General features: G+C 53.0%; 46 protein-coding genes, 10 tRNA genes, 1 riboswitch and 1 other annotated feature (1 of these 58 only partly in view). Of the genes, 43 read left to right on the top strand and 13 right to left on the bottom strand.

Annotation, left to right across the window (positions count from 1 at the left end):
- Positions 1 to 18, bottom strand: partial view of a Na+/H+ antiporter NhaC family protein gene (locus KNP78_RS06760; protein ID WP_214823486.1) — the beginning only. Its footprint begins 1,284 nt before the window's first position; 18 of the gene's 1,302 nt are visible here — the first part of the coding sequence; the start codon lies at positions 16 to 18; its stop codon lies beyond the left edge, outside the window.
- Positions 19 to 70: 52 nt separating this feature from the next.
- Positions 71 to 166, bottom strand: a riboswitch (SAM riboswitch).
- A gap of 96 nt (positions 167 to 262) precedes the next feature.
- The gene (locus tag KNP78_RS06765) at positions 263 to 1,942 is read right to left on the bottom strand and encodes a GGDEF domain-containing protein (RefSeq protein ID WP_251128475.1); all 1,680 of its coding nucleotides are present in this window, start codon (positions 1,940 to 1,942) and stop codon (positions 263 to 265) included.
- A gap of 152 nt (positions 1,943 to 2,094) precedes the next feature.
- Positions 2,095 to 2,307 (top strand) — a binding site (T-box leader).
- A 52-nt stretch (positions 2,308 to 2,359) separates the two neighbouring features.
- Between KNP78_RS06765 and argS the strand changes: the two genes are divergently transcribed.
- Positions 2,360 to 4,042, top strand: coding sequence for an arginine--tRNA ligase (argS, locus tag KNP78_RS06770; RefSeq protein ID WP_034780833.1), 1,683 nt, complete (start codon positions 2,360 to 2,362; stop codon positions 4,040 to 4,042).
- A 37-nt stretch (positions 4,043 to 4,079) separates the two neighbouring features.
- Here the strand turns inward: argS and KNP78_RS06775 are convergent, their stop codons facing one another.
- Together KNP78_RS06775 and KNP78_RS06780 are read right to left on the bottom strand one after the other, a co-directional pair.
- Entirely contained in the window at positions 4,080 to 4,658 is a 579-nt protein-coding gene (locus KNP78_RS06775) for a metallophosphoesterase family protein (protein WP_034780835.1), read from the bottom strand.
- Positions 4,655 to 5,146 (bottom strand): YajQ family cyclic di-GMP-binding protein, encoded by a 492-nt coding sequence (locus KNP78_RS06780; protein ID WP_214823487.1) that lies wholly within the window; start codon positions 5,144 to 5,146, stop codon positions 4,655 to 4,657. The genes KNP78_RS06775 and KNP78_RS06780 overlap by 4 nt, the downstream gene beginning before the upstream one ends.
- A gap of 70 nt (positions 5,147 to 5,216) precedes the next feature.
- Between KNP78_RS06780 and pulA the strand changes: the two genes are divergently transcribed.
- Positions 5,217 to 7,211, top strand: a complete 1,995-nt coding sequence (gene pulA, locus KNP78_RS06785) for a type I pullulanase (protein ID WP_214788359.1) — start codon at positions 5,217 to 5,219, stop codon at positions 7,209 to 7,211.
- A gap of 15 nt (positions 7,212 to 7,226) precedes the next feature.
- Here the strand turns inward: pulA and KNP78_RS06790 are convergent, their stop codons facing one another.
- Entirely contained in the window at positions 7,227 to 7,391 is a 165-nt protein-coding gene (locus tag KNP78_RS06790) for a YycC family protein (protein ID WP_021068148.1), read from the bottom strand.
- Between the two features lie 140 nt (positions 7,392 to 7,531).
- On the opposite strand from KNP78_RS06790, the gene KNP78_RS06795 reads away from it, so the two are divergent.
- The 4 genes from KNP78_RS06795 (at position 7,532) to KNP78_RS06810 (ending at position 12,240) form a co-directional block, all read left to right on the top strand.
- Positions 7,532 to 8,323: a hypothetical protein gene (locus KNP78_RS06795; RefSeq protein ID WP_034780841.1), complete on the top strand. Its 792-nt coding sequence runs from the start codon at positions 7,532 to 7,534 to the stop codon at positions 8,321 to 8,323.
- Positions 8,324 to 8,424: 101 nt separating this feature from the next.
- Entirely contained in the window at positions 8,425 to 10,548 is a 2,124-nt protein-coding gene (locus KNP78_RS06800) for an MMPL family transporter (protein WP_214823488.1), read from the top strand.
- A gap of 253 nt (positions 10,549 to 10,801) precedes the next feature.
- A complete protein-coding gene (locus KNP78_RS06805; protein WP_128123164.1) occupies positions 10,802 to 11,437 on the top strand; it encodes a YitT family protein in 636 nt (211 codons plus the stop codon).
- A gap of 80 nt (positions 11,438 to 11,517) precedes the next feature.
- The gene (locus KNP78_RS06810) at positions 11,518 to 12,240 is read left to right on the top strand and encodes a YwiC-like family protein (protein ID WP_214823489.1); all 723 of its coding nucleotides are present in this window, start codon (positions 11,518 to 11,520) and stop codon (positions 12,238 to 12,240) included.
- A gap of 21 nt (positions 12,241 to 12,261) precedes the next feature.
- Here KNP78_RS06810 and KNP78_RS06815 read toward each other — a convergent pair whose 3' ends face one another.
- From KNP78_RS06815 to KNP78_RS06825, 3 genes are all read right to left on the bottom strand, one after another.
- Positions 12,262 to 13,206 carry a DUF4003 family protein gene (locus tag KNP78_RS06815; RefSeq protein WP_251128476.1) on the bottom strand — a complete coding sequence of 315 codons (945 nt, stop codon included), beginning with the start codon at positions 13,204 to 13,206 and terminating at the stop codon, positions 12,262 to 12,264.
- Positions 13,207 to 13,296: 90 nt separating this feature from the next.
- Positions 13,297 to 13,728, bottom strand: coding sequence for a type III secretion system chaperone family protein (locus tag KNP78_RS06820; protein WP_016509669.1), 432 nt, complete (start codon positions 13,726 to 13,728; stop codon positions 13,297 to 13,299).
- 66 nt (positions 13,729 to 13,794) lie between these two features.
- Positions 13,795 to 14,061, bottom strand: a complete 267-nt coding sequence (locus KNP78_RS06825; RefSeq protein ID WP_138860044.1) for a metal-sensitive transcriptional regulator — start codon at positions 14,059 to 14,061, stop codon at positions 13,795 to 13,797.
- Positions 14,062 to 14,341: 280 nt separating this feature from the next.
- Here KNP78_RS06825 and KNP78_RS06830 point away from each other — a divergent pair, with 280 nt between their 5' ends.
- From KNP78_RS06830 to KNP78_RS06850, 5 genes are all read left to right on the top strand, one after another.
- Entirely contained in the window at positions 14,342 to 14,653 is a 312-nt protein-coding gene (locus KNP78_RS06830) for a rhodanese-like domain-containing protein (protein WP_251128478.1), read from the top strand.
- Positions 14,650 to 17,118: a CoA-disulfide reductase gene (locus tag KNP78_RS06835; protein ID WP_214823490.1), complete on the top strand. Its 2,469-nt coding sequence runs from the start codon at positions 14,650 to 14,652 to the stop codon at positions 17,116 to 17,118. The genes KNP78_RS06830 and KNP78_RS06835 overlap by 4 nt, the downstream gene beginning before the upstream one ends.
- Before the next feature lie 182 nt (positions 17,119 to 17,300).
- On the top strand, positions 17,301 to 18,743 hold the full coding sequence (locus tag KNP78_RS06840) for an alanine/glycine:cation symporter family protein (RefSeq protein WP_214823491.1): 1,443 nt from the start codon (positions 17,301 to 17,303) through the stop codon (positions 18,741 to 18,743).
- Between the two features lie 81 nt (positions 18,744 to 18,824).
- Entirely contained in the window at positions 18,825 to 19,283 is a 459-nt protein-coding gene (locus KNP78_RS06845) for a DUF1877 family protein (RefSeq protein ID WP_021068158.1), read from the top strand.
- 65 nt (positions 19,284 to 19,348) lie between these two features.
- Complete coding sequence (locus tag KNP78_RS06850) at positions 19,349 to 19,801, top strand: hypothetical protein (protein WP_214823492.1); 453 nt, start codon at positions 19,349 to 19,351, stop codon at positions 19,799 to 19,801.
- Between the two features lie 42 nt (positions 19,802 to 19,843).
- Here the strand turns inward: KNP78_RS06850 and KNP78_RS06855 are convergent, their stop codons facing one another.
- On the bottom strand, positions 19,844 to 20,851 hold the full coding sequence (locus KNP78_RS06855) for a metal ABC transporter solute-binding protein, Zn/Mn family (protein ID WP_214823493.1): 1,008 nt from the start codon (positions 20,849 to 20,851) through the stop codon (positions 19,844 to 19,846).
- A gap of 172 nt (positions 20,852 to 21,023) precedes the next feature.
- On the opposite strand from KNP78_RS06855, the gene KNP78_RS06860 reads away from it, so the two are divergent.
- The 3 genes from KNP78_RS06860 to KNP78_RS06870 all read left to right on the top strand — a co-directional run bounded on the left by KNP78_RS06860 (position 21,024) and on the right by KNP78_RS06870 (position 23,112).
- Positions 21,024 to 21,959 (top strand): alpha/beta hydrolase, encoded by a 936-nt coding sequence (locus tag KNP78_RS06860; RefSeq protein WP_214823494.1) that lies wholly within the window; start codon positions 21,024 to 21,026, stop codon positions 21,957 to 21,959.
- 66 nt (positions 21,960 to 22,025) lie between these two features.
- Positions 22,026 to 22,625 carry a histidine phosphatase family protein gene (locus KNP78_RS06865; protein ID WP_214762437.1) on the top strand — a complete coding sequence of 200 codons (600 nt, stop codon included), beginning with the start codon at positions 22,026 to 22,028 and terminating at the stop codon, positions 22,623 to 22,625.
- A gap of 10 nt (positions 22,626 to 22,635) precedes the next feature.
- Positions 22,636 to 23,112, top strand: a complete 477-nt coding sequence (locus KNP78_RS06870; RefSeq protein WP_021068163.1) for a DUF456 domain-containing protein — start codon at positions 22,636 to 22,638, stop codon at positions 23,110 to 23,112.
- A gap of 74 nt (positions 23,113 to 23,186) precedes the next feature.
- Here KNP78_RS06870 and KNP78_RS06875 read toward each other — a convergent pair whose 3' ends face one another.
- Positions 23,187 to 23,660: a YwpF family protein gene (locus KNP78_RS06875; RefSeq protein ID WP_021068164.1), complete on the bottom strand. Its 474-nt coding sequence runs from the start codon at positions 23,658 to 23,660 to the stop codon at positions 23,187 to 23,189.
- Between the two features lie 113 nt (positions 23,661 to 23,773).
- On the opposite strand from KNP78_RS06875, the gene KNP78_RS06880 reads away from it, so the two are divergent.
- On the top strand, positions 23,774 to 24,076 hold the full coding sequence (locus KNP78_RS06880) for a hypothetical protein (protein ID WP_021068165.1): 303 nt from the start codon (positions 23,774 to 23,776) through the stop codon (positions 24,074 to 24,076).
- Between the two features lie 39 nt (positions 24,077 to 24,115).
- Here KNP78_RS06880 and KNP78_RS06885 read toward each other — a convergent pair whose 3' ends face one another.
- Both KNP78_RS06885 and KNP78_RS06890 read right to left on the bottom strand, forming a co-directional pair.
- On the bottom strand, positions 24,116 to 25,561 hold the full coding sequence (locus KNP78_RS06885) for a nicotinate phosphoribosyltransferase (RefSeq protein WP_214823495.1): 1,446 nt from the start codon (positions 25,559 to 25,561) through the stop codon (positions 24,116 to 24,118).
- Positions 25,562 to 25,583: 22 nt separating this feature from the next.
- A complete protein-coding gene (locus KNP78_RS06890) occupies positions 25,584 to 26,117 on the bottom strand; it encodes a cysteine hydrolase family protein (protein ID WP_214823496.1) in 534 nt (177 codons plus the stop codon).
- Between the two features lie 142 nt (positions 26,118 to 26,259).
- Between KNP78_RS06890 and KNP78_RS06895 the strand changes: the two genes are divergently transcribed.
- The 10 genes from KNP78_RS06895 (at position 26,260) to argF (ending at position 36,630) form a co-directional block, all read left to right on the top strand.
- Positions 26,260 to 26,535, top strand: a complete 276-nt coding sequence (locus tag KNP78_RS06895; RefSeq protein WP_034780860.1) for a 4a-hydroxytetrahydrobiopterin dehydratase — start codon at positions 26,260 to 26,262, stop codon at positions 26,533 to 26,535.
- Complete coding sequence (locus tag KNP78_RS06900; RefSeq protein WP_251128479.1) at positions 26,528 to 27,010, top strand: hypothetical protein; 483 nt, start codon at positions 26,528 to 26,530, stop codon at positions 27,008 to 27,010. The genes KNP78_RS06895 and KNP78_RS06900 overlap by 8 nt, the downstream gene beginning before the upstream one ends.
- Positions 27,011 to 27,043: 33 nt before the next feature.
- Positions 27,044 to 27,361: a hypothetical protein gene (locus KNP78_RS06905; RefSeq protein WP_214709349.1), complete on the top strand. Its 318-nt coding sequence runs from the start codon at positions 27,044 to 27,046 to the stop codon at positions 27,359 to 27,361.
- A gap of 148 nt (positions 27,362 to 27,509) precedes the next feature.
- Positions 27,510 to 28,535: an N-acetyl-gamma-glutamyl-phosphate reductase gene (gene argC / locus KNP78_RS06910; protein WP_214823497.1), complete on the top strand. Its 1,026-nt coding sequence runs from the start codon at positions 27,510 to 27,512 to the stop codon at positions 28,533 to 28,535.
- Positions 28,536 to 28,549: 14 nt separating this feature from the next.
- Positions 28,550 to 29,767 carry a bifunctional glutamate N-acetyltransferase/amino-acid acetyltransferase ArgJ gene (gene argJ / locus KNP78_RS06915; protein WP_214823498.1) on the top strand — a complete coding sequence of 406 codons (1,218 nt, stop codon included), beginning with the start codon at positions 28,550 to 28,552 and terminating at the stop codon, positions 29,765 to 29,767.
- The gene (argB, locus tag KNP78_RS06920; protein WP_214823499.1) at positions 29,764 to 30,543 is read left to right on the top strand and encodes an acetylglutamate kinase; all 780 of its coding nucleotides are present in this window, start codon (positions 29,764 to 29,766) and stop codon (positions 30,541 to 30,543) included. The genes argJ and argB overlap by 4 nt, the downstream gene beginning before the upstream one ends.
- Positions 30,503 to 31,648, top strand: a complete 1,146-nt coding sequence (locus KNP78_RS06925; RefSeq protein WP_214823500.1) for an aspartate aminotransferase family protein — start codon at positions 30,503 to 30,505, stop codon at positions 31,646 to 31,648. Before argB ends, KNP78_RS06925 begins: the two co-directional genes overlap by 41 nt.
- The gene (locus KNP78_RS06930) at positions 31,645 to 32,694 is read left to right on the top strand and encodes a carbamoyl phosphate synthase small subunit (protein WP_214823501.1); all 1,050 of its coding nucleotides are present in this window, start codon (positions 31,645 to 31,647) and stop codon (positions 32,692 to 32,694) included. The genes KNP78_RS06925 and KNP78_RS06930 overlap by 4 nt, the downstream gene beginning before the upstream one ends.
- The gene (carB, locus tag KNP78_RS06935; RefSeq protein WP_214823502.1) at positions 32,687 to 35,707 is read left to right on the top strand and encodes a carbamoyl-phosphate synthase (glutamine-hydrolyzing) large subunit; all 3,021 of its coding nucleotides are present in this window, start codon (positions 32,687 to 32,689) and stop codon (positions 35,705 to 35,707) included. Before KNP78_RS06930 ends, carB begins: the two co-directional genes overlap by 8 nt.
- A complete protein-coding gene (argF, locus tag KNP78_RS06940; protein ID WP_214823503.1) occupies positions 35,704 to 36,630 on the top strand; it encodes an ornithine carbamoyltransferase in 927 nt (308 codons plus the stop codon). The genes carB and argF overlap by 4 nt, the downstream gene beginning before the upstream one ends.
- 47 nt (positions 36,631 to 36,677) lie before the next feature.
- On the opposite strand, the gene KNP78_RS06945 is transcribed toward argF, so the two are convergent.
- Positions 36,678 to 37,403 carry a rhomboid family intramembrane serine protease gene (locus KNP78_RS06945; protein ID WP_214823504.1) on the bottom strand — a complete coding sequence of 242 codons (726 nt, stop codon included), beginning with the start codon at positions 37,401 to 37,403 and terminating at the stop codon, positions 36,678 to 36,680.
- Between the two features lie 63 nt (positions 37,404 to 37,466).
- Between KNP78_RS06945 and acpS the strand changes: the two genes are divergently transcribed.
- The 18 genes from acpS to KNP78_RS07035 all read left to right on the top strand — a co-directional run bounded on the left by acpS (position 37,467) and on the right by KNP78_RS07035 (position 44,687).
- Positions 37,467 to 37,844 (top strand): holo-ACP synthase, encoded by a 378-nt coding sequence (gene acpS / locus KNP78_RS06950; RefSeq protein WP_034780870.1) that lies wholly within the window; start codon positions 37,467 to 37,469, stop codon positions 37,842 to 37,844.
- A complete protein-coding gene (gene alr / locus KNP78_RS06955; protein WP_214756369.1) occupies positions 37,822 to 38,898 on the top strand; it encodes an alanine racemase in 1,077 nt (358 codons plus the stop codon). Before acpS ends, alr begins: the two co-directional genes overlap by 23 nt.
- A gap of 129 nt (positions 38,899 to 39,027) precedes the next feature.
- Positions 39,028 to 39,306 carry a hypothetical protein gene (locus tag KNP78_RS06960; RefSeq protein ID WP_034780874.1) on the top strand — a complete coding sequence of 93 codons (279 nt, stop codon included), beginning with the start codon at positions 39,028 to 39,030 and terminating at the stop codon, positions 39,304 to 39,306.
- Positions 39,307 to 39,311: 5 nt separating this feature from the next.
- Positions 39,312 to 39,662: a type II toxin-antitoxin system PemK/MazF family toxin gene (locus KNP78_RS06965; protein WP_029596222.1), complete on the top strand. Its 351-nt coding sequence runs from the start codon at positions 39,312 to 39,314 to the stop codon at positions 39,660 to 39,662.
- 140 nt (positions 39,663 to 39,802) lie between these two features.
- A complete protein-coding gene (locus KNP78_RS06970) occupies positions 39,803 to 40,129 on the top strand; it encodes an STAS domain-containing protein (protein ID WP_128123185.1) in 327 nt (108 codons plus the stop codon).
- Complete coding sequence (gene rsbW, locus KNP78_RS06975) at positions 40,126 to 40,602, top strand: anti-sigma B factor RsbW (RefSeq protein WP_021068184.1); 477 nt, start codon at positions 40,126 to 40,128, stop codon at positions 40,600 to 40,602. Before KNP78_RS06970 ends, rsbW begins: the two co-directional genes overlap by 4 nt.
- Positions 40,568 to 41,368, top strand: coding sequence for an RNA polymerase sigma factor SigB (gene sigB, locus KNP78_RS06980; protein WP_021068185.1), 801 nt, complete (start codon positions 40,568 to 40,570; stop codon positions 41,366 to 41,368). The genes rsbW and sigB overlap by 35 nt, the downstream gene beginning before the upstream one ends.
- Before the next feature lie 66 nt (positions 41,369 to 41,434).
- Entirely contained in the window at positions 41,435 to 43,570 is a 2,136-nt protein-coding gene (locus KNP78_RS06985) for a Tex family protein (RefSeq protein ID WP_084592966.1), read from the top strand.
- A gap of 208 nt (positions 43,571 to 43,778) precedes the next feature.
- Positions 43,779 to 43,853, top strand: a tRNA-Asn gene (locus tag KNP78_RS06990).
- A gap of 9 nt (positions 43,854 to 43,862) precedes the next feature.
- Positions 43,863 to 43,954 (top strand) — tRNA-Ser (locus KNP78_RS06995).
- Between the two features lie 26 nt (positions 43,955 to 43,980).
- A tRNA-Glu gene (locus tag KNP78_RS07000) sits at positions 43,981 to 44,055 on the top strand.
- 6 nt (positions 44,056 to 44,061) lie between these two features.
- Positions 44,062 to 44,137 (top strand) — tRNA-Val (locus KNP78_RS07005).
- 23 nt (positions 44,138 to 44,160) lie between these two features.
- Positions 44,161 to 44,236 (top strand) — tRNA-Asp (locus tag KNP78_RS07010).
- Between the two features lie 7 nt (positions 44,237 to 44,243).
- Positions 44,244 to 44,315, top strand: a tRNA-Gln gene (locus KNP78_RS07015).
- Positions 44,316 to 44,324: 9 nt separating this feature from the next.
- Positions 44,325 to 44,400: transfer RNA gene (locus tag KNP78_RS07020), tRNA-Lys, on the top strand.
- A 31-nt stretch (positions 44,401 to 44,431) separates the two neighbouring features.
- Positions 44,432 to 44,519, top strand: a tRNA-Leu gene (locus tag KNP78_RS07025).
- A 4-nt stretch (positions 44,520 to 44,523) separates the two neighbouring features.
- Positions 44,524 to 44,600, top strand: a tRNA-Arg gene (locus KNP78_RS07030).
- A 10-nt stretch (positions 44,601 to 44,610) separates the two neighbouring features.
- A tRNA-Ile gene (locus tag KNP78_RS07035) sits at positions 44,611 to 44,687 on the top strand.
- The last annotated feature ends 134 nt before the right edge of the window (positions 44,688 to 44,821 follow it).

The raw sequence follows: 44,821 nt of genomic DNA on the forward strand, positions 1-44,821 counted from the left end.
TCGATTCACCTCATTCATAAAATAAAAAGAGAGCCTTCTGAAAAAAGGCTCTCTCTACAAGAAAACACTTTTTTCATCTTTCGAGCAGACTGCTCGCTGGATTTGGCACAGGTTACCCGCTGCCGAGACGTCACTGGGCCAGTCCCTCAGTCTCTCTTGATAAAAAAGTTGTGATATTTAATTATAAGACACGTTCCCTAACGTACTTGTTTCAAATCCGCTTGTCAATAGCAAACCCCCACGCGGTGAACGTGGGGGTGAGTCAGGTCGTTAAGAAATTGTAATGGGCGACGCGGTTGCGTCCGGCGTACTTCCCGCCGACGTAGAGGGCCCGGTCAGCGTTACGAATCGTATTGTCGAGGCGTTTGTCACCGAACGCCTGAATCGTGTCGACACCGATCGAAGCGGTGACGGGGATATCGATCCCGTCGACGTGGAACGGTTTGTTCTCGATTTGTTGCCGGATTCGTTCGGCGATTTCGATTGCCTGTTCGACATCGCAACGGTTCAATAGCAAGATGAACTCTTCACCGCCGTAACGGGCGGCAAAATCTTCGGTGCGGAGTGCCTGGCGAATCCGCCGTCCAAACTCTTGGAGCACACTGTCCCCGACTTGATGTCCGTGCACATCGTTGATTTTTTTGAAAAAGTCGATGTCGAGCATCGCGACCGAAATCGGATACATCGAACCGTCCGAGATTTGTTGAATCCCGTATTCGTAAAACGCGCGTGCATTGGCGAGGAGCGTCAAGCTGTCGGTCCGACTTTCCGTGTAAAGACGGTCGCGCTCATGGCAACGGCTGATCGTCCGGTTGAACGACTTGAGAAGTTTGACGATTTCACGTTGGATGGTCGGGGGATACCCATAGACGTGTTCACCCGTCATGACGAGCCACGTGCGAATCCCTTCGATCTCCTCGGACCGAACCGAGATGAAACTATGATAGTCGTCGTCAAATTCGTTCGACAGTGGTGCGTCCCATTCGAAGCGCATCTCATATTCGACCGAGGCTTCGTTCGGATAAGCGTGATCGAGCAAATCGAACACGATGTGACGGTCAATCGGCTGACGCGTCTTCAAATCAAAGTAAAGCGTACGGTCGAACAGTTTGAACTCGACGAACCCTTCGTCGTACTCGTTGAGTCGTTCACATTGACTGAGGAAGACCTCAATCGCTTGCGCCTCGCTTTGTGACAACGACACGGCTTCTTTTGCCTCATCATATTGTTCAATCAACGACTTGAAGGCGTCTTGCCGACCTTTCTGGATGATGAGCCGCTTAATAAAAAAGGTGAGTGCGGCGGCGATACTGCTGACGACGAGTAAATTCGTCTCCCGGAACAACGAGGCCGCCAAAATGAAGACGAGACTGACGATATACGTGTAAAACGCGATGCTTAGAAAGTCGCGGACCGGGATATCGACACGGAACCACCAACCGACTTGATACTTTTGCACGACAGTGTTCAAGATGATGGCCACAATCAAGCCGGCAAGCGGCAGAAACGAATCTTGGGAATAAAAACCGAGACCGGTCACACCGCCGAGGGCCAAGTACACACTGGCTGGGATGGCAATCTCTAAAAATGACGTGATGGCGTTCCACGGATACGTGAAGCGGAAGCGTCGAAGCGCGATGCGCGGTTTCAAGTTGACGAACTGGAAGACGAGGAGACCAATCTGATTGACGAAAAGCGCCGTCTCGAAATCAAAAAACAAGAAAATGATGAGGACGATACTTTCCGAAAACGTGAAGTAGACGCCTTTCCGTTCGATGGAGTCCATTTGAAAAATGATGACAAGGAGCGCGATCAAGATGAACGGCAACGGCTCGATGGCGGGTATGTTCAATACGTCTGTGGCGAACAAGGTGATCGTCGATATGAGTAAAACACTCCATATGCTCCAACCAAGGACGGACATCTTGCGAAAATGGTTCATGGTTCCCTCCTATGTGGGAAAATTCGATATGTATGGTAGGAGATTCGGCACAATCATGCCCGAGTCCTGCCTATTCATCATAATGGCGGAATTCTAGCATTGAGTCTATATGAAATATCCTCTATAATGAAATTGCTTTTCAACCACATAGACGAAAGTCGATGAAAAAGAGAGTAACGATCGTTCCGTCAACAAAGCGACCTAGGGATTGGTGAGAGCCTAGGCTGACAAACATCGCGAAACGCACTTTTGAGATGCTGCCCGAAACTTAGTAGGCGTAGCCGGGGGACCCCCGTTATCACCGATAAAGCGGTCTGCGTCAAGCAGGCAAGAAGAGTGGTACCGCGGGCCATCCCGTCTCTTTGCATCTGTGCAAAGGGCGTTTTTTTTATGAAAATTTTATAAGGAGGAATTGTAATGAGTTATGAACGCAAATATGCGGAAGCCTTGTCCCGTGTCATCGGGGACGAGTTGACGCTTGACCAAATTGAAGCTCTAATTGAAAAACCAAAACATGAGGCACACGGGGACCTTGCTTTCCCTTGCTTCCAACTCGCGAAAGCCTACCGGAAAGCGCCGGTCATGATCGCGACTGATATCGCGAACGATTTGAACGATGAATTGTTCACAAAAGTCGAGGCGGCTGGACCATACGTGAACGTCTTCTTGAGCCGTGACGTCGTGTCACAAGAAATCATCAACATGGTGCTCGACGAAAAAGCGGACTATGCGACGCATGCGACACGCAACGAGACAATCGTGACCGACTTCTCGTCACCGAACATCGCCAAACCGTTCTCGATGGGACACCTCCGTTCAACGGTAATCGGGAACGCCATTAACCAGATCGCCCGTAAAAACGGCTACGACGTCGTTGGGGTCAACCACCTTGGGGACTGGGGGACACAGTTTGGAAAACTGATGGTCGCCTATAAAAAATGGGGCAACGAGGAAGCGGTACGTGAGCATCCGATTGCCGAATTGTTGAAGCTTTACGTTCACTTCCATGAAGAGGCGAAGACGCAACCGGAACTTGAGGACGAAGGCCGTGCTTGGTTCAAGAAACTTGAAGACGGCAACGAAGAAGCGACTGAGCTATGGACATGGTTCCGTGACGAGTCGCTCAAAGAGTTCCAAAAAGTATACGACTTGCTCGGCGTCGAGTTTGACAGCTTCCACGGGGAGGCGTTCTACAACGACAAGATGGACCGCATCGTCGCCATGCTCGAAGAGAAGAACCTTCTCGTCGAAAGTGAAGGGGCGATGGTCGTCTCACTCGAAGACGAGAACTTGCCGCCATGCTTGATTAAAAAGAAAGATGGCGCGACGCTTTACGCGACACGTGACTTGGCAGCGGCCGTTTATCGTCATGAGACGTATAACTTCGTCCAAGCGAACTACGTCGTCGGCGGCGAACAGGCGCTTCACTTCAAGCAGTTGTTCTCGGTCCTCCGTAAACTCGGCTACGACTTCGTCGATGGCATGCACCACGTGCCGTTCGGTTTGATTTTGCAAGAAGGGAAAAAGATGTCGACACGAAAAGGTCGCATCGTCTTGCTCGAGGAAGTGCTGAAAGAAGCCATCGAGAAAGCTCAAGGCAACATCGCCCAGAAGAACCCAGAACTTGCGAACGCGGACGACGTGGCACGGATGGTCGGTGTCGGCGCGGTCATCTTCCACGACTTGAAGAACGAGCGCATCAACAACATCGAGTTCGACCTCGACAGCATGCTCAAGTTTGAAGGCGAGACAGGCCCGTACGTGCAGTACACGAACGCGCGTGCGAACTCGCTCCTCCGTAAAGGCAACTACGACGGCTCGACATTCACGGGTGCGGATGACGACCACACGTGGGGCGTCGTGACGATGCTCAACGCGTTCCCACACGTGATCACACGTGCCCATGAGCGCCGTGAACCGTCGATCATCAGCCGTTACGTCCTCGACTTGGCGCAATCGTTCAACAAGTATTACGGCCATGTCCGTGTACTCGAAGAAGATGCTGGTAAACAGTCGCGTCTCGCCCTCGTCAAAGCGGTGACGATCGTATTGACAGAAGGACTCCGTCTGATCGGTGTTCAAGCTCCAGAAGAAATGTAAGCACAAATAAGGGACCCTTTTGAGGGGGTCCCTTTTCCTATGCCTTCATTCGTGTGACTGTCCGGGTTTTTGTATCGTACAAACACCATTCCCGGTCGAAGATGACAGCGCCGACGTTGATGACGTACCGTTTTTTCTTCAATGTGAACGGTTTCCCGATTTCCCAGGGAATCGAACGGCCTTTCCGGTAAATCCCCGGGATATGGCTGTGGCCGATAAAGACGAGCGGATACTTGCCTTTCTCGACAATCGGTTCCCAGTCCGGACTCCAGTTCACTTGATGGCCATGCAAGAACAACGCCTCATCGAGCGTCGTCTGTTCCGGTAATAATGAAATCCGCGTCTTAACTGGATGCGACACGACGAGCACCTCGTCAATCCGTTCTTCTTGATTGCCACGCAGGCTCGGGAACGTGAGCAGCGCCTCGTAATCCGGATCGTACGTCACGACGTCGGACACTTCGTGGAACCGTTCGTTCCGTCGCTTTTTACCAATGTGGCATTCATATAAATCGCCGAGGCAGAGGATATGCTCCGTCTCACGCCGGACCGACTCGAGGACGGCCTTCAAATCATCAAACGAACCGTGCGGGTCACTGATGATGGCGAGCTTCATCGGTAGTTCGTAAATTGGGCATCGACAGACAATTCGAGCTCACGGACGAGCTGCATGACGGCTTGGAGGTCATCGCGTGACTTGGCCGTCACACGGATTTGATCGTCTTGGATTTGCGACTTCACTTTCAATTTTGATTCTTTAATGGCGTTGTTGATTTTTTTCGCATCGTCTTTATCGATGCCGCTCTTCAACTTGACGCGCTGACGGACGGTGCCACCGAGGGCGCTCTCGATTTTTTGGTAGTCGAGGTTTTTCGTCGGCACGCCGCGCTTGATCAATTTCGAGATCATGACGTCCTTCAATTGCTCGAGCTTGTAGTCGTCATCCGATACGAGGACGAGGTCGCCGTTGTCGAGTGACATCTCACTCTTCGATCCTTTAAAGTCGTAACGGTTTAAAATTTCTTTCTCGGCGATTTGGATCGCGTTCTTCACTTCTTCCAGGTTCATTTCTGACACAATATCAAAAGAATTGTCTTTTGCCATGTTTCATCCATCCTTTACAAGGGTTTTGTTATAATGATAGCAGATTTGAAGTAGTGAAGGAGTGAAAGAGATGGAACATACTATCGATCAACAGACAAATGTAGATTTAGACCATATGGCGTATCACGGCAAAGACCTCGGGGTGACGTTTAAAGGTGATATCATCCGGTTGCGGGTCTGGTCGCCAGTCGCCGAAGAGATGACCGTAAAACTATACCGGACGCCGCGGGCACGAAAGTTCGAACGGATTGAGCTCGAACGGGCCGAGAAAGGGACGTGGGTCCTTGAACTCGACCGCGCTTCATTCGAAGGATATTTTTACGTGTTTGAAGCTACCGTCGAAGGCAAACGTGTCGAGTCGCTCGATCCGTATGCGAAAGTCGTCGGTGTCAATGGGAAGCGCGGGTGTCTGCTCGACCCGTCAGCGCTCAACCCGGACCATTGGGTCAAAGAACGTCCGCTCTTCCACTCTTCACAAGAGGCGGTCATTTATGAAGCGCACGTCCGTGATTTGACGAGCCATCCCGACAGCGGTGTCATGCATCGTGGCAAATTCCTTGGGATGACCGAGGTCGGCACGAAAACGCCGAACGGCTATCCGACCGCGCTCGACTATATCACCGCGCTCGGCGTCACGCACCTCCAACTCATGCCGTTCTTCGATTACGGTTCGGTGAACGAGTCGCGTGAGAGCGAGGCGAATTATAACTGGGGCTATGACCCGGTCCATTATTTCGCCGTCGAAGGTTCGTACGCCTCGTCTGCCGATGATCCGGCTGCTCGCATCATCGAGTTGAAGGCGATGATCCAGGCACTGCACGACCGTGGGATTCGTGTCATCATGGACGTCGTGTTCAACCATACGTATGATGCGTTGACGACACCGCTCGGTCAGTTTGTGCCCGATTACTATTACCGCTTGAACGAGGATGGAACGCTCGCCGATGGTTCGGCGTGTGGGAACGATACGGCTTCAGAGCGCGCGATGATGCGGAAGTTGATCGTCGAATGTGTCTCATACTGGGCGAAAGAGTTCATGATCGATGGCTTCCGCTTCGATTTGATGGGGCTCCATGACGTCAAGACGATGAACCAAGTCCGGAAAGCACTCGATCGCATCGACCCATCGATTCTCGTCACCGGAGAAGGTTGGGATCTCGACACGCCGCTCTCGGTCCGCAAGAAAGCGAACCAGCATAACGCCCATAAGATGCCACGTATCGCCCAGTTCAACGACGCGATTCGCGACGGCGTCCGTGGGGACGTGTTCATCGAGGACTTGCCAGGCTGGATCAGCGGCAACGCGGATATGACGGCGGACGTCAAGCGCGGCATTGCCGGCGCGGTGACAAGTCAGAGTTTTGCCGATGAACCGAACCAAGTCGTGAACTACGTTGAGTGTCATGACAACTTGACGCTTTGGGACAAGCTCGCCGTCACGAACCCGGACGATGACGAGACGACACGTCGTCGCCGGCATCGCCTCGCGACAACGATCGTCATGCTCGGTCAAGGCATCCCATTCTTGCATAGCGGTCAAGAGTTCTTCCGAACAAAAGATGGGGACGAGAACAGCTTCAACTCAGGTGAGGTCGTCAACCGTTTGGACTGGACACGGGCCGAGCAGGAGACGCCGAGCGTCGAATACGTGAAGGGATTGATCAGTCTGCGGAAACAATATCCGTTGTTCCGTCTCGAGAACACGGAGCAGATTCGCAAACATTTGCGCTTCTTCGATGAAGAAGAAGGGGTGATCGCCTTTGAACTGAGTCGCCACGTCGAAGGGTATGTCGAACGTCACCTCGTCTACCATAACGGGCTCGAGGAAGCGGTCGAGGTGAAGCTGCCGGCCGGTAAGTTCGAGGTCCACGTTGAAGACCATACCGTCAATTTGACAGCGCCGCGCCTCCTTGAAGAACGACACGTCACTGTGGCACCGCTCTCGACGCTCGTCGTGACGGAACGCCGCCCGGATTACAGCAAATATGCGGTCGCCGGCGGCGCTGCCCTTGCGATCCTTGGTCTCTGGTACGTCGCGAAAAAACGCAAGAACAAACAGCAGTAACCAAAAAAGGAGACGTCATTCCGTCTCCTTTTCCTCGTTCGTTTCAGTTTTGGCTGCCTCCAGTTCCATCATCTTCTTCACGATGATGTGTTTTGGCATATGCATGAGCTCCTCGAGCGGAACGTTCAGCTTTTTAGCAAGCTCGACCGCCGTCTCGGGAGAGAGTTGAAGTGGGCGCATTGAGGTTCCTCCTTTCACATTCAGGGTATGCTAATGCCAGTATACAGGAAAATCAGGTGCATGGAGAATGTGTTCTGTGAACACATTCAAAATCGAAAAATGCGTGGGGCGTTGCTAAGCTGAAACTAGGAAGTGATCAAATGTACAAACAAGTAGCTGACTATCAATTTCATCAAACGGTTGAATGGTTGGAGCGCGTTGGTGGAGGATGGATGTTGTATTTGGCGCAAACCGGTTTTCTGTTTTTTGACGAGACGTTCCAAATCCGATGGGAACTCGAGTGGAAATGGGCACCGTGCGCACTATATATTGAGCCTCATGGTAGACGAGCCGTCGCGCTGTTTCGGGATTTACAGACATACGGAGTCATGGATTTAACAAACGGGACGATGGAACGTCATCCGATCCCACGGACGTTTCATGACGATTGGTTCAGTAACCTGCACCACTGGTCAGGAGACGACCTGTTTCTTTACTCGGCCGAATCAGACATTGTCGCTTTGAACTTGAACGACCACACGTTCCGGTATAGCCGCTACGAAGAGGTCCCCGAGTTCGGGAGTATCATCGAACTTGCCTATCAGCCGACCTATGATTTCGAACGATTCACGGCACCGGGCCTCGTGACGCTGTACGACGAACCGAATCAACAGTTCGTGGTCGAGAATGTTGCGTCGAGCGCGTCTTGGATGATTCCATACGGAGGTGACCGCGATCTGGCCATCGTCGATCAAATCGGCGAGACGACCGCGATCACATCGATGACGTCGTTCCAACTGTTTGAACGCGATCGCGAAGTGTTCTCGTCTGAAGTGTGTGCTGAAACTGAATTACTGAAAGTCGTCTTATTGGACGAACCGGGCGACCGACTTGTCGTCTTGTCAACGCCACGTCGCTTTTGCCATAGTTGGCTTCAAGTGTTCGAGCGTTGACGCTCCTGGACCAGACCATGGTTCAGGATTTTTTTAAGAAGACTTGGTGAATCCCGAAAAAAACGGGAACAGTCTTCTTAGATGGAGAGGAGTGGACAGGGATGGAACGATTAGGACAAGCGTTAGTCCGATGGCGCTACGCTGTCGTGTTGATTTGGACGGTGTTGCTCGCGGTATCGGTATATTTCGGATTGCAGTTGCCAGGTGAACTGCGCGGCAACGGGTTCGCAATCCAAGACGGGCGTTTCGCCCAAGTGGAAGATACGTTGAACGACCGGTTCGACCGGGCCGGTGCCTCGATGATCGTCTTGCTTGAAGGCGGGGATTTAGAAACGGTGATTGAACAGCAACGCGATCGACTCGCTGAAGTCGATGGGGTCGATGGCGTGATCACGCCAGCCGAGAATCCGGAGGCACGCGATGGGGACGTCGCCTATTTATTGCTCGAGTTCGAGGACTACGATACGGCCGAGGCGTCGATTGAAGACGTCCGCAGCGCCTTGGTTCGCGATACGGACACAGACGTGCGATTGACCGGAGAGCCGGTGTTCGCGGATGACTTGAATGAGGCGTCAAAGAATGACTTGATTCGGGCCGAGTTGATTGGGATCCCGGTCGCGCTGCTCGTGCTCTTGCTCGTCTTCGGGACGCCGCTCGCCGCATTTATGCCATTATTCGTCGGTTTAATCACGTTCATCGTGGCAGCGGGTTCGCTATTCTTCTTTGCCCAAACGATGGAACTGTCTATTTTCGTGTTGAATGCGGTCGCGATGATTGCCATCGCGCTCGGCATTGATTTCTCCTTATTGCTCGTTAACCGGTACCGGGAAGAGCTCGCGAAAGGGAAGTCACGTGAGGCGGCCATCGTCCGAACGGTCGCGACGGCTGGACGATCGATACTATTCTCAGGACTTTGCGTCTTCGTCGGACTGGCTGGGTTGTTGTTCATCCAAGTCGATGTGTTCCAAGCGATTGCCCTCGGTGCGTTGATTGCCGTCGCCGGTGCGGTCTTGTCCGCGCTCACGTTGTTGCCGTCTGCCCTGTACATCGTCGGAGACACGATCAATAAAGGACGGCTCGTCAAGACGAATGAGACACGTTCTGAAGTGCGGTGGCAGAAGTTGGCCCGCTTCGTCATGAGACGTCCCGTCACGATGACGCTCGTCGCGCTCTTGCTGCTATTGCCAAGCCTCTGGTTCGTCCGTGACCTCGAACTGAACATCCCGGACGCCGATGCGCTCCCGACCTCGTACGAGTCACGGGCCGCCCTTGAGCGGTGGGACGACGTGTTCGGAGAGACGTCGACCGATGCGGTGCTCTTGTTTGAGACGAATGACTTGACCGATTCGATGATTCTCGATGAATTGACCGGACTCACTGATGAGCTATCCGAGGATCCGATTGTCGACAACGTCACGACGTTCTTGACGGCATCCGGTCTCGAACCAGCCGAATTCCAACAACTCGCTGAAGCGGCACCAGAGCAACTTGAGGCGTTCGAACGTCTCGTCACGCTTGAAGGAAATACAGACCTTGCCCTCGTCAACGTCAGCTTTGACGTCCCGCCAAGTGATAAAGACGCGCAGGCGTTCGTCCGAGATTGGCGCGAGAACGGTTTTGACGTCGGGGGACCAGCCGCGTTCAACGAAGAAATTTATGAAGAGATTTATGACAGCATCCCATATGCGGTCGTGACCGTGATCTTGGCGACGATGTTCATCCTCATGTGGGCGTTCCGTTCCGTCTTGATCCCAATCAAAGCGATCATCATGAACGTGCTCGGTCTCGGGGCGACGTTCGGGCTGCTCGTCATCATCTTCGAATCGGGTTACGTGTATGACGCCGAGACGATCAGTATATTGACCCCGGTGTTTATCTTCTCACTTGTGTTCGGCCTATCGATGGACTACGAGGTGTTCCTCGTCTCGCGGATTGAGGAATATTATCGGGAGACCGGGGATAACGATTACGCGACGGAGATGGGACTCGCCAAGACGAGTAAAATCATCACGTCGGCCGCGGTCATCATGATCGTCGTCACGGGGGCGTTCGCCTTCACCGGCGTCAGCCCGATCAAACAGCTCGGGGTCGGGATCGCGCTCGCCATCTTCATCGATGCGACAATCATACGCATCTTGCTCGTACCATCTTTGATGAAAATGTTCGGGGACTGGAACTGGTGGTGGTTCGGGAAGAAAGATTTACCGAAACGTAATCTACACTAAATATACATTTAATGAAATAGTCGTGAAAATGTGTTAAAATAGTTTCATGATTACGCGCAATTTGGGAAAGGAAGGTCTTTATGGATACCGAGAGGACATGGCCTCTGTTTCAATTGCCGGACTTCTAGCGTTGAGTTTTTACAAGCGACATCAATGTAAAAATCAACAAACGGAAGATCGGAGATGGAACAGATGGAACCGCGGCTACGACTGAGGATCCTCCTCTCCGTTGAAAACGGGGAGGACAATCGGAATGAAACGAGTTGCTACCATAGTGCTCGGAACGCTAATCATGGCGTTCGGTTATTATTATTTGAATGAACAGTTTGGTTTGGCAGAAGGGGGCTTCGTCGGGCTAGCATTGCTCGGCCGCTATTTATTTGATATCGATCCAGCGATCTCGATGATCTTGCTCGATATCCCCTTCTTTTTAATCGCCCTTTGGTGGAAAGGCTGGCGCTTCGTCGGACAAGCCGTGCTTGCCGCCGCGTCGTTATCGCTCAGTTATGCGATGTGGGACCGATTGGATTTACTCACATTCGACATTCAAGTCTGGCCGGCAACGTTGTTTGCCGCCATCGCGAGCGGGATTGTGACCGGTTACGGTCTCGGTCTTGTCTTGAAGTCAGGCGGGGCGACCGGAGGCGACGATTTATTCGCCCTCGGCCTATCGAAATGGACCGGCGTATCGGTCGGGACGATTCTCATCATATTTGATGTCATCGTTTTGGCGATCTCGCTCATCTATTTGCCATTGTCGAACGCGCTTTACACGCTTCTCGCGGTCTCGATCGCAGGTCGTGTCGTCACGAAAATGTTGACGGACGATGTGGTCGAAGTAGCCGTGCCAAGTGTGACCAAACTAAAAACAAAAAACGATCTCGCGTGAGATCGTTTTTTGTTTTGTAAAATTTATCACAGTTTTACAGTCATCTTTCTTCTACACTAAACATAGAAGGAGGGAGTCACATGACATGGATGATTCCAAAACAGCACGGCGCCTGGTCGATGCTGATCTTACCGTTCTTACTCGGCGGTATCGTCGGAGGGTGGACGCTCGCGCACATCCCGTTCGCGATCGCTTGGTTATTCGTTTATATGGGCACGTTTTTCTTGTTCCAATACATCAAGCAACGGAAGAAGTCTAAGGAACTGTTGCGTACGGTCGTGGCGTATTTGACGATTGCCACCGTCGCCGCCGTCCCGGTGTTTCTGTCCGAGTGGCGTCTCGTCTGGTTCGTCCTCGCCATGATCCCGTTCGGACTCGTCAACGCCTATTTCGCCAAAATCAAAGACGAGCGCAACGTCTGGAACGACGTCAGCGCCGTCACTTCATTTTGTATCGGCGGGATGGCGAGTTATTATCTCGGGGCACGGGTCTTGGACGAGACAATGATGTGGATGTTCGTCTTGCCGTACTTATATTTCCTCGGAAGTATCTTTTTCGTCAAGACGATGATTCGAGAGAAAAAAAGTCTATTCTATCGAAACGTATCATGGGGGTATCACTCCTTGCTTGTCGCCATCTTCATCGCGTTCGGCTATCCGGTTTTGGCACTCGCTTACGCGCCAAGTCTCGTCCGGGCGGTCGCGTTCTACGGCAAAAAGATCCCCATCATGAAGATCGGGATCGTCGAAATCGCCAACTCGGTGTTCGTGCTCGGTTGTCTCAGCTGGTATTTATTTTCTTAAGAAGGGGCGACCCTTCTTTTTTTAATCGCTTGAAGCGCTGCTAGAGATGATGGCGACAGTCGTCGCGGCCGTTGCTGCCTGTTGCATGGCGAGCAGGTGGGCGAACGTCCCGTGTAACAGTAAATCGCTCGCGTCTTCCTTGATGTTGTTTGCCGCGACGAGTTGCAGGGCGACCGTCAACGCGTGGGTGTGGAACCAGCGATGCTTTTCCTTCTCGGCGTTCGTGATTTCGATCAGGTCGCGCTCGTCGTTGTCGTTCGGAGCCGCGACGATGGCCAAGAGGGCGAGCGCTGGCAGATGCTCGTTTTTGACAGCGATTGTTTGTCCTTGGAGCCGCGTGCGCCACTCGAGCAGGCGGTTGATGACCTCGTCTGAAGGCAAGTCGCTAAAAGCAAGTAGATGGGAGACGAGTTGGAGCTCGTTTGAGCGGGGCAACTCGGCTTTCAACGCTTCGTAATACGTCTCGATTCGTTCATTTAGCGCAACATGGTCATCGAACGCTTGAACGAGGACGAGGGCAGACAAGAGATCTTCTTCGCTCGTCAGCCAAGGATGGTTTCGTTTGAACGTTTGATAGAGTGTGCTTGCCTCATCGAGCCGGCGCTCGGGCTCATCGACGTTGATCAGTTGGCTCGCGATAAAGGGCCGCAACATACTGAAACGGAAGTGCTTCCGGTCGAGTAACGTATCGAGCCGGAGTGCCTCGTCGATGGCCGGTTCGATGTCTTCGTACTTGGCATCGAGAAACGACAGCCAGACAAAATTATTACTGCCGCGAAATTTCGAGAACATGCCGGTCTTCTGTTTCAGAACCGCTTGAGCGTGTTCGAACCGTCCCGAATCGAACGGGGTATCGTGCATGGCATAGTTGATGGCCATCAAACGTCGGAAATCATCGGTGAACCACTTTGTCGCTCCCCTGATTCCTTCGAGTGCTTCGAGGTAACGGGTGTAACGTGTCATCATCAGCAATTCCTCCTTTTGCTCCTTATACGAGTACAATCGAAAGAATGATTCAAAAACAGCCGCCCTGGATTCGTCCGGGGCGGCTGTTTGTTATTGGACTTGCGTATACAACTTCTGCATGTACTCGTTCACTTCATCGGCCGCTTGGAACATCATGAATGAATGTTGCAAGATGATCTCTGGCGAGAAGCCGAGGTCGAGGTCGAGCGTCGAGGCGAGCGTGACATCACGGTCGCTATCGAGTACGCAACGGAAGTATTTGAACTCTTGGTTGAACTCGTTCAAGGCGTTAAGAATCGGTAGGTCTTCCACGTAGTCCGGCACGTGTGTGACTGTCGCGGCATAAAGTTCCGCATCCGTCGTCTTTTTATTGAAGGCGATAATCATAACGGGCTGAGCCCCGGATTTAGTCGTTTCACGCGTCAAGAATGTGACGTGCGTTTCAGTCTCGCTCTCTTTGAACGTCATATTGCGTTCAGCGACGAGCGCTTTAAATGATTCTACTTTTTCTTCGAAGTTCACAAACAAGTCCCCCTTAAAAGTCGTTACTCTAACTTTCTCCCATTTGCGGAGGGAAAGCAAGGGGAACTAGCGTTTCATCAACATTTTGATGGCTTCTTCGACGGTTTCTGACGTATCTTCGCCATCTTCTTGGGCGGTGATGATGCACTGCTCCAAGTTCTTCGCGACGATGATGGTCGAAGCACGGTCGAGTGCCGAACGAGCCGCGCTCAACTGCGTCACGACGTCGCGGCACTCTTTCCCTTCTTCCATCATACGGATGATGGCCCGGATTTGTCCTTCGACTCGTTTCATCCGGTTCAATACTTTCGCATCGTATTGATACTGTTCCATTAGATTCACCTCTATATTCAAATCGTTCAGTAACCCAACTATTTATTGTGTAGTCTCATCTTAATACGTGGGGGAGTATGTGTCGAGCCACAACGTTTGAGATAAAGATTTTTTGAAAGTTTACCATTTCGTCAAACAAATCCCTTGCAATCAAATACCATAGGGGGTATATTTATGACGTGGAAGCGATATGTTCAACGAATCACAAACTTTCGTCGGACGCCCGCTACCAAGATGACGAATAAATAAGTGAAACATCATAGATTAAAAGGATGGGTAAATGAACATGAAAGCATCTGCTTTAAAACGTCAAATGGATTTTGAAGTACCAGTGAACATCGTCGACGTTCGTGAACGTGACGAGTTCCAAGAAGCGCACATTGCTGGCGCGAGCAATTATCCGCTATCTGAAATTTCGGAATGGATCGAGACACTCGACCCTGAAGAAGAATACATCGTTCTCTGCCGTTCAGGTGCTCGCAGCACGCAAGCAACTTGGCAAATGGAAGCGAAAGGTTATAAAGTGATCAATATAGAAGATGGCTTGATGAGCTGGCCTGGTGAAGTCGTCAAAGGAGGAAATGAGCAATGAGTAAAAAAATCGTAATCGTCGGTGGAGTCGCCGGTGGCGCTTCAGCAGCCGCACGCCTTCGTCGCTTAAACGAAGAGAACCAAATCGTCATGTTCGACCGGGGCGAATACATTTCGTTCGCGAACTGTGGTCTTCCATATTACATTGGTGACGTGATTCAAGATCGTCAAAAATTGCTCGTCCAAACGGTCGAGGGCATGAATAAACGTTTCCAACTCGACATCCGCAACTTGACGGAAGTGACAAAAATCAACCGTGCCGAGAAGACGGTATCGGTGAAAAACGTTAAGACGGGCGAAACATACGATGAGTCGTACGATGTACTCGTCTTGTCACCAGGAGCGAAACCAATTCGTCCGAACATCCCTGGAATTGAAGAAGCAGAAGACATCTTCACGCTCCGCAACATTCCGGATACGGATAAAATCCGCAGCTACGTTGACGACAAAGCGCCGAAACACGCGACAGTCATCGGTGGCGGTTTCATCGGGATCGAAATGGCTGAAAACTTACGTGAGCGCGGCGTCGAGGTCACGCTCGTCGAGATGGCCGACCAAGTTATGACACCGCTCGATCGTGAGATGGTATCACCTGTTCACGAACACATGCGTCTCCATGGCGTCGACCTTCAGCTTTCTGACGGTGTCGATTCGTTCTCTGAGAAAGGGAAACGTGTCCACTTGAAGAGCGGTCGCGTCATCGATACCGATATGGTCGTCTTGTCAATCGGCGTCGTGCCAGAATCGTCAATCGCAACGGAAGCAGGACTTGAAACAGGCATCCGCGGCGCCATCCGCGTCAACGAGAAGATGCTCACGTCAGATCCGGACATTTACGCGATCGGAGATGCTGTTGAAGTACTCGACTATGTCTTCCAAGAGCCGACGGTCGTTCCGCTTGCATGGCCGGCCAACCGTCAAGGTCGTCTTGTCGCCGATATCATCAACGGTCGTGACGTTAAATACAACGGAACGATGGGGACTGGGATCGCCAAAGTATTCGATATGACAGTTGCTTCGACAGGTTGGAACGAGAAGCGTTTGACAGCGGCCGGTAAAGAGTTCGAAGCCGTCCACGTGCACCCGGGTTCACATGCGGGTTATTACCCAGGATCGACACCAGTATCACTCAAACTCTTGTTCCATCCGACGACAGGTGAAATCTACGGCGCGCAAGGCGTAGGGATGAACGGCGTCGATAAACGAATCGATGTGATTGCGACAGCGATGAAAGGTGGCTTGACGGTCCTTGACCTTCCAGACCTTGAACTCAGCTACGCACCACCGTTCAGCTCAGCGAAAGACCCAGTCAACATGATCGGTTACGTCGCGTCGAACGTCGTTCTCGGCGATAACGAAGTCGTGCACTGGAACGAGATTGACGAGTTGGTCCAAAACGGCGCGACATTGCTCGACGTCCGTGACGAGTCAGAACATGAACTTGGCAAAATTCCTGGTTCAATCAACGTTCCGCTCAACTCGCTACGCGATCATTTGGACAACTACAGCAAAGACGAAACGATTTATGTGACGTGCCAAGTCGGGCTTCGCGGATATCTCGCATCCCGTATCTTGCGTCAAAACGGCTTCAAGGTGAAAAACTTGAGCGGTGGCTACAAAACATGGTCACAAGTAAAACGTGATTTTGATGCCATTGAGGCAGGCACGAAGGCAGAGAGTGAGACTGCCGCAACAGTAACGGAGGAGGCACCACCAGCAATGACGAATGAACCAGTCGGGGAACCGATTTTCTTAGATACGTGCGGTCTGCAATGCCCGGGACCAATTTTAGAGGTAAATAAAAAAGTAGCCGAGCTCGGCGAAGGCGAGACGCTTCGTGTCCTCGCGAGTGACCCTGGTTTCTTTGCAGACATCGAAGCATGGGCGAAGAAAACCGGCAACAAGCTCGTCTCGAAACAGTTCGTGAACGGTCGCGTGGAAGCAATTCTTCAAAAAGGTAATGGTCCTGCGGCTGTACAAGCAGGGGCACCAGCGACAGACGGCGCATCGATGGTCGTCTTCAGCGGAGATCTCGACCGCGCGCTCGCTTCGTTCATCATCGCCCAAGGTGCGGCGGCGATGGGCAAAGACGTGACGATGTTCTTCACATTCTGGGGACTCAACGTCATCCGTAAGCCAGATGCACCGGAAGTGAAGAAACAAGGTCTCGAGAAGATGTTCGGCATGATGATGCCATCGCATGCGGGTGAACTTCCACTCTCGAACATGAACTTCGGTGGAGTTGGTCAAAAGATGATGAAAAAAGTGATGAGCGACAAAAATGTGCCATCACTTGACGAAATGATCAAATCGGCTCAAGAAGCAGGCGTCAAAATGGTCGCTTGTACGATGTCGATGGACGTCATGGGAATCAAAGAAGAAGAGTTGATCGACGGCATCGATCTCGGTGGTGTGGCAGCATACCTCGGGGCGGCTGAAGGCGGCAACTTGAACCTCTTCATCTAATCAAATGATGCAGGATGGGCGATCGGTCACTTGACCGGTCGCTTTTTCTGTCGTTCGACAGCCTATGTAAAATTTGTCGAAAAGGATTGCAATTCTTAGACGTTTTTCCTATAATTCTACTCATGTAAAGAAAGTTGACATAACTTTTTCTTATAACTCATACATACACGGAGGATTTAAAGATGGAGAAATTCGTAGAAGGTCTCGTTTCATCAGCCAACGACTTGCTTTGGTCGTCAGTGCTAATCGTTGTCCTTGTCGCCTTAGGTTTGTACTTCACCGTCCGGATGGGGTTTGTCCAGTTCCGGATGTTGCCTGAAATGTTCCGCCTCTTGTTCAAAGACGGCATGAAACGTGAAAAAGGCCAAGTCTCGTCATTCCAAGCGTTCGCGATCGGGACAGCAGCCCGCGTCGGAACGGGTAACATCGCCGGTGTCGCGACAGCAATCGCGCTCGGAGGTCCAGGAGCCGTCTTTTGGATGTGGCTCATCGCCCTCATCGGATCGGCTTCGGCGTTCGTGGAAAGTACGCTCGCACAAGTCTACAAGATTCGGGACGGACGCACATGGCGTGGAGGCCCGGCGTACTATATGGAGCGCGCCCTCGGTCAACGTTGGCTCGGGATCTTGTTCGCAATTCTCATCACGTTCTCGTTCGGATTCGCCTTCAACTCGGTGCAGTCGAACACAATCTCGCTCTCGATGAGCAATCAGTTCGGCGTGAGCACGACGACAGTCGGTCTCGTCTTGGCCGTCGTCACAGCAATCGTCATCTTCGGTGGGATTCAGTCGATCGCCGTGCTCTCGAGTATCATCGTCCCGGTCATGGCCGGTGGCTATATCTTGCTCGCAGGATGGGTCATGATTTCAAACGCATCATTGTTGCCGGAAGTGTTCGGTTTGATCTTCTCAGAAGGCGTGTTCGGTCTGCAGCAACTGTTCGGCGGTGCCATCGGAGCGATGGTGCTCCAAGGAATTCGTCGCGGTCTCTTCTCGAACGAAGCCGGAATGGGTTCTGCCCCGAACGCGGCGGCGACAGCGGAAGTATCGCACCCGGTCAAGCAAGGCTTGATTCAATCGTTCAGCGTCTTCGTTGATACGCTTCTCGTCTGTACGTCGACAGCGATGATCATCTTGTTGTCAGGTGTAGCCGGATCGGAGTCGTTCGCAGGTGTTGAATTGACACAAGCGGCGCTTACGGCTGAGATTGGTCCGATGGCGACATCGTTCCTCACGATCGCGATTTTCTTGTTCGCGTTCAGCTCGATTCTTGGAAACTACTACTACGGCGAGACGAACATCCAGTTCATCTCGGATAAAAAGATTTACGTCACACTCTACCGTATCGGTGTCGTCGGCATGGTCCTCTTCGGAGCCGTCCGTTCGGCCGGTCTCGTCTGGTCAATCGCGGACGTGTTCATGGGTCTCATGGCACTTGTCAACTTGTATGCGATTTTCCGCCTCGCAAAAGTTGCCCGTCTCGTCCTCGACGATTACTTGGAGCAACGCCGTCAAGGTGAAGATCCGGTCTTCTACGCCGATTCGATTGAAGATCTGCCAGGTCGCGAGTACATCGAAGCTTGGGAATCAGAAGAAGAAGTCAAAACAGGCACGATCCGTTCATAAACGACAAACCGTCTACGAAAGCGCGTAGACGGTTTTTTTGCGCCCGAAAGATGGGTAAACTGAAGAAAAGGGGGGCGTTCAATGATGGAGACGACACACTATATACGCATTTCCCCGGAAGTATGGGTCTCGTTCGGCCAAGACCCGGAAATGATTTTAGATTGGCTGTTGCACGTGCACAGTCAACAACGTGACACGTATGAGACGTTGACGCTCCCGAGGATCGAACGCTTCCAAAAGATTCTTGGACAAATCGAGATTTATATCGATGGGGATGACACGTATAATTTAGAGATGGCCGTCATCGGGGAAGAGTTGATTGTCAATGAGAAGCAGGCGGTCGTCGTCGGGATTTTGACGCCGCAGTTGCTCCATATCGTCAAAGATGCGATGAACGCATTTACGAAAGAAGATGTGGCCGATATGGCGTTCGTCGACCATGACGGGTTCGATGACGTTTGGCTCAAATGGACGCTGTTGAAACGATTCTGTGAAGAGGCGAGTGAGCGGGATGAGCTCGTGTTGATTTACTATGAATGAACAGGCTATGAAAACAACTTGAAAATTGGTAAACTATTACAAATGGTTTCTCAAGGAGTGGACGTATGCTTGATTTCTTTGCCCAAATGACGTTTGTCATCGGTATCTTAAGCCCAATCTTCGCGTATCGGGCAGGTCGTAAACAGTTAGGTCGAATCAATCTCGTCACCGTGTTTGCATTTTTGATTATATGGTTTTACGTCATCTCGACGGGTCCAGCTTATAATCATCCGATCTCGATAATCTTCTATGTCTTGATTGTAGTGAACTGTGGTTTCGCCATAGGGAATAGTGTGCTCTTCCTGCGCGAGCGTAATCCATTGCTGAGTTTGAAGAAGCTGCTCGCGACGCTTCTCTGTTTGACGGTGCTCTGTTTCGTGTTCATTGAACTGATGTACCCGACGAACGTGATGAGCGATACGCTTCTTCAAACAGTGATGCTGACGGTGCCGATTTTCGTATGCGGCGTCATTTGGGCGAGGCTTCGACAAATCGACCGGGAACCAGAACACACATAAACAGCTCGACGCCAACGCGCCGAGCTGTTTTTTTTGAGACTCTTATTTCAATGCCGTCTCAAGCGCTTTGACGTTCTCGCGCATGAGGTCGAAGTAAGTCTTATCCATTTGCTCTTTCGTGACCGATTCCAAGTTGTAAATCGTCACCGTCTCCGCACCGATTTCGTTTTGAACGACCTGGGCGACTTTTGGTGTCACCGTGTCTTCGAAAGCGATGTGCGTCAAGTCGTGAAGTTGTGCCTCTTCGATGACGCGCTTCAACGCTTGTTGCGACGGTTCTTCTGCAGGTGTGAGACCCGTGATTGGAAGTTGGTCAAAGCCGTACCGTTCCGCCAAGTAACCGTAGGCTGCATGCGTCACGAGGAGCTCAGACTTCGAGCCGCCGTCGACTGCTGCTTTGAGCTCGGCGTCGAGCGTGTCGGCCTCTTCTTTGAAGGTGCTCAAACGATCCGCGAACTCATCTTTATAGTCAGGGGCCTGTTCGCTGAATGCCGCTTCGACCGCTTCAGCCATCGAGACGGCATTCATTGGATCGAGCCAGACGTGTGGGTCGTACTGGCCGTGGTTATGGCCATCATCTTCGCTATGACCGGCCTCTTCCTCGGCATGGTCATCTTCCTCGTGTCCGTGCTCGTCCTCACTATGCTCGTCCTCACCATGGACGTGGACCGTGTCTTCTGCCGAGAGGAGTGTGACGTCCTCGGCCGTTTTCACGAACGTGACGTTCTCATTGGCCAAGCTCTTTTCCATCGACTCGACGTATGGTTCGAGGTCATGGCCGACCGTCAAGAACAAGTCCGCCTCGGCGATGTCGGTCATCTGCTTTGAGGTCGGCTCGTACGTATGGGGATCAGCGCCAGGCGGGATGACCATCTCGACACGGACGCGATCGCCCCCGATTTCCTCGGCGAATGATTTCAGGGCGAACGTTGACGCGTAGACGGTCAACTGGTCGCTCGTCTCCTCCGTCGTACCGCTCTCTTCATTACTTGCACATCCACCTAATAGAAGTGTGCCGGCAGCGGCGACACTTAATAACTTTTTATTCATGAACTCTTCCACCTGTCCTCTCTATGTGAACCTTTAAATCGTAACCGTTACGTTCTGTGACTGCGAGTTATATTATAGGTGGCGAATCCGTGCACGTCAAGTCCGACTTCAGATGGATGGTTTTTCGAGAAAAAGGGAATATGATTAAAAAAAGAACGAGGAGTGGATGTATATGAGAAAGGAGACCGCCTGGTTCGTTGGTGGGGCGGCACTCGCGGCCGCCACGGCAGCTGGAGCCAGCGTATGGAACCAGTATGGATCGCTCGTGCGTTGGCAAGAGCCCGAGTTACCGGTGCGTCCTTCGACCCGGAAACGCCGGACGCACACGTACAAGATTGTCGACGACCGTCCGCTCCAGTTTGACGTGTATTATCCACCAGGGGATGGACCGTTCCCGGTCGCGGTGTATGCCCATGGGGGAGCTTTCGTGCGCGGGAATCGAGGAATGGTGACGTTGTTCCATCCGTTGCTCGACCATTTTCTCGCCAAAGGATTCGCGGTCATCAGCATCGACTATCGGTTGTTCGAGGACGGGGTCTATTTCCCGGACAACATCATCGACGTCTCCGATGCGCTTTGTTATCTGAAACAGCATGACGGTCTGCTCAACTTGGACATCAACCGGTTAATCGTCTGGGGCGACTCGGCGGGTGCGGCCCTCGTTTTAGCGACGGCGCTCGATCGAAGCAAACAGTTCACCGGTGAACTTGGAGATGACGTCCCGCCAATCAAAGGAGTCATCGCGCTCTATCCGCCGACGAACTTCTTATTGTTCAAGTTCATCCAGACGTGGCTCGCGCATTTGAAATTTTATGAGGGGAGCCGCGAAGCGTGGCGTGAACTGATGGTGAAGTGCTCTCCGGTCACGCATCTCTATGACGATGCCCCGCCTATCCTCATCTTGCATGGAAAGAAAGACCCGATCGTCCCGTTCGGACAGGCGCTCCACTTCGTCGAACATGCGAGCGAGGTCGGTGCAAACGTACAATTGATTTCTTTCCCGAACGGAACGCATTCGTTAGCGAGTTTTCTCCAATCCGACAACCCGATTAAAGAGCCGCAGCTCATGGCCCGCATCGACCGTTTCATCGATGACGCGATGATGTGACGTTGCGCTTTTTCACAGAGATGGTACGATGGGGTAGGATTTAGGAATCAAAAAGGAGTGACTCGCGTGACAGAACTATGCTTGGTCCGACATGGTCAGACCGATTGGAACTTTCAAGAAATCATTCAAGGACGGGAAGATATCCCGCTCAACGCACTCGGACATCGGCAGGCCGAAGAGAGTGCGGCCTTTTTAAGTCAAGAATCGTGGGACGTCATCGTGGCGAGCCCGTTGTCACGGGCCGTCGACACGGCGCGTTACATCGCGGAGGCGTGCGGCATCGACGAAGCACACATCATTCAAGACGAACGTTTCATCGAGCGTGAATTTGGGGCCGCGTCGGGAAAACCGGTACCGGGCATCTATGAGGCTGTTCAAGCCGATGACCAAGACCGCGTACCTGGCCTCGAGTCCGAAGACGAGATGCGAGCCCGCGTCTTGAGTGGCATGCACGACATCGTCGAGACACATGCCGGAAAACGTGTCATCGTCGTCTGCCATTCGCATGCGATTAAAGCCGCGCTATCAGCGATTGACGACACGTATACGTTCCGTCATGCCATGCGTAACGCCTGCTCGAACTATATCGAACATCAAGACGGTCAGTTCGTGGTCAAGGCGGTCAATGTCGCCGACCATATTACGAATGTGATCGTCGCAAAGTGAGGAGAAGCTCATGACGACATTGCTCTGGATATTCATCATCGCATCATTTATTGTCGCGTTCGCAGGATTGATTTATCCGGTCATCCCGAGCGTCTTGTTCTTATTCATCGGTTATGTGATTTACGGCTTCGGCTTCTCGTTCGAGCCGCTCACGTGGACATTTTGGCTCTGGCAGATTTTGTTCTTGATCTTCCTGTTCGTGGTCGACTATATCGTCACCCGGGCTACGGTCGATAAACGAGGCGGTTCTGAACGGGCGAAATGGGGAGCGACGATCGGTTTGATTGCAGGACCGTTCATCTTCCCGCTCGTCGGGGTACTCATCTTCCCGTTCATCTTCGCATTTTTAGCGGAACTCACGCTCGGGAAGTCGACGCGTGAAGCGTGGAGTATCGGTGTCGGGACCGTACTCGCTTTCCTCGGCAGCACGGTGCTCAAAGTTGTCGGGATGACGATGATGGTCATCTTGTTTTTCATCTACATTTGAGGCGAAGAAATTTCTTCGCCTTTTTGGGTTGAGTTATTTATAAAAACGGGGAAAGAAAAACAAGACCGTTCGACTTATTCGAACGATCCTGTCTTGACGAGCTGTGTGAAGGCGGAGCGGCTGAACGACTGCTGCTGTTCGACTTGTTTTTCGAAGAAGGACGGTTTGAGTTCGGCGTTCGCCACGCCTTCGGAAATCAACGAATCGAGCACTTGCTTGGTCGGGTCTTGTTTCGGCATCAGCATGAGCCCTTCCGCGACGAATGTGTGGTGGTCGCTGAGCGACCGTTCGCTCGTGAACGTCAGCGCGAGTGCGGCCGGGCGGTTCGCCGGTGACGTGATGACGGCTTCGGCAAGGAGTAGGATTCGCTTATTCAAATAGTGATGAAGCGTGACGGCAAATTCGGTCGGAACGAGCATCTCGAGGAGCCATTCGTTGTCATGCTCTTTCGAGATAATCAACCCATCGAGCAGTTCGACGGGGAGGTTCAACTCGTTGCCATACTCGTCTTGGACGAGGCGAACTTGGACTAGGCGGAACGTTTTCATCGTATCGATCCCTTCCACATTTTCTTTAATCCATCTTAACATAGTCTGGTTCGAAGATTGTGTTACGATAGCGGGGAAGCGACGTAAAAAATAGAGGACAAGGAGGCATCAAGATGAGTTGGGTTGTTGGCATAATCGGGTATATCGCGATTCTAGCAATCGGTTATTATGGTGTCCTTTTCTTCAAAGTAAAGCAGGAGCGGAGTCGGGCCGGATATCGAATCTTTCTCTTGCTCGCGGGATTATTTTTCGTGAGCGGGAGTGATTATATCATCGCGTTGTTCCAAGGGGATACGGAAGCGACGTTTTGGCAACGGACCGTTTACTTCATATTGATTTTGATCTCTCTTTCAATCGCACTTTACTTTCGGAGAAAAGAAGATAAAATCCATGCGAATGAGATGACGACGGCATAAAACAAGAGGCTACGGAAAAAAATCCGCAGCCTCTTGTTTTTATTTCGGAACCCGTGTTTGACGAATCATTTCGAGTTTCAAGTCCCAGAGCGGTTTACTGAAGGTGACCGAATACACTTCCGGCAAGCGGAGGCGTTTGTACTCTTCCCACAGACCGTTCATCTGCTCGTGATGATACGTGCGGATTTCTTTCGCGTTCGGTAACTCATATACGCGTTCGCCGTCTTGGAAAATCGGGACAAGCAAACGTTTGACGCTAAAGTTACGTGTCTTGATGCGGAACGCGGGGTCGCGCACGTCAATCAAGTCGATTTCGTTATACGTCTCAACCGGCTCGTCAGCTAGGGCGATATAATCCCCTTTGAATTTCCCGGTCTCGTTATCGATGATGCGATACAATTCTTTCTTGTGCGGTGTCGTCGTCTTCACTTTCGAAGACGAGACTTTGATGACCGGCTTCAGCTGCCCGTCGGCGCCTTCTCGAGCGACGAGCTTGTACACCATGCCGAGGGCAGGTTGCTCATAGGCCGTGATGCCGCGTGTCCCGACGAGGAACGTATCGGCTTCAGCTCCTTGCATCCGCAAGTCTTGAATGACGTACTCATCGAGGTCGCCCGAGACGACGATTTTGACGTAATCGAGTCCGGCCGCGTTCAATGCTTTTCGGGCCCGTTTCGACAAGTAGGCCAAGTCACCCGAGTCGAGTCGGACCGACTTCAAGCGGTAGCCTTTCGCTTCAAGTTCTTTGGCGACCGTGATCGCGTTCGGGAGACCTGACTTGAGCGTATCGTACGTGTCGATCAACAGGCTCGTATTGTCCGGGTACATCGAGGCGAACGAGCGGAATGCCTCGAGTTCGTCATCGTGGAACTGGATATCGGCGTGCTCCATCGTTCCGCCGGTCGGGACGTCAAAATCACGTCCGGCCGAAACCAAGCTCGTGACGTCGAAACCAGCGATATAGGCGGCCCGTGTTCCGTAGTAAGCGGCATCGACGCCTTGGGCGCGACGAGCACCGCCTTCGAGTAGTGTCTCGTTCGGCGCAGCTTGGCGGATGCGCGCGTATTTCGTCGCGATGAGTGACTCGTGGTTGGCGATGTTCAAGAGCGCCGTCTGGAACAGCTTCGCCTCAAAAATTGTCGATTCGATGCGGACGACTTGTTCGTTTGGGAAGATGACTTCTCCTTCGCGGACACTATAGAGCGAGCCCGTGAACTTGAAGTTACGGAGTACGTCCGCGAACTCGTCCTCGAAGTCGAGTTGCTGTTTCAAGTAGCGGATATCTTCTTCCGTGAATGAGACGTTCTCTAAATAATGCACGATATTTTGGAGGCCGGCGAAGACGACGTACCCTCCGCTGAACGGGTTTGAGCGATAGTATAGGTCAAACACGACTCGTTCGTTGTGACGGCCTTGTTTCCAATAGATATACATCCAACGTGGGAGGTATAAGTCTGTGTGAAGTGCTAGGTTGCGATGTAACATAATCGATCCTTTCTGTTTTACGTCACTTCCCGGTCACCGTTGCTCCGAGGGTCGTGACAAAATGTTCGAGCGCCCAAGCGTGTCCGACTGGGTTGAAGCTTTGGACGGCATCGGCATGGACGACGATTGTATAGCCGAGGTTGTAAGCGTCGACAGCGGTATGAAGCACACAAATGTCTGTGCACACACCGACGAGATGAATCTCTGTGATGGCCCGTTCGCGCAAGCGCAAGTCGAGGTCTGTGCCGGCAAAGGCGCTATAGCGTGTCTTATCGATCCAATGATCGGCCCGGCTCGCCGCGGTTTTGACGGCACCGTATAATTCACGGCCCTCTGTACCGCGAATATTGTGGGGCGGGAAGAGCGTCGTCTCAGGATGATACGTATCACCGGCGTCATGCACGTCGTTCGCGACGACAACATAATCCTCGTCCGCAAACTCCTCGATCAACTGGACAATTCGTTCTTCTATGTCTTGCCCTGGTTTTCCACAAGTCAAACGACCCGCATCTGCGATAAAATCAAACGTGTAATCGATCACGATCAATGCGCGCATGGGGAGCTCTCCTCTCTCATGTAAAGAATAGTTGGCTATCCTTCTTATTCTAAATCATTTTGCGTGATGCGAAAAAGATTATTTTTGATCGGGGTCGGGTACTAGGTGTAAGAAGAACCGTTTGCGAAAGGGGAATCAGCACATGCTGCTGTCATCAACCGAACTGTCAGAGCAACTATCCCGCTTAAATGGCTGGGATGTTGTTGAAGGGGAATTACAAAAGACGTATCGGCTCGAGACGTTTCCAGAGGCGATTCAGTTCGTCCATCTCGTCGCTGATTTGGCGGAGGAGCTCAATCATCATCCGAACATCTTGATTGAGTATCGGAACGTCACATTGACCGTGTCCACGCATGACGAAGGTGGAATCACGGAGAAAGACATCATGCTCGCGAAAGGGTGTGAGGGGCTTGTCTAAACTGTTCATGACGTTTGCCTCAGGAACTGTCGCTGAACGATTGCGTCAACAACCCGGTATCCTTGTCGCCAACGGGACCGAGACGATTTTGCTCGCAGAAGGCGATAAGTCTCCCTTCCAAAGCGGGAAGACGTTTCAAATCGAAGAAGCGGAAGGACAATTCGCCTCGAGAGGGAATATTGTCTATGCGAACATTCCGGTCGATTCGAACGCCCGGTCGCTCTTGTTCCATCGCTTGTTGAAAGACAAATCACGTCTTGGGTCTGGCCATAGCGGTTTTGCCGCCTATCGGCTCGGTGTCGACCCGGACGATCACCACGGGATTATCTTCATCCAATTCACCGAGGGCGGAAATCGTTTCCGTGATTCGACCGACTATGTCTTGTTCCAAGAATGGCTGAAAGAAGCCGTCGAACAAAAAGGAGCCGGTCCAATCATAAAACACTATGTCGTCGATGAAGCGGATGACCTATAATAAACATAACGTCATGTTAGGGGAGGATTTTTTATGAACAAGAACTACTTCTGGATGGGAATGGCCGCAGGTGCCGTCATCGGAGCCGGGGCATCGCTTCTCCACAGAGAGACGCGCGAACAACAAGTCAGACAGCTCAAACATATGAAATCACGACTCAAGTCGAAGGATGCGTCAACACAAAGCCATTCGGTCGGCCTTCAAGCCTCATCGAAAGGGAGCTTGAAAGATCGCGTCATGGATTTGAAGGCGCTCTACGAAGAAAACCAAGACACGATTCAAAATCTCGTCGAAGATGTGAAAGACTTGGTCGACGCGCTCCAAGATGCTCGTCACAAAAATCAAATTTAATCAATCTATCACGGTCTGGCGCTCTTGCGCCGGGCCGTTTTTTTATGGTCTGGCAAACACTTCTCTGTTCAACTTGTATAAAAATACAATTGACAGTATAAATATACGTATGTTTTAATCGATTTATTCTTTTAAGGGGGTTCGACAGATGATCACTTGTGGAATCGTCGGCGTCACGGGGTACGCCGGGATGGAGCTGTTGAAGCTCATCGGGAAACATCCCGAGTTCACGCTCGTCCGGGCGATGAGCGATTCGAGCGCCGGATTGACGCTCGCGCAACTGTATCCGTGGTTAGAGATTGAAGATTTGACGCTCGAGCCGTTCCAGGTGGGCGCATTGAACGACATCGACGTTATCTTTTTAGCGACGCCGAGCGGGGTGTCGGCGCAATATGTGGCGCAGTTGACGGAGTATGAAGGAGTCGTCATCGATTTGAGCGGAGACTTACGTCTGCCGGAATCGAGCTACGAGACGTGGTACGGCAAACCGGCCGTGCCGGTATCACTTCAAGCGCAGGCCGTGTACGGATTGACGGAATGGAATCGAGACGCTGTAAGGTCGGCCGACTGGATTGCCAATCCCGGGTGTTACGCCACGGCGGTCGCCCTTGGTTTGCTCCCGTTCGTGAACGGAGGATGGATCGACCCGAACGAAATCATCGTCTCGGCCTGCTCTGGCATCACGGGTGCTGGGAAAGGGCTCAGTGCCAAGACGCACCATGCCCGCTCCAACGAAAACGTGCAACTTTATAAAATTCATACGCATCAACACATCCCGGAGATTGAACAGACGCTTTATGCAGTGAGTGGGAGGCAAGCGACCGTGTCGCTCTCGACTCATCTGTTGCCCATCAATCGAGGCATTATGGCGACGATGAGCGTTGTCCCGACAATCGAGCAGAGCGAAGCGGATTGGGTGAACGTATTGCGACAGGCATACGCGAACGAACCGTTCATCCGGGTGCAACAAGGCGAACCGGAGATTCGGACGGCCGTCGGGTCGAACTACTGTGACTTGTGGGTGTATCTCGACCAACGAACGAATCGATTGACCATCATCTCGGTCATCGACAATATGCAAAAAGGTGCGGCCGGACAAGCGATTCAAAACGCCAACGTCCGCTTTGGATTAAACGAGACAGCCGGGTTGAATGAACAGCCCCAATACATATGAGGAGGTAGAAACGAATGATTGAAACAGCAATCAGCCCTGTCGTCCACGTCGTCACGCCGAAAGGGTTTCAAGCGTGCGGGGTTCACGTCGGACTGAAGCGGAAGCGTAAGGATTTGGCTCTGCTCGTCTGCGAACAGTTGGCCAGTGCCGCCGCGGTCTATACGACGAACCAGTTTCAAGCGGCCCCGATTCAAGTGACAAAAGAGACGCTACAAGCGTCGAACGGAAAGATTCGTGCCGTCTTGATCAACAGCGGGAACGCCAACGCCTGCACCGGTCCGCAAGGGCTCGAGGACGCGTATACGATGCGCGATAAGGCGGCCGAACATATCGGGGTCAAGCCGGAAGAAGTAGCGATCGCCTCGACAGGTGTCATCGGTCAACTGTTGCCGATGGAGACGCTCTTGACCGGGATCGATTTGCTTGAACCGATCCATGAGGAGACGGGGGCGGAGTCGTTCGCGGAAGCGATTTTGACGACCGATACGGGAACGAAATGCACGGGCATCGAGTACACCGAAGGCGATGCCGCCGTGACGATTGCGGGCGTGGCCAAAGGCTCAGGGATGATTCATCCGAACATGGCGACGATGCTCGGCTTCATCACGACCGATGCCGTCATCGCACCCGACGTCTTGCAACGGGCGCTGAAACAGAGCGTGGACGCCTCGTTTAACAGCATCACCGTCGACGGGGATAGCTCGACGAACGATATGGTGCTCGCTTTGGCGAGCGGACTGACCGAAATGGATGAAATCATCGAAGGGACACCGGCCTATGACCGCTTCCTTCAAGCGTTGACGGACGTATGCACGAATCTCGCCAAAGCGATTGCCCGTGACGGGGAAGGGGCGACGAAATTGATTGAGGTCGAGGTTGTCGGGGCGAAAACGGACGCAGCGGCTCGGATGATTGCGAAACAAGTCGTCGGCTCGTCGCTCGTGAAGACGGCCGTCTATGGACAAGATGCGAACTGGGGACGCATCATCGCCGCCATCGGTGCCACCGAGCAACCGATTGACGTGAACCACGTCGACATCCGCATCGGGTCACAGCATGTGCTGATGGAAAGTGCGCCGGTCTGGTTCGATGAAACGCTCGCGACAGAAGAGATGGGCCAAGACATCGTGCCGATCCAAATCCGGTTGCAAGACGGCACCGGACAAGGTCAGGCGTATGGCTGCGATTTGACTTACGACTACGTCAAAATCAACGCGAGTTATCGGACATGAAACAACGGAAAATCGTCAAACTCGGCGGAAGCGTTTGGGACACGCTTCATCCGGACTATTTCAAAGAATGGCAGGCGTGGCTCGAGGCGGGGCATGAACTTGTGATCGTTCATGGGGGTGGACCTGCGTTGTCCGCTTATTGCGAGCACCAACAAATCGAACCGGTGTTTCAAGACGGACGTCGTGTCACGACAGCGGACGTGTTGACCGGTGCCGAGCGTGTGCTCGCGGGGGAGATGCAGACCGAAATCGTCGCTGCCCTCGGACGTCATCATATTCAAGCGGTCGGTCTCTCGGGTGTGGACGGACAGACGCTGACAGGAAAGCAGTTGGTGGAACTCGGGGAGGTCGGCGAAGTCGACCGGGTCGAGACAGACTTGTTCGAGCTGTTGCTCGCGGGTCGCTACGTGCCCGTCGTGACATCATTATTACACGGTACGGAAGGCACGTTGAACTGTAATGGGGACGATTGTGCGATCGCAGTCGCGGTCGCTCTGCAGGCCGACTGCTTCGAAATGATCACCGACGTACCAGGTATCCGGATTGATGGGACGTTCCGTCAAACGCTGACACGTGAGGACATCCAGACGGCCATCGCCACAGGGGATATCTATGGGGGGATGATCCCGAAAACCGAGGCGCTGTTGGCTGCTCTAACAGGAGGGATTGATATCGCCGTCATCCGTGACGGCAAGGACCCGGTTCATCCCGGGACAACACTACAGGAGGTGCACCATGCATTCACTACTACCGACCTACGGACAACGACATATTGAGATTGAGCAGGCGAATGGATCGTATGTGACCGACACCACGGGGAAACGGTACCTCGATTTCGTCATGGGCATCGCCGTCTGCGGGACGGGCCATCGTCATCCGCACGTAAGCCAAATGCTAGAGGCGCAGCTTCAAAAAGTGTGGCACACGTCGAACCTTTACAACATCAACGGACAAGCCCGCGTCGCCGAGGTGCTCGTCTCCGGGACTCATTTGACGCATGCGTTCTTCTGTAACAGCGGGACCGAGGCGAACGAAGGGGCGTTCAAATTGATTCGGAAATGGACGAACAAGACGAAAGTCGTGACGTTCACGAAATCGTTCCACGGTCGCTCGTTCGCCATGCTCGGGGCGACGGGGCAAGACAAGGTCAAAGCCGGATTCGGCCCGATGGTGGCTGATTTTGTACACGCACCGTTCAACGACATGGACGCACTCGACATGATCGATGCCGAGACGGCTGCGGTCTGGCTCGAAATCGTCCAAGGCGAGGGTGGTGTCGTCGTCGCTGACACGGCATGGCTCGAAGCGCTTCAAGCGAAAGCGACGGAGCACGGGGTCAAAATCGTCGTCGATGAGGTGCAGACCGGGATTGCCCGCACAGGTACCCGCTTCGCGTTCGAACAGACACCGCTTAAACCGGACGTCGTCACGCTCGCGAAAGGGCTCGGCAGCGGTTTCCCTGTCGGAGCGATTTTGACAGCAGCAGGTGCGGAGCACGTCTTCACGGCTGGCAGTCACGGTTCGACGTTCGGCGGCAATCCGCTCGCGATGGCAGCGGCGGAAGCGACGCTCGACATTTTGTTCGAGGCGGACGCACTCGCCCACGTCAATGCGATGGGGGCACGATTACGAGCGGGCTTGGAACAATTTGTCGACGGAGAGACGTTCATCGAGGTCCGTGGACTCGGCTTGATGCTCGGGCTCGTCGCGACGCAACCGGTCGCGCCATGGATCGAACAGTTGCGAGACGCGGGCCTCCTGGTCGTTGCGGCAGGTCCGGACGTGATTCGCATCTTACCGTCTTTGCTGCTTACGGAAGCCGAAGTGGATGAGGCGCTCGCAATCATTGGACAGGTGATTACAAAGGAGATGGTGTCATGACGGGGACAGTGACGTTACAAAGCGGTGAACAGTTCAACGGGACGTGGGAGACGAGTGCGTGCTTGGCGAAAGGAGAGGTCGTCTTCTTCACAGGGATGACCGGTTATCAAGAAGTGTTGACCGATCCGTCGTACGCCGGTCAAATCGTCGCGTTCACATATCCGCTCATCGGGCAATATGGGTTGACCGACGCAGCATCGGAAAGTGCGGACATTCAAGTGGCGGGCGTGCTCGTCCAGACGTTAGCCGGAAACGGGGCGGCGACCGACTTGAAGGATTGGCTGGAGCAGTCCGGTGTGCCGGTACTGTCTGACGTCGACACGCGCTCGCTCGTCCATGCGCTCCGTGAACACGGCGATCAGTGGGGTGTGATGACGTCTGAATCAGATGTGTCGTTCGATGGGGACCTACATCAGATTACGGAGACCGTTTCGACGCCAAGTCATGTGCGTCACGGCGACGGGGCGAACGGACACATCGTCTGTCTTGATTTCGGCGTGAAGGCGTCGATGGTTCAAGCGATGGTGGAGCGAGGGTACGCGGTAACGGTCGTTCCGTTCGATACGACGGCCGCCCAAGTCCACGCGCTCGCACCGACCGGGATTCTCGTGTCGAACGGTCCGGGAGACCCACGTGATTTGGTCGACTACCTCGACGATGTGCGTGACGTGGCACTGTCGTATCCGACACTCGGCATTTGTATGGGCCATCAACTGCTCGCGCTCGCCTTCGGGTGTGAGATTGAAAAACAGGCTTACGGACACCGCGGATCCAATCATCCGGTCCGGAACGTCCAGACGGGTGAAGTGTGGATGACGTCGCAAAATCATGGGTACGTCGTCACACGGGACAGTTTGGAAGCGACGCCGCTCGAACTGCTATTTGAGAACGTGAACGATTTGTCGGTCGAAGGGACGTTGCACCGGACGGCCCCGATTCTAACGGCTCAGTTCCATCCAGAGGCCAGTCCGGGACCGAAGGAAGCACAAGCCATCTTTGATCGCTTCGACGAAATGATTCAACAAGGGGTGAACGTCTATGCATAAAAAAGTACTCGTCATCGGCTCGGGTCCGATTATCATCGGACAGGCGGCCGAGTTTGACTATTCGGGCACACAGGCGTGCCAAGCGCTCCGGGAAGCAGGTTGTGAGGTCGTACTCTTTAACTCGAACCCGGCCACGATCATGACCGATCCCGGTTTGGCCGACCACACGTACATCGAGGCGATGACGTTAGAGAAGGCCGAATTGATTATCGAGACAGAACGTCCGACCTACTTGCTCGCCACGGTCGGCGGGCAGACCGCCCTCAACTTGGCGCTCGCCTTGGACGAGGCCGGCGTGCTCGAACGATACGGTATCGCCCTCCTTGGGACGTCACTCGAGACGATTCGCGACGGGGAGGACCGCGAACGGTTCAAACAGAAGATGAACGAGCTCGGGGAACCGCTCCCAGTCAGCACGACGATTGAATCGATCGATGGACTTGATCGCTTTATCGCCGAGACAGGCGTCCCGCTCATCGTCCGTCCGGCGTTCACGCTCGGCGGCACCGGCGGCGGGATTGCGGAGACGATTGATGCCGCCTACACGCTCGCGAAACGTGGTCTCGAGGCGAGTCCAATCTCGCAGTGTTTGATTGAGCAGAGCATTGCCGGCTATAAAGAGTTCGAATATGAGGTCATGCGTGACGCCAACGGGACGTGCATCATCGTCTGCAATATGGAAAACATCGACCCGGTCGGCGTCCATACGGGCGATTCGGTTGTGTTCGCCCCGGCCCAGACGTTATCGGATGTCATGCATCAGACGTTACGGAGCGCCGCGTTCCGAATCGTCTCGGCCCTCGGTGTCGTCGGCGGGTGTAACATCCAGTTCGCCGTCCATCCGACGGAAGACGCCTATTACGTGATTGAAGTGAACCCGCGCGTGTCGCGTAGCTCGGCGCTCGCCTCGAAAGCGACCGGGTATCCGATCGCGAAGATCGCCACCCGTCTCGCACTTGGGGAACGACTCGACGATTGCATCAATCCCGTCACGAACGGGACGATGGCGAGCTTCGAACCGGCCCTCGATTATGTGACGGCGAAAGTGCCGACGTTCCCGTTCGATTTGTTCAATGGGAGGGACCGGACGCTCGGACCGCAGATGAAAGCGACCGGGGAGAGCATGGCGATGGGCAAAACACTTGAGGAAGCGCTACAGAAAGCGTGGCGTGGTGCCGGTGTCGAGCAGAGTCTGCTCTATCCGAGTTGGATGGCGACAGCTGATCCTGACGCGCTATACGCTGAAATTTCGGCTCCGACTGATCGTCGTCTCCTGGCGTGCCTCGCACTACTCGATCGGGGAATCGCCACGGCGTCACAGCTTGAAGCGCTGACGGGTATCGCCCCGCACTTCATGATGACGTTCAATCGACTCGTGTCGACAATCCATCTGGACCTGTCCACGAAAGCGAACATGTTGCAGGCGAAACGGTTCGGTTTCACCGACGCCCAGATTGCGCAGCAGATGAACGTCACGGCCGACGCAGTCGCAGCGATGCGGCTCGAACACGACATCCATCCGGTCTATCAGATGATTGATACGTGTGCCGCCGAGTTCGAGAGCCGCACACCGTACTTTTACGGGTCGTGGCACGGGACGTCTGAAGTCGTACCGAGCGAGCGTCCGAAAGTCGCCATCATCGGGTCTGGACCGATTCGCATCGGACAAGGCATCGAGTTCGATTACAGTTCGGTGCATGCCGTCTGGGCGCTTCAAAAACTCGGGGTCGAGACGATCATGATCAACAATAACCCGGAGACGGTGTCGACCGATTTCACGGTCGCTGACAAACTGTACGTCGAACCGTTGACGATTGAAGATGTTGTGCACGTATTGGAGGCAGAAGGCTGTCAGGACGTCCTCATCCAGTTCGGCGGCCAGACCGGCATTTCACTCGCCCATGCACTAGAAGCCAAAGGCTATCACTTGCTCGGGGCGACGGCAGACGTCATCGATCAAATGGAGGACCGGGATCGGTTCTATCAATTCCTCGACGAGATCGGGGTGGCCCACATCCCTGGCGAAGAGGTCGGATCGGTTGACGACTTGACGTCCGCGATCGATCGTCTCGGCTATCCATGTGTCGTCCGTCCTTCCTACGTCATCGGTGGAAAAGGCATGTATATCATCCGGACCGCAGCGGATTTGCACCAAGTCGAATCACACTTGACCTATCCGCTCCTCGTCGATGCGTATGTCGATGGACGTGAACTCGAAGTCGACTGTGTCACTGACGGGAAAACCGTCTACATTCCGGCCTTGCTCGAACAGATTGAGGCAGCCGGTGTCCATTCGGGCGATTCGACGATGATTCTGCCGCCGGTCAAAACGTCAAGCGCGCAACAAGCCGAGATTGAAGCCATCGTTCAAACGATTGGTCAAGCGCTCGCATATAAGGGTGCGCTCAATATCCAATTCGTGTTGAAAGACGACGTCATCTACGTGCTCGAAATCAATCCGCGTGCATCTCGGACGGTCCCGATCGTCAGTAAAGTGACCGGGGAACCACTCATCGAATGGGCGACGCTCGCGGCGTTCGGCCATGAGTTGGCAACCGTCGTCCCAGAGGCACGTCCGGTATGGAGCGGCTATGCCATCAAGACACCGGTGTTCTCGAGTTTGAAATTGCCGGGCGTCGACCCGCTCACCGGACCCGTCATGCGCTCGACTGGAGAGACACTCCAATTCAGCATGACCCCTTACGTCTCCGAACGCTTCTGTTACGATGCGACGACGGCGCGCGTCATGAATCGGACTGAGACCGTAGCCGGCCAAGGCTGGTCATCATATAGTGATCAAGCGCTCGATGAGACGACCGAGTTCCAAAACGTGTCGGTCCTATTTTCAAACGCACCAGAAGAACAAGCGGCACGTGAGACGGCCGTCCGCAACGGCGTCCACGTCATCTCGGAGACACATCTTGCCGAGTACTATCAACAAGCGATGCAAGCGGAACCGATGCCGGTCCGTTCACTTCAAACGATGCAGACAGGAGAGGGACTACCATTATGACGACGAAAACAATCAATCATCTACTGACACTCGAGGAACTGACTCCGTCCGCACTCGACGACTTGCTTGGACTCGCGGCCAAGGTCAAACGACAGCCGGAAGCGTTCCAGTCGGCGCTCGCCGGCAAGAAAGTGGCGCTCTTGTTCGAGAAGGCCTCGACCCGGACCCGGATGTCGTTCGAGGTCGGTGTCGTCGAACTCGGCGGTTATCCGCTGTTCTTGAGCAGCAGTGATTTACAAATCGGGCGTGGGGAACCGCTGATGGATACGATTCAAGTCATGAGCCGTTATGTCGATGCGCTCATGATTCGGACGTATGCCCACGCGACGGTCGAGACGCTCGCTTCGGCAGGTTCGATTCCAATCATCAACGGATTGACCGATTCCCATCACCCATGCCAAGTACTCGCCGACTTGTTGACGGTCGAGGAAGTGTTCGGCACGAGAACAGGTAAGACGTTGACGTACATCGGCGACGGGAACAATATGGCCCACTCGCTCATGATCGGGGGCGCGCTCAGCGGGATGCACATCCGCATCGCCTCGCCGGAAGCATATACGGTCGAGACCGAGATTTTCGAACGGGCGAACGAACTCGCGGCGACTACTGGAGGCAGCGTTACGTTGTGGCAAGACCCGGTCGCTGCGGCAGCGGGTGCGGACGTCATTTACACGGATGTGTTCGCGAGCATGGGGCAAGAAGCGGAAGCGGCGGAACGGTTGACGCAGTTTGCGACGTTCCAAGTCGATGCTTCGCTCATGCAGCAAGCGAAGTCAGATGCGATTTTCCTGCACTGTCTCCCGGCCCATCGCGGCGAAGAAGTGACGGCCGACGTCATCGACGGTCCGCAATCGGTCGTGTTCGATCAAGCTGAGAATCGATTGCACGCGCAAAAGGCGCTCATGCTCACCTTGCTCGGCTAAACGAAAAGAGAGGATTCGCCGCTCGGGCGAATCCTCTCTTTTTACTGTCATAAAAAGCGGGCGAACAGGCCGAATACGGCCAATCCGACAATCACGTAGAAAATCCATTTGCCTTCACCCGTATGAATGATGGGCGGGGAATACTTGCGTGGCTTGTACTTCCCGTAACGGAGCGGGCGCGAATACGGCACCGTGAACCGGGAGAGCGGGATCGCGAGCAAGAACCCGGCCAGAAAACCATACACATGTCCCCAAAGTGACACGTTCGCACCGATGAGCGTGAACACGGCGCTGATGGCGACGAAGATATAGACGAGTCGAGCGTCCTGGCTGTAGATGAGCGTCCGGCGGAACCGACCGATGTACACATAAAAACCGAGAATCGCTAAAATCGCACCGGAAGCACCGGCTTGCAGGTAGAACAGTTCACTCACCGTGAAGAACGTGAGCAAGTTGGCAAGCACACCGGCCACGATATAGAACACGGCGAACTTGATGTGACCGACCATGCGTTCCATGGCAGGTCCGAAGATAATCAAAGCGAACGAGTTGAACAGCAAATGACCGAGCCCTAAATGGATGAAGTTGGCCGTCAAGAGACGGTACCATTCCCCTTGGGCGAGTGCGAGATGGAATGACCCGCCGAGTGCGACGATCCGGAGGTCGGGGACCAAAGAATCGATGACAAACACGAGCAGTTGGATTACAATGAACAGCGTTACGAGCGGATACGCCCGGACGAACGTTTGAACATTCTCAGTACGACTAAACATAGCATCACCTCTTTCCTTAATTGTATAAGGAAACGAGTGAAAAAGGAAAGGAGCGAGTGTCCTGTGATTGTGGGGATCGGAATCGATATCGTCGAGCTCGAGCGGATTGCTCGCTCGCTCAAAAATGACCGTTTCGTCGCACGTCTGTTGACCACAGCCGAGCGGGCGCTTGCGGACGCCTATCCAGAACAACGGCGCATCGAATTCGTCGCTGGACGATTTGCGGCGAAAGAAGCGTATGCCAAAGCGGTCGGGACCGGGATTGCCCGGGGCCTGTCGTGGCAACAAATCGAAATTTTACCGGATGAGACCGGACGGCCGCATATGACGGCGCCGTACTCAGGCCGGATTCATATGAGTATCAGCCACAGCGAGCAATATGCCGTGGCACAAGTCATCATTGAAGAGGGGGATCACGATGTTTCGTCCAAGTTGGATTGAAATCGATCGGGCGGCGATCAAACATAACGTAATCGAAATCAAAAAACGGATCCCGCAAGCGCTCATGGCCGTCGTCAAAGCGAACGCTTACGGGCATGGTGCCGTCGAAGTGGCAAAGATTGCGCTTGATAACGGAGCGACGATGCTCGGTGTGGCCTTACTCGAGGAGGCAATCCAGCTCCGAGAGGCCGGGATTAAAGCGCCGATTCTCGTCATGGAGGCCCAGTTCCCAGAATATGCGGGCGTCGCCGCCGAACACGATGTGACGTTGTCAGTCTTTTCGGCCGACTGGTTGCGTGAGGCGCGCACGCATCTATCTGACCGTCCGCTCACCGTTCATGTGAAAGTCGACACGGGGATGGGTCGTCTCGGTTTGCGGACCCGCGCCGAACTTGATGCCCTTTTAGAAGCGGCAGATGACCGTTTTATCGTCGAAGGGATCTATACGCACTTTGCGACGGCGGATGAGCCGGACAGTGAGCTTTACTATGAGCAGCAGGAGCGATTTGGTCAGTTGATAGATGGACTCCACTCGCGATTCCGCTACATTCATACGTCAAACTCGGCCGGGGCGATCCGCATGGCTGGACAAGACGTGCCGTACAACGTGGTGCGGGTCGGAATTGCGATTTATGGGCTCTACCCGTCAGCTGAGATGGCTTCCTTCTATTCATTTTTACGACCGGCCTTCACGTTGAAGAGCAAGCTCATGCAAGTGAAGCAACTCGAAGCTGGACAGACGATCAGCTACGGGGCGACGTATACGACGACTGAAGATGAGTGGATCGGTACCGTGCCGGTCGGATATGCCGACGGCTGGATCCGTAAAGCGAGCGGCTTCGAAGTAGACGTCAATGGAGAGCGCTGTCCCATTATCGGTCGTGTCTGCATGGATCGCTTCATGGTGAGACTTCCTAAAGAGCTGCCGGTCGGGACTGTGGTCACGCTCATCGGCGGACCAGTCGCGATTGACGAACTGGCCACGCATCTCGAGACGATCAACTATGAGGTCGTCTGCCAATTAACGAATCGCCTCCCGCGACGTTATGTGTAAAGCGGAAAACGTGTGAAATTATCTGAATTCTTTCGGGAATTCTCTATATTTTCCCAAACTCGCGTGTTATATTGGTAAAGAACGCGGGAATATTTCCGCCAGTCATTGAAACGATTCTGGAGGTGTAAGATGTTGAAACAGCGAACTGCGGGTGCTTTAGCGTCCGTTCCAGATCGGTTCTCGCAGCATGGGGGTCCGATTTCGATGAAAGACCGTGAATCATTGTCATTGAACGATGTAGTGACGTACTTGTCCAAAGAAATTGCTGATCGACAACAAACACTGCGCGAAGAATTGGCGAGAGGCTATCAAGAGATGGCCGCGTTTAATTTGAATATGGCAGAAGAGATGCTGATGATTGAGACGGAAGCCGAACATGCTCTCTTACGTCAAGTAAGCGGGGTGTGAGCGGAGTGATCGTAAAGCGTGGTGACGTGTTTTATGCGAATCTGTCGCCCGTAGTCGGTTCAGAGCAAGGTGGAGTTCGTCCGGTTCTCGTCATTCAAAACGATATCGGCAATCGCTTTAGCCCGACCGTCATTGTCGCTGCGATTACGGCTCAGATCCAGAAAGCAAAACTGCCGACTCATGTAGAGGTATATCAAGTCAAACATGGTCTCGAACGAGATTCCGTGATTTTACTTGAACAGATTCGAACGATTGATAAGCGTCGTCTGACGGATAAAGTCACTCATCTTGATGATGAGACGATGCACAAAGTTGACCGAGCGCTAGAGATTAGTCTGGGATTAATCCCTCTCTAGCTTACATATAAAGAAACCGATACATGGGTATCGGTTTTTTTTCAAAAAAATCTTTGAAAAATAGTTTAGAATTCTGTAAAACGGGAATTTAGTTTAATCGTACTCAATTTTTCTGTACGCACATTAGGAGGGAATATACGATGGATTTAGCGATTCGCGAGCAAGTCATTGGAGAACAATTACACCTTTACGTATCCGGAGAAGTGGATACATATACCGCACCAAAATTGAAGGAAGTCTTGCACCCGGCAATCACGGACCAAGACGTCACCGTTCATTTGGATGAAGTGGACTATATGGATTCAACTGGTCTCGGCGTATTTGTCGGTGCCCTTAAAATAGCCAAACGTAATGAGAAAGAGTTGTCGCTCGTCGGCGTCACCGACCGCGTCAATCGTCTCTTTGAATTGACAGGACTGCACAAGTTGCTTTCGATCAATACAAACGTAAGAGGTGGCACGCAATGAGTAACATCGAACAGACGGTGATGACGTTCCCGGCCAAACCGGAGTATGTCGGTGTGGTCCGTTTAGTCGTCTCAGGAATCGCTAACCGTATGGGATATACGTACGACGAGATCGAAGATATTAAAATCGCGGTCTCGGAAGCCTGTGGCAATGCTGTTCAACATGCTTATGAAGACCAAGAAGGTGAAGTGAAACTCACGTGTGGAGTCCATCAAGATCGTCTCGAGATGACGATCGAGGACTCGGGCAAAACATTTGCCGACGACGTGAAACGCCAAGCGGCGCCAGTCGAAGAGACGGCTGAAATTGAATCGCTTCACGAAGGAGGACTCGGTCTTTTCCTCATTGAAGCCTTAATGGATGACGTCTCGATCAACAAGGACAATGGTGTCAAGGTGACGATGACGAAACTCCTTAACAGGGACGAGGTGGATCAGAGTGCCAGCAAAATCTCAACAACGCCATCACAGTGATGATGAAGTATTAGAGTGGATTGAGCGTTATCAACAGGACGATCAAAATGAAGAAGTCCAGATGCTCCTCATTAACCGATACTCGGACCTCGTTGAGGCACTTGCACGAAAGTTTTCACGCGGCCGGGCTATCCACGATGACCTCGTTCAAGTCGGGATGATCGGACTTCTCGCTGCCCTTCGTCGTTTCGACCCTGAGTTCGGACGCAGTTTCGAATCGTTTGCCGTTCCGACGATTATCGGTGAAATCAAGCGTTTCATCCGTGACAAGACGTGGAGCGTCCACGTTCCGCGCCGGATTAAAGAGCTTGGACCGAAAATCAAGAAGACGGTCGAGGAATTGACGACCGAGTTGCAACGTTCACCGCGCATCGATGAGATTGCCGATCACCTCGGCGTTTCCGATGAAGAGATTCTCGAGACGCTCGAGATGGGCAAGAGCTACCAAGCCCTTTCCGTCGACAGCTCAATCGAAGCGGACAACGAAGGTTCGACCGTCACGCTCCTCGACCTTGTCGGAAGCCAAGAACGTGGCTACGAATCGGTCGACCAGCGCCTCATCCTTGAAAAAGCGTTCAGTGTGCTGAACGAACGGGAACAGGCGATTTTAGAATGTGCTTATTATAAAAACATGAGCCAAAAAGAGACGGGTGAACTCCTCGGGATTTCGCAGATGCACGTATCGCGCTTGCAGCGACGCGCGCTTGAGAAGTTACGTGAGGCCATCAAAGTCCCGCTCAACGAAGTATTCTCAAACGATGACTAAATGGTCATCGTTTTTTTGTCGTCTAGGCGTGAGTTTGCTACACTTCTAGAGAGAAGAGAAAAGGAAGTGATTCGATTGATTACGAAAGTCGCAAAAGAGTTGAAGTTGAAGACGAGTCAAGTCGAGACGGTGCAACAACTTGCCGCGGACGGAGCGACGATTCCGTTCATGGCCCGGTACCGTAAAGAAATGACCGGTAATCTCGATGAAGTCGAAATCAAAGCGATTCTCGACGCCTTACAATATGAAGAGAGTTTGCACAAGCGTAAGACGGACGTCCTCGCCAAACTTGAAGAACTCGAGAAGGCGACGCCGGAATTGACACGGGCGCTTGAAGCGGCGACGAGCCTGCAACAAGTCGATGACATTTATCTCCCTTATCGTCCGAAGCGACGGACGAAAGCCGAACAAGGGCGGGAGAAAGGACTACAAGCCCTCGCTGACTGGTATCGTCAACCGACACCCTATTCGCTGAAAGAAGCACAGTCGTTAGCGGGGGACCTCTCGCTTGAAGAAGCACTTCCGTTCGTCCAATCGATTATCGGGGAGGAGTGGGGCGAAGTGGCGACGCTTCGACAATCACTTCGAACACGAGTCCGGAAAGAGGCGCTCCTTCGTTCGCAGAAGAAAAAACAAGCGGAAGACGAGAAAGAAGTATTCGCCCAGTATTATGAATATGAAGAAAAAATCGCAGGAATCGTCCCGCACCGGATTCTCGCTTTGAACCGGGGAGAGCGCACGGACGTGTTGCAAGTGAAGGTTGTCTTCGACGAAGCCGGCTTCATGCGACAAGCGCTCGGCAAGTTTGACCGTTTGCCGACAGAGAAACGCGAACTCGTCACGCTCGCCGTGAAGGACGCGTTCAAGAAGTCGGTATTTCCGGCCATCGAACGTGAGATTCGTAGCGAATTGACCGAGACGGCCGAAGAACAGGCGATCGACGTGTTCTCGAAAAACTTGAAGCAACTCTACATGCAACCGCCGCTTCGTGAGGTCGTCGTCCTAGGGATTGACCCGGCCTATCGCACAGGTTGTAAATGGGCCGTCGTCAATGAAATCGGGAAAGTCGAAGAAGTCGGTGTCTTCTATCCGACGGCACCGAAACACGATGTCGCGGGATCGGAAAAAGTGCTATCGTCGCTCGTGAAACGTTATCCGATTTCGGTCATCGTCATCGGGAATGGGACCGCATCCCGTGAAACGGAGCAATTCGTATCGAGCTGGCTGAAGAAAGCTGAACGCGAGATTGCTTACGCCATCGTCAATGAGGCGGGGGCGAGTGTCTATTCGGCGTCAGAGATTGCACGGTCTGAGTTCCCGGAATTGAAAGTAGAAGAACGCTCGGCTGTCTCGATCGCCCGACGTATCCAAGACGCGATGGCCGAACTCGTTAAAGTCGACCCGCAATCGGTGGGGGTTGGACAGTATCAACACGACGTCAGTCAAAACAAACTGAAGGGGTCGCTCGAGTTTGTCGTCGAGAGTGTCGTCAACATGGTCGGTGTGGATGTGAACCGAGCCTCGGAATCGCTGCTCACATATGTATCTGGATTGAACAAGACGACGGCTAAAAATATTGTCGCGTATCGGGATGAGTTCGGGCGCTTTGATACGCGGAAAGAAATCAAGAAAGTGCCTCGTCTTGGAGCGAAGGCGTATGAGCAAGCAGCCGGCTTTTTACGGATCACGAACGGAAGCGATGTACTCGATCAAACGGAGATTCATCCGGAGAGCTATAAGTTGACGCTCTCTCTATTGAAGGAACTCGGTGTTTCGAAGCAAGCGGTCGGTACGGCTGAACTGCGAGATCGATTGAAGACGGTTGACGCCAAAGTGCTGAGTGAGAAGCTAGATGCCGGATTGCCGACGGTTGAAGATATCTTGAAGTCGCTCGCGAAACCAGGACGTGATCCACGCGAAGACATTCAGAAGCCGTTACTTCGGACAGACGTTATGAACTTGGAAGATCTCCAGGTCGGTATGGAGTTCCAAGGAACAGTGCGAAACGTGATCGACTTCGGGGCGTTCATCGATATCGGGGTGAAGCAAGACGGACTCGTCCACATTTCGAAGTTGTCGAATCGCTACGTTAAGCATCCGCTCGACGTTGTCGCGGTCGGTGACATTGTCACGGTATGGATCGAACAAGTTGACGCCAATCGTGGGCGAATCAGTCTCACGATGCTTGAGCCACGCAGTTAAATAAGAGAGAACTAGCATCGAGCGAAATGTTTTTCATTTTGCTCGATTTTTTTACGAAAAAGTGTTGACGGTCTTTTCTGCCCGTGCTATCTTATAGAAGTCGCCGAGAGACGGCATGGAATATTAAAGCTTTTCTAAAAAAGTGATTGACAGGTTTCTGGTTTGCGGTTACAATTTAAATCGTTACTTCGATAAATTCAAGCAACGTTCCGCAATAGCTCAGTGGTAGAGCAACCGGCTGTTAACCGGTAGGTCGTAGGTTCAAATCCTACTTGCGGAGCCATTTTATTTTGGAGACGTACCCAAGAGGCTATAAGGGGCTCCCCTGCTAAGGGAGTAGGCTGGGAAACCGGTGCGAGGGTTCGAATCCCTCCGTCTCCGCCACTTATTTTTAGAAAACACATACATCTGGCCCGTTGGTCAAGCGGTTAAGACACCGCCCTTTCACGGCGGTAACACGGGTTCGAATCCCGTACGGGTCACCATCATACGGAGGATTAGCTCAGCTGGGAGAGCACCTGCCTTACAAGCAGGGGGTCGGCGGTTCGATCCCGTCATCCTCCACCATTTCAAATTTAAGCACGTATAACGGTCTTGTGGTGTAGGGGTTAACATGCCTGCCTGTCACGCAGGAGATCGCGGGTTCAAATCCCGTCAAGACCGCCATTTACGTTGGGCCGTAGCCAAGTGGTAAGGCATCGGATTTTGATTCCGACATGCGAAGGTTCGATCCCTTCCGGCCCAGCTTATATTTGAGTCATTAGCTCAGTTGGTAGAGCATCTGACTTTTAATCAGAGGGTCGCAGGTTCGAGCCCTGCATGACTCACCATTTTTTATCCCTCGCAACACCTTAATACGCTGCGGTCGTGGCGGAATCGGTAGACGCGCTAGGTTGAGGGCCTAGTGGTGGTTAACACCGTGGAGGTTCAAGTCCTCTCGACCGCACCAATATGCACCCTTAGCTCAGCTGGATAGAGCGTTAGACTACGAATCTAAAGGCCGGGAGTTCGAATCTCTCAGGGTGCACCATTTTTATTATGGGCCTATAGCTCAGCCGGTTAGAGCGCACGCCTGATAAGCGTGAGGTCGGTGGTTCGAGTCCACTTAGGCCCACCATTTTAACTGACGAACTTTGAAAACTGAACGATGAGGCAAAAATAAGTTTTACAATTTTTGAATGAAGCGCAAGCTTCGTCATTTTTAAAGAGCTATATCAAATTCTTTGGAGAGTTTGATCCTGGCTCAGGACG

The sequence above is a fragment of the Exiguobacterium sp. s28 genome (genome assembly GCF_018618135.1).
GTDB lineage: Bacteria > Bacillota > Bacilli > Exiguobacteriales > Exiguobacteriaceae > Exiguobacterium > Exiguobacterium mexicanum_A.

What these genes read in the sequence shown, in the direction of transcription:
- KNP78_RS06765 (WP_251128475.1), bottom strand. Translation starts at nt 1,942, where the DNA reads ATGAACCATTTTCGCAAGATGTCCGTCCTTGGTTGGAGCATATGGAGT.
- argS (WP_034780833.1), top strand. Translation starts at nt 2,360, where the DNA reads ATGAGTTATGAACGCAAATATGCGGAAGCCTTGTCCCGTGTCATCGGG.
- KNP78_RS06775 (WP_034780835.1), bottom strand. Translation starts at nt 4,658, where the DNA reads ATGAAGCTCGCCATCATCAGTGACCCGCACGGTTCGTTTGATGATTTG.
- KNP78_RS06780 (WP_214823487.1), bottom strand. Translation starts at nt 5,146, where the DNA reads ATGGCAAAAGACAATTCTTTTGATATTGTGTCAGAAATGAACCTGGAA.
- pulA (WP_214788359.1), top strand. Translation starts at nt 5,217, where the DNA reads ATGGAACATACTATCGATCAACAGACAAATGTAGATTTAGACCATATG.
- KNP78_RS06790 (WP_021068148.1), bottom strand. Translation starts at nt 7,391, where the DNA reads ATGCGCCCACTTCAACTCTCTCCCGAGACGGCGGTCGAGCTTGCTAAA.
- KNP78_RS06795 (WP_034780841.1), top strand. Translation starts at nt 7,532, where the DNA reads ATGTACAAACAAGTAGCTGACTATCAATTTCATCAAACGGTTGAATGG.
- KNP78_RS06800 (WP_214823488.1), top strand. Translation starts at nt 8,425, where the DNA reads ATGGAACGATTAGGACAAGCGTTAGTCCGATGGCGCTACGCTGTCGTG.
- KNP78_RS06805 (WP_128123164.1), top strand. Translation starts at nt 10,802, where the DNA reads ATGAAACGAGTTGCTACCATAGTGCTCGGAACGCTAATCATGGCGTTC.
- KNP78_RS06810 (WP_214823489.1), top strand. Translation starts at nt 11,518, where the DNA reads ATGACATGGATGATTCCAAAACAGCACGGCGCCTGGTCGATGCTGATC.
- KNP78_RS06815 (WP_251128476.1), bottom strand. Translation starts at nt 13,206, where the DNA reads ATGATGACACGTTACACCCGTTACCTCGAAGCACTCGAAGGAATCAGG.
- KNP78_RS06825 (WP_138860044.1), bottom strand. Translation starts at nt 14,061, where the DNA reads ATGGAACAGTATCAATACGATGCGAAAGTATTGAACCGGATGAAACGA.
- KNP78_RS06830 (WP_251128478.1), top strand. Translation starts at nt 14,342, where the DNA reads ATGAACATGAAAGCATCTGCTTTAAAACGTCAAATGGATTTTGAAGTA.
- KNP78_RS06835 (WP_214823490.1), top strand. Translation starts at nt 14,650, where the DNA reads ATGAGTAAAAAAATCGTAATCGTCGGTGGAGTCGCCGGTGGCGCTTCA.
- KNP78_RS06840 (WP_214823491.1), top strand. Translation starts at nt 17,301, where the DNA reads ATGGAGAAATTCGTAGAAGGTCTCGTTTCATCAGCCAACGACTTGCTT.
- KNP78_RS06845 (WP_021068158.1), top strand. Translation starts at nt 18,825, where the DNA reads ATGATGGAGACGACACACTATATACGCATTTCCCCGGAAGTATGGGTC.
- KNP78_RS06850 (WP_214823492.1), top strand. Translation starts at nt 19,349, where the DNA reads ATGCTTGATTTCTTTGCCCAAATGACGTTTGTCATCGGTATCTTAAGC.
- KNP78_RS06855 (WP_214823493.1), bottom strand. Translation starts at nt 20,851, where the DNA reads ATGAATAAAAAGTTATTAAGTGTCGCCGCTGCCGGCACACTTCTATTA.
- KNP78_RS06860 (WP_214823494.1), top strand. Translation starts at nt 21,024, where the DNA reads ATGAGAAAGGAGACCGCCTGGTTCGTTGGTGGGGCGGCACTCGCGGCC.
- KNP78_RS06870 (WP_021068163.1), top strand. Translation starts at nt 22,636, where the DNA reads ATGACGACATTGCTCTGGATATTCATCATCGCATCATTTATTGTCGCG.
- KNP78_RS06875 (WP_021068164.1), bottom strand. Translation starts at nt 23,660, where the DNA reads ATGAAAACGTTCCGCCTAGTCCAAGTTCGCCTCGTCCAAGACGAGTAT.
- KNP78_RS06880 (WP_021068165.1), top strand. Translation starts at nt 23,774, where the DNA reads ATGAGTTGGGTTGTTGGCATAATCGGGTATATCGCGATTCTAGCAATC.
- KNP78_RS06885 (WP_214823495.1), bottom strand. Translation starts at nt 25,561, where the DNA reads ATGTTACATCGCAACCTAGCACTTCACACAGACTTATACCTCCCACGT.
- KNP78_RS06890 (WP_214823496.1), bottom strand. Translation starts at nt 26,117, where the DNA reads ATGCGCGCATTGATCGTGATCGATTACACGTTTGATTTTATCGCAGAT.
- KNP78_RS06895 (WP_034780860.1), top strand. Translation starts at nt 26,260, where the DNA reads ATGCTGCTGTCATCAACCGAACTGTCAGAGCAACTATCCCGCTTAAAT.
- KNP78_RS06905 (WP_214709349.1), top strand. Translation starts at nt 27,044, where the DNA reads ATGAACAAGAACTACTTCTGGATGGGAATGGCCGCAGGTGCCGTCATC.
- argC (WP_214823497.1), top strand. Translation starts at nt 27,510, where the DNA reads ATGATCACTTGTGGAATCGTCGGCGTCACGGGGTACGCCGGGATGGAG.
- argJ (WP_214823498.1), top strand. Translation starts at nt 28,550, where the DNA reads ATGATTGAAACAGCAATCAGCCCTGTCGTCCACGTCGTCACGCCGAAA.
- argB (WP_214823499.1), top strand. Translation starts at nt 29,764, where the DNA reads ATGAAACAACGGAAAATCGTCAAACTCGGCGGAAGCGTTTGGGACACG.
- KNP78_RS06925 (WP_214823500.1), top strand. Translation starts at nt 30,503, where the DNA reads ATGCATTCACTACTACCGACCTACGGACAACGACATATTGAGATTGAG.
- KNP78_RS06930 (WP_214823501.1), top strand. Translation starts at nt 31,645, where the DNA reads ATGACGGGGACAGTGACGTTACAAAGCGGTGAACAGTTCAACGGGACG.
- carB (WP_214823502.1), top strand. Translation starts at nt 32,687, where the DNA reads ATGCATAAAAAAGTACTCGTCATCGGCTCGGGTCCGATTATCATCGGA.
- argF (WP_214823503.1), top strand. Translation starts at nt 35,704, where the DNA reads ATGACGACGAAAACAATCAATCATCTACTGACACTCGAGGAACTGACT.
- KNP78_RS06945 (WP_214823504.1), bottom strand. Translation starts at nt 37,403, where the DNA reads ATGTTTAGTCGTACTGAGAATGTTCAAACGTTCGTCCGGGCGTATCCG.
- alr (WP_214756369.1), top strand. Translation starts at nt 37,822, where the DNA reads ATGTTTCGTCCAAGTTGGATTGAAATCGATCGGGCGGCGATCAAACAT.
- KNP78_RS06960 (WP_034780874.1), top strand. Translation starts at nt 39,028, where the DNA reads ATGTTGAAACAGCGAACTGCGGGTGCTTTAGCGTCCGTTCCAGATCGG.
- KNP78_RS06970 (WP_128123185.1), top strand. Translation starts at nt 39,803, where the DNA reads ATGGATTTAGCGATTCGCGAGCAAGTCATTGGAGAACAATTACACCTT.
- rsbW (WP_021068184.1), top strand. Translation starts at nt 40,126, where the DNA reads ATGAGTAACATCGAACAGACGGTGATGACGTTCCCGGCCAAACCGGAG.